The sequence below is a fragment of the Streptomyces sp. NPDC041135 genome (assembly GCF_055592085.1).
Genome location: NZ_JBVIYZ010000004.1, coordinates 389,127 through 446,401, shown reverse-complemented (window position 1 = coordinate 446,401; position 57,275 = coordinate 389,127). Strand labels below are relative to the sequence as shown.

At 72.2% G+C, this 57,275-nt stretch carries 47 protein-coding genes (1 of these 47 only partly in view); 17 read left to right on the top strand and 30 right to left on the bottom strand.

All coding sequences use genetic code 11. From position 1 onward, the window contains the following. Positions 1-66: 66 nt before the first annotated feature. The 5 genes from ACZ6CZ_RS13145 to ACZ6CZ_RS13125 form a co-directional block, all read right to left on the bottom strand. Positions 67-1,875: an ABC transporter substrate-binding protein gene (locus ACZ6CZ_RS13145; protein ID WP_469018911.1), complete on the bottom strand. Its 1,809-nt coding sequence runs from the start codon at positions 1,873-1,875 to the stop codon at positions 67-69. Positions 1,876-2,091: 216 nt separating this feature from the next. Beyond that, the gene (locus ACZ6CZ_RS13140) at positions 2,092-3,126 is read right to left on the bottom strand and encodes an ABC transporter permease (protein WP_469018909.1); all 1,035 of its coding nucleotides are present in this window, start codon (positions 3,124-3,126) and stop codon (positions 2,092-2,094) included. 608 nt (positions 3,127-3,734) lie between these two features. Then, a complete protein-coding gene (gene typA, locus ACZ6CZ_RS13135; protein ID WP_469018907.1) occupies positions 3,735-5,642 on the bottom strand; it encodes a translational GTPase TypA in 1,908 nt (635 codons plus the stop codon). A gap of 155 nt (positions 5,643-5,797) precedes the next feature. Beyond that, a complete protein-coding gene (locus tag ACZ6CZ_RS13130) occupies positions 5,798-6,442 on the bottom strand; it encodes a hypothetical protein (RefSeq protein ID WP_469018904.1) in 645 nt (214 codons plus the stop codon). A gap of 90 nt (positions 6,443-6,532) precedes the next feature. Next, on the bottom strand, positions 6,533-8,770 hold the full coding sequence (locus ACZ6CZ_RS13125; protein WP_469018902.1) for an ABC transporter family substrate-binding protein: 2,238 nt from the start codon (positions 8,768-8,770) through the stop codon (positions 6,533-6,535). A 321-nt stretch (positions 8,771-9,091) separates the two neighbouring features. Here ACZ6CZ_RS13125 and ACZ6CZ_RS13120 point away from each other — a divergent pair, with 321 nt between their 5' ends. Genes ACZ6CZ_RS13120 through ACZ6CZ_RS13105 form a run of 4 tightly spaced genes read left to right on the top strand, consistent with a single transcriptional unit; the run spans position 9,092 to position 12,965 of the window. Then, positions 9,092-9,382: a hypothetical protein gene (locus tag ACZ6CZ_RS13120; RefSeq protein ID WP_469018900.1), complete on the top strand. Its 291-nt coding sequence runs from the start codon at positions 9,092-9,094 to the stop codon at positions 9,380-9,382. Between the two features lie 22 nt (positions 9,383-9,404). After that, a complete protein-coding gene (locus tag ACZ6CZ_RS13115) occupies positions 9,405-10,241 on the top strand; it encodes a hypothetical protein (protein ID WP_469018897.1) in 837 nt (278 codons plus the stop codon). A 16-nt stretch (positions 10,242-10,257) separates the two neighbouring features. Then, the gene (locus tag ACZ6CZ_RS13110) at positions 10,258-12,198 is read left to right on the top strand and encodes a fumarate reductase/succinate dehydrogenase flavoprotein subunit (RefSeq protein ID WP_469019113.1); all 1,941 of its coding nucleotides are present in this window, start codon (positions 10,258-10,260) and stop codon (positions 12,196-12,198) included. Beyond that, a complete protein-coding gene (locus ACZ6CZ_RS13105) occupies positions 12,195-12,965 on the top strand; it encodes a succinate dehydrogenase/fumarate reductase iron-sulfur subunit (RefSeq protein WP_469018895.1) in 771 nt (256 codons plus the stop codon). The genes ACZ6CZ_RS13110 and ACZ6CZ_RS13105 overlap by 4 nt, the downstream gene beginning before the upstream one ends. A 39-nt stretch (positions 12,966-13,004) precedes the next feature. Here the strand turns inward: ACZ6CZ_RS13105 and ACZ6CZ_RS13100 are convergent, their stop codons facing one another. Continuing rightward, the gene (locus ACZ6CZ_RS13100) at positions 13,005-14,195 is read right to left on the bottom strand and encodes a hypothetical protein (RefSeq protein WP_469018892.1); all 1,191 of its coding nucleotides are present in this window, start codon (positions 14,193-14,195) and stop codon (positions 13,005-13,007) included. Positions 14,196-14,277: 82 nt separating this feature from the next. On the opposite strand from ACZ6CZ_RS13100, the gene ACZ6CZ_RS13095 reads away from it, so the two are divergent. Further along, positions 14,278-15,888 carry a hypothetical protein gene (locus ACZ6CZ_RS13095; protein ID WP_469018890.1) on the top strand — a complete coding sequence of 537 codons (1,611 nt, stop codon included), beginning with the start codon at positions 14,278-14,280 and terminating at the stop codon, positions 15,886-15,888. A 3-nt stretch (positions 15,889-15,891) separates the two neighbouring features. On the opposite strand, the gene ACZ6CZ_RS13090 is transcribed toward ACZ6CZ_RS13095, so the two are convergent. The 6 genes from ACZ6CZ_RS13090 to ACZ6CZ_RS13065 form a co-directional block, all read right to left on the bottom strand. Beyond that, on the bottom strand, positions 15,892-18,480 hold the full coding sequence (locus ACZ6CZ_RS13090; RefSeq protein ID WP_469018887.1) for a SpoIIE family protein phosphatase: 2,589 nt from the start codon (positions 18,478-18,480) through the stop codon (positions 15,892-15,894). A gap of 218 nt (positions 18,481-18,698) precedes the next feature. Beyond that, entirely contained in the window at positions 18,699-19,127 is a 429-nt protein-coding gene (locus tag ACZ6CZ_RS13085; protein ID WP_469018885.1) for an ATP-binding protein, read from the bottom strand. Positions 19,128-19,237: 110 nt separating this feature from the next. Further along, the gene (locus ACZ6CZ_RS13080) at positions 19,238-19,636 is read right to left on the bottom strand and encodes a (deoxy)nucleoside triphosphate pyrophosphohydrolase (protein WP_469018883.1); all 399 of its coding nucleotides are present in this window, start codon (positions 19,634-19,636) and stop codon (positions 19,238-19,240) included. Between the two features lie 29 nt (positions 19,637-19,665). Beyond that, positions 19,666-19,857 (bottom strand): SPOR domain-containing protein, encoded by a 192-nt coding sequence (locus tag ACZ6CZ_RS13075; RefSeq protein ID WP_469018880.1) that lies wholly within the window; start codon positions 19,855-19,857, stop codon positions 19,666-19,668. Positions 19,858-20,187: 330 nt separating this feature from the next. Beyond that, the gene (locus tag ACZ6CZ_RS13070) at positions 20,188-20,940 is read right to left on the bottom strand and encodes a GntR family transcriptional regulator (protein ID WP_469018877.1); all 753 of its coding nucleotides are present in this window, start codon (positions 20,938-20,940) and stop codon (positions 20,188-20,190) included. A 176-nt stretch (positions 20,941-21,116) separates the two neighbouring features. Further along, complete coding sequence (locus ACZ6CZ_RS13065) at positions 21,117-22,400, bottom strand: DUF4190 domain-containing protein (protein ID WP_469018875.1); 1,284 nt, start codon at positions 22,398-22,400, stop codon at positions 21,117-21,119. 90 nt (positions 22,401-22,490) lie between these two features. Between ACZ6CZ_RS13065 and ACZ6CZ_RS13060 the strand changes: the two genes are divergently transcribed. After that, the gene (locus tag ACZ6CZ_RS13060) at positions 22,491-23,687 is read left to right on the top strand and encodes a serpin family protein (RefSeq protein WP_469018872.1); all 1,197 of its coding nucleotides are present in this window, start codon (positions 22,491-22,493) and stop codon (positions 23,685-23,687) included. A gap of 170 nt (positions 23,688-23,857) precedes the next feature. Here ACZ6CZ_RS13060 and ACZ6CZ_RS13055 read toward each other — a convergent pair whose 3' ends face one another. Continuing rightward, positions 23,858-24,565, bottom strand: coding sequence for a helix-turn-helix transcriptional regulator (locus ACZ6CZ_RS13055; protein ID WP_469018870.1), 708 nt, complete (start codon positions 24,563-24,565; stop codon positions 23,858-23,860). A gap of 407 nt (positions 24,566-24,972) precedes the next feature. On the opposite strand from ACZ6CZ_RS13055, the gene ACZ6CZ_RS13050 reads away from it, so the two are divergent. Then, entirely contained in the window at positions 24,973-25,509 is a 537-nt protein-coding gene (locus ACZ6CZ_RS13050; RefSeq protein ID WP_469018867.1) for a DUF6817 domain-containing protein, read from the top strand. 58 nt (positions 25,510-25,567) lie between these two features. Here ACZ6CZ_RS13050 and asnB read toward each other — a convergent pair whose 3' ends face one another. The 11 genes from asnB to ychF form a co-directional block, all read right to left on the bottom strand. Then, the gene (asnB, locus tag ACZ6CZ_RS13045) at positions 25,568-27,406 is read right to left on the bottom strand and encodes an asparagine synthase (glutamine-hydrolyzing) (RefSeq protein ID WP_469018864.1); all 1,839 of its coding nucleotides are present in this window, start codon (positions 27,404-27,406) and stop codon (positions 25,568-25,570) included. A 10-nt stretch (positions 27,407-27,416) separates the two neighbouring features. After that, the gene (locus ACZ6CZ_RS13040; RefSeq protein ID WP_469018862.1) at positions 27,417-28,343 is read right to left on the bottom strand and encodes an LLM class flavin-dependent oxidoreductase; all 927 of its coding nucleotides are present in this window, start codon (positions 28,341-28,343) and stop codon (positions 27,417-27,419) included. After that, a complete protein-coding gene (locus tag ACZ6CZ_RS13035) occupies positions 28,340-29,599 on the bottom strand; it encodes an MFS transporter (protein WP_469018859.1) in 1,260 nt (419 codons plus the stop codon). The genes ACZ6CZ_RS13040 and ACZ6CZ_RS13035 overlap by 4 nt, the downstream gene beginning before the upstream one ends. Beyond that, positions 29,596-30,759 carry a GNAT family N-acetyltransferase gene (locus ACZ6CZ_RS13030; RefSeq protein WP_469018857.1) on the bottom strand — a complete coding sequence of 388 codons (1,164 nt, stop codon included), beginning with the start codon at positions 30,757-30,759 and terminating at the stop codon, positions 29,596-29,598. Before ACZ6CZ_RS13030 ends, ACZ6CZ_RS13035 begins: the two co-directional genes overlap by 4 nt. After that, positions 30,756-32,120 carry a DUF6002 family protein gene (locus tag ACZ6CZ_RS13025; protein ID WP_469018854.1) on the bottom strand — a complete coding sequence of 455 codons (1,365 nt, stop codon included), beginning with the start codon at positions 32,118-32,120 and terminating at the stop codon, positions 30,756-30,758. The genes ACZ6CZ_RS13030 and ACZ6CZ_RS13025 overlap by 4 nt, the downstream gene beginning before the upstream one ends. Positions 32,121-32,156: 36 nt before the next feature. After that, complete coding sequence (locus tag ACZ6CZ_RS13020; RefSeq protein ID WP_469018852.1) at positions 32,157-33,401, bottom strand: cytochrome P450; 1,245 nt, start codon at positions 33,399-33,401, stop codon at positions 32,157-32,159. Continuing rightward, the gene (locus ACZ6CZ_RS13015) at positions 33,398-34,663 is read right to left on the bottom strand and encodes an MFS transporter (protein WP_469018849.1); all 1,266 of its coding nucleotides are present in this window, start codon (positions 34,661-34,663) and stop codon (positions 33,398-33,400) included. Before ACZ6CZ_RS13015 ends, ACZ6CZ_RS13020 begins: the two co-directional genes overlap by 4 nt. Next, on the bottom strand, positions 34,660-35,676 hold the full coding sequence (locus ACZ6CZ_RS13010; protein ID WP_469018846.1) for an aspartyl/asparaginyl beta-hydroxylase domain-containing protein: 1,017 nt from the start codon (positions 35,674-35,676) through the stop codon (positions 34,660-34,662). The genes ACZ6CZ_RS13015 and ACZ6CZ_RS13010 overlap by 4 nt, the downstream gene beginning before the upstream one ends. Further along, positions 35,669-36,847 (bottom strand): cytochrome P450, encoded by a 1,179-nt coding sequence (locus ACZ6CZ_RS13005; protein WP_469018843.1) that lies wholly within the window; start codon positions 36,845-36,847, stop codon positions 35,669-35,671. The genes ACZ6CZ_RS13010 and ACZ6CZ_RS13005 overlap by 8 nt, the downstream gene beginning before the upstream one ends. 312 nt (positions 36,848-37,159) lie before the next feature. Next, positions 37,160-38,005 (bottom strand): siderophore-interacting protein, encoded by an 846-nt coding sequence (locus tag ACZ6CZ_RS13000; RefSeq protein ID WP_469018840.1) that lies wholly within the window; start codon positions 38,003-38,005, stop codon positions 37,160-37,162. A 214-nt stretch (positions 38,006-38,219) separates the two neighbouring features. Continuing rightward, on the bottom strand, positions 38,220-39,308 hold the full coding sequence (gene ychF, locus ACZ6CZ_RS12995; protein ID WP_469018838.1) for a redox-regulated ATPase YchF: 1,089 nt from the start codon (positions 39,306-39,308) through the stop codon (positions 38,220-38,222). Positions 39,309-39,488: 180 nt separating this feature from the next. On the opposite strand from ychF, the gene ACZ6CZ_RS12990 reads away from it, so the two are divergent. Beyond that, complete coding sequence (locus ACZ6CZ_RS12990) at positions 39,489-40,007, top strand: DUF6542 domain-containing protein (RefSeq protein ID WP_469018835.1); 519 nt, start codon at positions 39,489-39,491, stop codon at positions 40,005-40,007. Between the two features lie 161 nt (positions 40,008-40,168). Here ACZ6CZ_RS12990 and ppgK read toward each other — a convergent pair whose 3' ends face one another. Beyond that, positions 40,169-40,918 (bottom strand): polyphosphate--glucose phosphotransferase, encoded by a 750-nt coding sequence (gene ppgK / locus ACZ6CZ_RS12985; RefSeq protein WP_469018832.1) that lies wholly within the window; start codon positions 40,916-40,918, stop codon positions 40,169-40,171. Positions 40,919-40,951: 33 nt separating this feature from the next. After that, a complete protein-coding gene (locus ACZ6CZ_RS12980; protein WP_469018830.1) occupies positions 40,952-41,974 on the bottom strand; it encodes a 4-hydroxy-3-methylbut-2-enyl diphosphate reductase in 1,023 nt (340 codons plus the stop codon). Positions 41,975-42,052: 78 nt separating this feature from the next. On the opposite strand from ACZ6CZ_RS12980, the gene xseA reads away from it, so the two are divergent. The 3 genes from xseA to ACZ6CZ_RS12965 all read left to right on the top strand — a co-directional run bounded on the left by xseA (position 42,053) and on the right by ACZ6CZ_RS12965 (position 44,198). Then, positions 42,053-43,279 (top strand): exodeoxyribonuclease VII large subunit, encoded by a 1,227-nt coding sequence (gene xseA, locus ACZ6CZ_RS12975; protein WP_469018827.1) that lies wholly within the window; start codon positions 42,053-42,055, stop codon positions 43,277-43,279. Beyond that, positions 43,276-43,521, top strand: a complete 246-nt coding sequence (locus ACZ6CZ_RS12970; RefSeq protein ID WP_469018825.1) for an exodeoxyribonuclease VII small subunit — start codon at positions 43,276-43,278, stop codon at positions 43,519-43,521. Before xseA ends, ACZ6CZ_RS12970 begins: the two co-directional genes overlap by 4 nt. Before the next feature lie 86 nt (positions 43,522-43,607). Next, positions 43,608-44,198 (top strand): malonic semialdehyde reductase, encoded by a 591-nt coding sequence (locus ACZ6CZ_RS12965; RefSeq protein ID WP_469018823.1) that lies wholly within the window; start codon positions 43,608-43,610, stop codon positions 44,196-44,198. 107 nt (positions 44,199-44,305) lie between these two features. Here ACZ6CZ_RS12965 and ACZ6CZ_RS12960 read toward each other — a convergent pair whose 3' ends face one another. Continuing rightward, positions 44,306-44,839, bottom strand: a complete 534-nt coding sequence (locus ACZ6CZ_RS12960) for a DUF4245 domain-containing protein (protein WP_469018820.1) — start codon at positions 44,837-44,839, stop codon at positions 44,306-44,308. 126 nt (positions 44,840-44,965) lie between these two features. Between ACZ6CZ_RS12960 and glpX the strand changes: the two genes are divergently transcribed. Beyond that, on the top strand, positions 44,966-46,000 hold the full coding sequence (glpX, locus tag ACZ6CZ_RS12955) for a class II fructose-bisphosphatase (RefSeq protein WP_469018818.1): 1,035 nt from the start codon (positions 44,966-44,968) through the stop codon (positions 45,998-46,000). 82 nt (positions 46,001-46,082) lie between these two features. On the opposite strand, the gene ACZ6CZ_RS12950 is transcribed toward glpX, so the two are convergent. Together ACZ6CZ_RS12950 and ACZ6CZ_RS12945 are read right to left on the bottom strand one after the other, a co-directional pair. Beyond that, positions 46,083-46,457 carry a WhiB family transcriptional regulator gene (locus ACZ6CZ_RS12950; RefSeq protein ID WP_469018815.1) on the bottom strand — a complete coding sequence of 125 codons (375 nt, stop codon included), beginning with the start codon at positions 46,455-46,457 and terminating at the stop codon, positions 46,083-46,085. A 174-nt stretch (positions 46,458-46,631) separates the two neighbouring features. Continuing rightward, positions 46,632-47,330: a DUF1707 SHOCT-like domain-containing protein gene (locus ACZ6CZ_RS12945; protein WP_469018814.1), complete on the bottom strand. Its 699-nt coding sequence runs from the start codon at positions 47,328-47,330 to the stop codon at positions 46,632-46,634. A 184-nt stretch (positions 47,331-47,514) separates the two neighbouring features. Between ACZ6CZ_RS12945 and ACZ6CZ_RS12940 the strand changes: the two genes are divergently transcribed. The 4 genes from ACZ6CZ_RS12940 to ACZ6CZ_RS12925 all read left to right on the top strand — a co-directional run bounded on the left by ACZ6CZ_RS12940 (position 47,515) and on the right by ACZ6CZ_RS12925 (position 54,058). Further along, on the top strand, positions 47,515-49,182 hold the full coding sequence (locus tag ACZ6CZ_RS12940) for a fumarate hydratase (RefSeq protein ID WP_469018811.1): 1,668 nt from the start codon (positions 47,515-47,517) through the stop codon (positions 49,180-49,182). Between the two features lie 222 nt (positions 49,183-49,404). Continuing rightward, complete coding sequence (locus ACZ6CZ_RS12935; protein ID WP_469018809.1) at positions 49,405-50,805, top strand: class II fumarate hydratase; 1,401 nt, start codon at positions 49,405-49,407, stop codon at positions 50,803-50,805. A gap of 102 nt (positions 50,806-50,907) precedes the next feature. Beyond that, positions 50,908-51,600, top strand: coding sequence for a cytidylyl-2-hydroxypropylphosphonate hydrolase (fomD, locus tag ACZ6CZ_RS12930; RefSeq protein WP_469018807.1), 693 nt, complete (start codon positions 50,908-50,910; stop codon positions 51,598-51,600). A gap of 295 nt (positions 51,601-51,895) precedes the next feature. Continuing rightward, positions 51,896-54,058 (top strand): SpoIIE family protein phosphatase, encoded by a 2,163-nt coding sequence (locus ACZ6CZ_RS12925; RefSeq protein ID WP_469018805.1) that lies wholly within the window; start codon positions 51,896-51,898, stop codon positions 54,056-54,058. A 49-nt stretch (positions 54,059-54,107) separates the two neighbouring features. Here the strand turns inward: ACZ6CZ_RS12925 and ACZ6CZ_RS12920 are convergent, their stop codons facing one another. After that, complete coding sequence (locus ACZ6CZ_RS12920) at positions 54,108-56,432, bottom strand: transglycosylase domain-containing protein (protein ID WP_469018802.1); 2,325 nt, start codon at positions 56,430-56,432, stop codon at positions 54,108-54,110. Positions 56,433-56,698: 266 nt separating this feature from the next. Between ACZ6CZ_RS12920 and ACZ6CZ_RS12915 the strand changes: the two genes are divergently transcribed. Then, positions 56,699-57,275, top strand: the 5' portion of a protein-coding gene (locus tag ACZ6CZ_RS12915) for an SPFH domain-containing protein (RefSeq protein WP_469018799.1). It continues 359 nt past the right edge of the window; 577 of the gene's 936 nt are visible here — the first part of the coding sequence; the start codon lies at positions 56,699-56,701; the stop codon falls past the right edge of the window.

The window sequence follows — 57,275 nt, the reverse complement described above, 5'->3', positions numbered from 1 at the left end:
CGGCGGGCCGGGCGGTACCCGGCGCGGGCCCGGGGCGGGCCGCACGCCGGGTACCGGCGGGGACGGTTACTTGATGTAGAGGCGACGCGGGTCGACGCTGCCGATCACGTCGTCGTAGACCAGGCCGCCGACCTTGGACCCGGCGATCTGCGTCTGCTTGTAGTACGCGGTCGGGACGACGTTGATGACGTCCTTGACCAGGTACTGGTCGAGCTTCTCCCACGCGGCCGCCGACTTGACCGGGTCGGTGATCTTGTTGATCCGGTCGATCTCGCTGTTCACCTTCGGGTCGTTGACCTGCGAGTAGTTCTGCGCGCCGTCGGCGATCACGCGGCCGTCGTACAGCGGCGGGATCACGGTGGAGGCGGACGGCCAGTCGGCGCCCCAGGCGGTGTGGAAGATGTCGTAGGTGTTGTTCAGCTTGGAGACCTGGTCGTAGTAGGTCTCGGCCGGGATCTCCTGGCGCTGGACGTCGAAGCCGGCCTTCTTCAGGCCCGCCGCCATGGCGGTGGAGTACTGCTGGCCCTCGGGTGTGTTGGTGTAGCCGAAGGTCAGCTTCATGTTGAGCTTGCCGGCCTTCTTCAGCAGCTCCCTGGCCTTGGCCGGGTCACCGGCGGGCTTCTCCTTCTTGCCCCAGGGGTCGAAGGAGGCGTCGTAGCCCGAGACGGTCGGGGAGATCAGGCCGCCCGCGACCTCCATCGCGTCGGTGCCGCCGAAGGCGCGCACGAACGGGGTGATGGGCAGCGCGTAGGCGATGGCCTGACGGACCGTCTTGTCCTTCATCGCCGGGTGGCTCAGGTTGATGTTCATCTGGCCGACGTACGGCATGTACCCGGAGACCGTGCGGGACTTGAGCTTCGGGTTCCTCAGGACGCTGGACAGGTTGCCCGCGTCGACCTGGTTGTTGAAGCTGATGCCGGCCTGATCGGCGCCGGTGTCGGCGAGCAGGGCCTTGGTGGAGGTCTCGTACTGCTGGTTGAACGTGATGTTGAACCGGTCGACGTACTGGTGGCGGATCGGGTCCGTGTTCGGGTCCCAGTTGGTGTTCTTCACCAGCACCATCGACTTGCCCGACTTGAAGGACTGCACCTTGTACGGTCCCGTCGCCACCGGCGCCTTGTCGTAGCGCTCCTTGGTGTCGCCCTTCTCGGAGACCACCGAGTAGCCCGCCATGGCGAGCGCGTAGGGCAGGTCGGGGTGGGCCGTCTTGAAGTGGAAGACGACCGTCTTGGCGTCCGGGGTATCCAGCACGGTGGCGGGCAGGTGCTTGCCCTTGTAGGGGCCGCCCTTGAGCAGCTTGCGGTAGTCCACGCCCGGGGAGTCGGCCAGCCACTGCTGGACGTAGGCCGGGCCCTGGTTGATGAAGGGCGCGAAGAGCCGCTCGAAGGTGTGCCGGACGTCCTTGGACGTGATCGCGGACCCGTCCTGGAACTTGATGCCGTCCTTCAGCGTGTACTTCCAGGTCTTGCCGCCGTCGGTGGTGGTGCCGGCGTCGGTGGCGAGGTCGCCGACCACGGTGTGCTTGCTGCCGTCGTTGCTGGTGGCCTTGTAGCCGGTCAGCCCCCGGTGCAGCAGCTGCGAGACCGACATCTGGTCGGAGACGTAGATCTGGGCCGGGTCGAGGTGGGCGTAGCTGTCGCGCTGGAGTACTTCCATCGTGCCGCCGGGCTTGGCGCCGGGCACGTCGGGAGCGGGGCCCGTGGAGTCCTGGGCGGTGCCGAACTTGATCGACGCCTGCTGCCGTTTGGCGTTCTGCTGGTCCTTCTTGTCGTTGCCGCCGTCGTCGCTGCCGCCCTTGCTGCAACCGGTGAGCACAAGAGCCCCGGCCGCGAGCACGGAGAGTGCGCCGTATGCGTGGCGTCCGCCCCTACTCATCACTAGAGATTCCCACCCATCTGTGTGTCACCAGTGCGATCTGCTTGTCACCAGTGCGAAAGGACCGCCGCTGTGCGGCAGTTGAGGTGCAGGGAGGTGCAGGTGGTGCGTTTGGTGCAGGGCCGTGCACGCCACCGGTGTCGCGGTGCCGTGGACGTGCGTGATGCGGGTGATGTGCCGGAGGTGCTGTGTGCGTGAGGTGCGTGAGGTGCGCGGTCAGCGAGCGGTCTTGGGATCGAAGGCGTCTCTGACCGAGTCCCCGAGCAGGTTGAACGCGACGATGAAGATGATCATCGAGATGCCGGGGAAGAACATGTAGGTGATGTCGTTGCGCATCACGAGTTCGGTGGACGCCTTGGAGAACATCTGCCCCCAGTCCGGCGTCGGTTCGACGATGCCCACGCCCAGGTAGGACAGCCCCGCCTCGGCCGTCACGAACCCGGGCAGCAGATACGTCGACTGCACCAGCAGCGGTGTGACCACGTTGGGCAGGATCTCCTTGCGGATGATGCGCCACGGCGAGGCGCCGCTGACCCTGGCCGCCTCGATGAACTCCCGTTCCCGCAGGGCGAGCGAGGTGCCGCGCAGGATGCGGGCGAGGCCCATCCAGCCCAGCACCCACTGGACCAGGATCAGCGCGAGCACCCGGACGTAGGTCGGTGTCTCGTCGCGCGGGCTGACGAACAGGGAGACGACGACCGGCATGCTCGCGATGAAGAACAGCTGGGCCGGGAAGGCGAGCAGGAAGTCGATCACCCGGCCGATGGCGTAGTCGGGCCGGCCGCCGAGGTAGCCGGCCGTGACGCCGAGCAGGATTCCGGTCAGGACGACCGCCGCGGTGACGGCCACCGAGATCATCAGCGAGGTGCGGATGCCGAACAGCAGCTTGGTGAACACGTCGTAACCGTTGCCCGGTTCGAGGCCGAACCAGAACTCGCCGCTGATACCGCCGTTGGGCTGCACCGGCACGCCCGCGCTGTCGAAGAGTTCGGGCCGTTCGTCCGCGTAGACCGTGTACGGGTCCTTGCCGTACAGCTTGGAGATGAGCGGGGCGAGCAGCCCGATCAGGAAGAAGAACGCCACGACGGAGGCCGAGATCACCCCGGTGCGGTCGCGTTTGAAGCGGATCCACATCAGGCGGCCGGGGGACCGGCCCGCGAGGAGGACGGCCTCGGTCTTCGTCGCCGGCCCCGGTGCGCCGTCGACGACCACCGAGGTCCCGCCGCCCTCAATGTCGATAGGACTTGTCACGGTTCGTCCGTTTCACAGGTATGGGTGCGAGAGGTGCCCGGATGCTCGAGAGCGCGCGAAACCGCAGACGGACGCGCGTAGGCGAACGGCCGCACCGAGCGGCCGACCGGAATCTCAGAGCTGCCTGACCCACCTGGAGTTCGCGACACCGCACATGGGGGTTCCTCCTCATGACTTCACGCGTTCACCGACAGAAGGGGGCTGTGACGTCTTTCCTCCGACACCCCTGACGGAAGGTCAGACACCCCTTGGTGCTCGTGAGCCGGCGCTGTCCCCACAGCGCGAGACCCATTGACCCGAGCGCTACGCGGCTAACTATCTGCCATGAGCCAGGAGCCGACCACTGTCTTTAAATCTCAATTCAGTCACAGCTGACGCGTAGATCTTCCAAAAACTGGACAAAGCGTTCGAGGGAGAAGGGCGCGAAACGGACGTGTTACATGGCTATCGGGTGATCCTCTCCGCATATCGGACAACGGCCGGTCGGAGTCCCCGGAAAATGAGTTGCAAAAAGCCCGGGTGCCCCCATCATGGGGGCACCCGGGCTCGGAGCCACGGTGCTCAGCCTGCCTCGGCCGCCGGCCTGCCGGCCGTCAACCCGCCGGTCGTCAGCCGTGCTTGGCGCGGCTCGCGGCGCGGGCGCGCTCGCGGGCGTCCAGGTTGACCTTGCGGATGCGCACGGCCTCCGGGGTCACCTCGACGCACTCGTCGTCGCGGCAGAACTCCAGCGACTGCTCCAGCGACAGCTTGCGCGGCGGCACGATCGCCTCGAACGAGTCGGCCGACGACGACCGCATGTTCGTGAGCTTCTTCTCCTTGGTGATGTTGACGTCCATGTCGTCGGAGCGCGAGTTCTCGCCGACGATCATGCCCTCGTACACCTCGGTGCCCGGGTCCACGAACAGCACGCCGCGCTCCTGGAGGTTCGTCATCGCGAAGGCGGTGACGGCACCGGCCCGGTCGGCGACCAGAGAACCGTTGTTACGGGTCGTCAGGGTGCCGAACCAGGGCTCGAAGCCCTCGTGGATGGAGTGGCCGATGCCCGTGCCGCGGGTCTGGGTCAGGAACTCGGTACGGAAGCCGATCAGACCGCGGGACGGCACGACGAACTCCATGCGGACCCAGCCCGAGCCGTGGTTGGACATGTTGTCCATCCGGCCCTTGCGCACGCCCATCAGCTGGGTGACGGCGCCCATGTGCTCCTCGGGCACGTCGATCGTCATGCGCTCGACCGGCTCGTAGACCTTGCCGTCGACCTCCTTGGTGACGACCTGCGGCTTGCCGACGGTCAGCTCGTAGCCCTCGCGGCGCATCTGCTCGACCAGGATGGCCAGCGCCAGCTCACCGCGGCCCTGCACCTCCCAGGCGTCGGGGCGCTCGGTGTCCAGGACCCGCAGCGAGACGTTGCCGACCAGCTCGCGGTCGAGGCGGTCCTTGACCTGGCGGGCGGTCACCTTGCGGTCCTTGACGGCCGCCTTCGCGTCGGCACCCTTGCCGGTGCCGCCGCGGCCGACCAGCGGCGAGGTGTTCGTACCGATCGTCATCGAGATCGCCGGTTCGTCGACCGTGATCAGCGGCAGCGGGATCGGGTTCTCGGGGTCGGCGAGGGTCTCACCGATCATGATGTCCGGGATACCGGCGACGGCGCAGATGTCACCCGGGCCGGCCTTCTCGGCGGGCTTGCGGGTGAGGGCCTCGGTCATCATCAGCTCGCTGATACGCACGTTGCCGATGGAACCGTCGCGCTTGATCCAGGCGACCGTCTGGCCCTTGCGCAGCTCGCCCTGCTCGACGCGGACCAGCGCGATACGGCCGAGGAAGTTGTCGGCGTCCAGGTTGGTGACGTGGGCCTGCAGCGGGGCGGCCTCGTCGTAGGTGGGCGCCGGGATGTGCTGGAGGATCGTGGTGAAGAAGGGCTCCAGGCTGGTGGAGTCCGCCGGGACCGTGCCGTTGTCCGGCTTGGTCAGGGACGCCACGCCGTCGCGGCCGCAGGCGTAGACGATCGGGAACTCGATCTGCTCCTCGTCCGCGTCCAGGTCGAGGAAGAGGTCGTAGGTCTCGTTGACGACCTCGTCGATGCGGGCGTCGGGGCGGTCCGTCTTGTTGATGCACAGGATGACGGGCAGCCGGGCCTGGAGCGCCTTGCGCAGCACGAAGCGGGTCTGCGGCAGCGGACCCTCGGAGGCGTCGACCAGCAGGACCACGCCGTCCACCATCGACAGACCGCGCTCGACCTCGCCACCGAAGTCGGCGTGGCCCGGGGTGTCGATGATGTTGATCGTGATCGGGTCCCCGCCGTCCTTGGGGTGGTACTTCACCGCCGTGTTCTTGGCGAGGATCGTGATGCCCTTTTCACGCTCCAGGTCGTTCGAGTCCATCATGCGGTCGTCGACGGAGTCGAGCTGGTGGGCGGCAAAGGCGCCGGCCTGCTTGAGCATGCCGTCGACGATGGTGGTCTTGCCGTGGTCGACGTGGGCGACGATAGCGACGTTTCGAATGTCGTGGCGCGTGGCCATATTGCGGCGTACTCCCGGAGTGTGAGGAAAGCCTCGCGCGGACATCTGCGCTGCGCGGGCTCTGCCGGGCTGGACACGCCACGGCCTCACCCCATGGTACGGGGCGTTCACCGGAGCGTCCTCCGCAGCCCTGCGCCGGCGCCTGCGCTGCCCGCTCAGGCGGCGTCGAAGGCGCGCGAACCGGGCGGGCACAGGCGGCCCGCCGCCGCCCGGCCGGCCTCGTCGTCCGGGGGCTCCGAGCAGGGCAGGAAGCCCTCGCCGTCACCTTCCCAGGTGTGGACGTGACCGCGCGCGAAGACCGTGCGGGCGCCCGCGCAGCGGTAGGTGAAATCCGCGTCGACCAGCCGGATGGAGGTCCAGAGGTAGTACGGCCCCTTCATGCTGCCGGCGTGGTATCCGAGGTGCACCGGCTCGGGCCGTTCCACCTCGTCCGGCCCGGCGAGCGGCTCGGGTGTGCGCAGGTGCGCGCCGAGCGCCCGGATCGCCCGCGCGGCACGCACCCGGTACGGCGCGGAGGTCACCTCCACCCGGTACACGGTGTGCCCGAAGGGCCGGAGGTCCGCCTCGAAGTCGTCCGTCGGCGGCGTGAAGGTCACCGGCTCGCCGAGCCCGGTCAGCGCCTGCCGGTGCCGGACGGCCGACCAGGTGTACTCCGCCTTCGCGCAGGCCGCGGTGTGCGGCGCGGGGCCGCCCGTACCGCCGCCGGCGCCGCCCGTGCCGCCGGTGCACCCCGTCAGCGCCACCGCCAGGGCGGCCGCAGCCCCCGCCGCCGTCCGGACCCGTCCCCCTGTGCCCCGCACCCGTCCCCGTCCCTCCTCGTGCGGCGGCCGCCGTCCCCGGTGTCGTGGGGGCGGCGGCCTGCCGGTCGGTGGTCAGCCTACGGGCGCGGGTCAGCTCCCGGTCGGGCTGGGGGTGATCTTCGCGCCCTTCTTCAGGAAGCCCATGTCCTCGTAGAGGGGGGTCTGGAAGCCGAAGGCACCGGCGTTGACCAGGTCCTTGCGGACGCCGGCCAGCTGGGGGCGCTGGTAGAGGGGGATGGAGCCGGCGGCGGCCCAGATGCGGGAGTCGGCCTTGCGGATCAGGTCGCGCGCCTCGTCCTCGTCGAGGGTGGCGGCGGCCTGGTCGAAGAGCTGGTCGACCTGGTCGGTGCCGACCCGGGTGTAGTTCTGCTCGACGTTCAGGGAGCCGTCGGCGGCCACCACCGGCTTGGCGTAGACGGGCCGGGCGTCGGTGGCGGGGTAGGCGGAGGACGGCCACGAGTACAGGGCGAGGTCGTACTGCCCGGCGGCGATGTGGTCCTTGAAGTAGCTCTCGTCCGAGACCGTGGTGATCGTCGTGCGGATCCCGACCTTCTCCAGCATGTTGGAGATCCGCGCGGCCACGGTGCCCAGCGTCCGTGAGCCGGCCCCGGAGGGCAGCACGAACCGGAGGGTGAGGGACTTGCCGTCCTTGGCGAGGGCCGCGGGCACCGCGGCGGGCGCGGCCGTGCCCTTGGGCGCGTAGGCCCCCGGCGCACCGCCCTGCTTCAGCTGGGGCGAGCCGTCCTGCGCGAGGTGCCGGCCGCCCTCGTCGCTCTCGTCGCTGTCGCGGTCGTCGTCGCGGCCGTCCTCGCCGTCCCCGTGGTTCTTGTCGTCCTCGCCGACGATGTACGTGCCGTCGTCGCCGCCCGGTGACTCGTCCTGTGCACCGTCGCCGTTCTCGCTCTTGCGCTCCTTGTCCTTCTTGTCTTTCTTCTCCTTCTTGTCCTTCTCGGCGCCCGCCGCCTTCTCGCCCTTCTCGGCCTCGGTCACCGGCCCCCCGGGCACCCAGCCGGCGTCCGAGAGCAGCGCCTGCGCCTCGGTGGTGTCCTGCTCGCCCAGGGCTCCGCTGTTGTCGGCGTAGGCGGCCTGGCCGGCCAGGGCGAGGTGACTGCCGACCGGGACGGCGGGCAGGCCGAGCGGGCTCAGCACCATGGTGGCCAGTTCCTCGCGGTCGAGGGCGCGGGCCACGGCGCGGCGCACCCGCTCGTCGGCGAGAGGGCCCTCGGAGCCGTTGAGGGCGAGCTGGGTGTAGGCGGGCTCGAGGGACTTGCGGACGCCGAAGGCGCGCAGCGCGTCCTGCTGCTTCAGGTACCGGGTGATGGCCCTGTGCAGCTTCTTCTCGCCGACGTGCACCTGGTCGGAGTCGAAGCCGTGCGCCAGTGCCCAGGAGCGCAGCTTCTTGGCCGAGGTCCGCCCGGCGCCCTGGAGCGGGGTGCCGGTGCCCTTGTCGCGGGCGGCGAGGTCGATCCGCTGGGCCTCGTCGGCGTCTACCTCGGCGAGGTCGACCGTCCCGTCGGCGAGCGCGGCGGCCCGCTTGTCCCGGTCCACGGCGTGCAGCACGATCTCGTTCAGCTTGGCGGGGCGGCCCCACCAGCGCGGGTTGCGGGTGAGGACCACGTCCTTGCGCGCGGTGTCGACCTTGTCCACCTTGAACGGCCCGGCGGTCACCGCCAGCTTGCGGCGCGCCCCGTCGTTGAAGGCGTCCGGGGTGCCCATGACGTCCTTCGGGTACAGCGGGGAGAACAGCGACTTCCAGTCGGCGTAGGGGCGGCTGAAGGTGATGCGCACCTCCAGGTCGTGGGCGCCGCGCTCGATCTTGGCGATGCGGTCGTAGCCGGCGGTGTGGGCCGTCCAGTAGGCGCTGTCCTTCCCGGACAGGGCACGCCACTGCGCGACGAAGTCGGCGGCGCCGATCTCCCGGCCGTCGCTCCAGACCGCCTTCTGGCTGAGCTTGTAGAGCACGACCTGGCGCGGCTCGGTCTCGATGACCTCGGCGGACTCCAGGTAGTCGGGGTTGCGCTGCGGGCGCCCCGCGGCGTCGAGCCGGAACATCGACGGCAGCACCGCCTGGGCGACCCGGCCGGTACCGGCGTCGGCGTCGGCCTGGAAGGTGTTGAGGGTCTCCGGTACGGCGTCCACGGCCCACTTCAGGGTGCCGCCGTCGGCGACCAGGTCGCGGGAGACGGAGGCGATGTCCGGTCCGGCGAGCGGCTTGCTCTGCTCGTCGTCGGAGCCGCAGCCGGCGAGCAGGGGCACCGCGAGCGCGCCCGCGGTGAGGAAGGCGACCGAGCGCGTGACCGCGCGCAGTCCGACGCCGTCGTGGGACATCTCTGCTACCTCCGGGGAGCCCGGTGACACGGGTGGGGTCTGTGCACATTTGGGGGTATTTTGGAGTTGATCAGATGTACGGACCCATCGAAGAGGAAAGGGTTCGCCCACCGGGGGCGACACGGCGCCGGGGCGGTCAAGCCCACCCGAGCGGCGCAACACGCGCCCCGGCGCACACGGCGCGTGCGGGGGTGCGGCGAAGGTGTGCAATCCGCCAATCGCTGCACATGCCTTCACATCGGCAGGTGTGACGCGCAACACTCGCAGGCGCATGAACGTCACCGCTTGGGACCACGAGGTCCGCGGAAGTGAGGTCACGTCATGTCCGTGCACGACGACCTGGCGACAGTGCAGCGCTGTCTGGAGGACCTGACCCGGTCCCTCCACCGGCTCGAACAGCAGCTGGGCAGCGGCGGCCTGGAGATGCGCCGCGTCCGCACCGACGCCGATCACCTGCGCGAGAGCGTGGCGCTGCTGCGCGCCGCCTCACCCGCGCTCGGCGGCCCGCTGCGCCCCGATCTCGTCACCATCTCCGACACGCCCTACGACATCACCCTGTGGACGGACTCCGACGACGAGGGTCTCGGCGCCCGCGACCGCCACGCCCCCTGACCCGACCGACCGGAGTCCCCCGTTGGCCACTGGTACGGAACCCCCCGCCACCCGCTCCCCCGCGCCGCGCGGCGGCGTCCGCTCCCCCGGGCGCGCCGCGATCGGCGCCGCCCACCTGCGGACCGACCGCTGGTGGCTGGCCCCGGCCGGCACCGCGGCCGGTCTGCTCGCGTTCGTCGTCTACTCGACCTGGCGGGCCTTCGCGAACGCGCACTACTACGCCTCTCCCTACGTCTCCCCGTTCTACTCGCCCTGCCTGGCGCACAACTGCCGCAGCATGCCCGCGGGACCCAACGCCGACCTGTTCGGCAGCTGGTGGGCGATCTCCCCGGCGATCATCATCCTGGTCTTCCCGCTGGGCTTCCGCCTGACCTGCTACTACTACCGCAAGGCCTACTACCGCGGCTTCTGGGCCTCCCCACCCGCCTGCGCGGTCGCCGAGCCGCACCGCCGCTACACCGGCGAGAGCCGCTTCCCGCTGGTGCTCCAGAACATCCACCGGTACTTCTTCTACGCCGCGATCCTGGTCGCCGGGGTCCTCACCTACGACACCGCGCTGGCCTTCCGCGACGAGCACCACCGCTGGGGCCACATGGGCCTGGGCACGCTCGTCTTCCTGGTGAACATCGCGCTGATCTGGGCGTACACCGCCTCCTGCCACTCCTGCCGGCACATCGTCGGCGGGAAGCTGAAGCACTTCTCCAAGCATCCCGTGCGCTACCGGGCCTGGCGGCTGGTGGGGCGGCTGAACGCCCGGCACATGCTGCTCGCCTGGTCCTCGCTGGTCAGCGTGGCGCTCGCCGACTTCTACGTCTACCTGGTCGCCTCCGGCGCCTTCGACGATCCGCGATTCTTCTGACAGTGGGGGCGTGCTGATGTCCGTGGTCGACCGGCAGGAGTGGGACGTCGTCGTGGTCGGGGCCGGCGGTGCCGGGCTGCGGGCCGCGATCGAGGCCCGCGAGCGCGGCGCCCGTACGGCCGTGATCTGCAAGTCGCTGTTCGGCAAGGCGCACACGGTGATGGCCGAGGGCGGCATCGCGGCGGCCATGGGCAACGCCAACGCGCACGACTCCTGGCAGGTGCACTTCCGCGACACCCTGCGCGGCGGCAAGTTCCTCAACCAGTGGCGGATGGCCGAGCTGCACGCCCGCGAGGCGCCGGACCGGGTCTGGGAGCTGGAGACCTGGGGCGCCCTGTTCGACCGGACGAAGGACGGCCGGATCTCGCAGCGCAACTTCGGCGGCCACGAGTACCCGCGCCTGGCCCACGTCGGCGACCGCACCGGCCTGGAGCTGATCCGCACCCTCCAGCAGAAGATCGTGGCGCTCCAGCAGGAGGACCACCGGGAGACCGGCGACTACGAGTCCCGGCTCAAGGTCTTCCAGGAGTGCACGGTCACCCGGGTCCTCAAGGACGGCCCCCGCGTCGGCGGCGTCTTCGCCTACGCGCGCGAGAGCGGCCGCTTCTTCGTCCTGGAGGCACCCGCCGTGGTCCTCGCCACCGGCGGCATCGGCAAGTCCTTCAAGGTCACCTCCAACTCCTGGGAGTACACCGGCGACGGCCACGCCCTCGCCCTGCTCGCCGGCGCGCCCCTGCTGAACATGGAGTTCGTGCAGTTCCACCCCACCGGCATGGTCTGGCCGCCGTCGGTGAAGGGCATCCTGGTCACGGAGTCGGTGCGCGGCGACGGCGGGGTGCTGCGCGACAGCGACGGCAGGCGCTTCATGTTCGACTACGTCCCGGACGTCTTCAAGGACAAGTACGCCGAGTCCGAGGACGAGGCCGACCGCTGGTACGACGACCCCGAGCACAACCGGCGCCCGCCCGAGCTGCTCCCCCGCGACGAGGTCGCCCGCGCCATCAACTCCGAGGTCAAGGCGGGCCGCGGCTCCCCGCACGGCGGCGTCTTCCTGGACGTGTCGACCCGGATGCCCGCCGAGGTGATCCGGCGCCGGCTGCCCTCCATGTACCACCAGTTCAAGGAGCTGGCCGACGTCGACATCACGGCCGAGGCGATGGAGGTCGGGCCCACCTGCCACTACGTCATGGGCGGTGTCGCGGTCGACTCCGACACGGCGGCGGCCCGCGGGGTGCCGGGGCTGTTCGCGGCCGGTGAGGTGGCGGGCGGCATGCACGGCTCCAACCGGCTCGGCGGCAACTCGCTGTCCGACCTGCTGGTCTTCGGGCGCCGGGCGGGCCGGCACGCCGCCGCGTACGCGACCGGGCCCGGCGTCGCGGACTCCCGCCCGGTCGTGGACGACGTCCAGGTCGACGCCGCGGCGGCGGAGGCGCTGCGCCCGTTCTCGGCGGAGAGCGGGGAACCGGACGCCAGCCCGCCGGAGAACCCGTACACCCTGCACCAGGAACTCCAGCAGACCATGAACGACCTGGTCGGCATCATCCGCCGGGACGGCGAGATGCGGCAGGCGCTGAGCAGGCTCGCCGAGCTGCGGGGGCGGGCCCGGCGGGCGGGGGTGGAGGGGCACCGCCAGTTCAACCCGGGCTGGCACCTCGCGCTGGACCTGCGCAACATGCTGCTGGTCAGCGAGTGCGTGGCCCGCGCCGCGCTGGAGCGCACCGAGTCGCGCGGCGGGCACACCCGCGAGGACTGCCCCTCGATGGACCGCGCCTGGCGCCGGCTCACCCTGCTGTGCGCGCTCGCCGACCCCACCGGCACTCTCGCGGCGACGGACCCGGTGCGCGGCCAGATCGTCCTCACCCGCGAGCGCACCGACCCCATCCGCCCCGACCTGCTCGCCCTCTTCGAGAAGGAGGAGCTGGTCAAGTACCTCACCGAAGAGGAGCTGTACGAGTGAGCAGCTACGAGGCCCGCTTCCGGGTCTGGCGGGGCGACGCCGGGGGCGGCGCCCTGGCGGACTTCCGGGTCGAGGTCAACGACGGCGAGGTCGTCCTGGACGTCATCCACCGGCTGCAGGCCACCCAGACGCCCGACCTGGCCGTCCGCTGGAACTGCAAGGCGGGCAAGTGCGGCTCGTGCTCCGCCGAGATCAACGGGCGTCCCCGGCTGCTGTGCATGACCCGCATGTCGGTGTTCACCCCGGACGAGACGATCACCGTGACCCCGCTGCGCGCCTTCCCCGTCATCCGGGACCTGGTGACGGACGTCGGCTTCAACTACGCCAAGGCGCGGGAGGTCCCGGCGTTCGTGCCGCCGGCCGGTCCGGGTCCCGGCGAGTACCGGATGTTCCAGGAGGACGTGGACCGCCCGCAGGAGTTCCGCAGGTGCATCGAGTGCTTCCTGTGCCAGGACACCTGCCACGTGGTGCGCGACCACGAGGAGAACAAGACGGCGTTCGCGGGTCCGCGCTTCCTGATGCGCGTCGCCGAACTCGACATGCACCCGCTGGACGCGGCCGCCGAGGCGGGCCTGGACCGCGGCCGCGCCGCCCAGGACGAGCACGGCCTCGGCTACTGCAACATCACCAAGTGCTGCACGGAGGTCTGCCCGGAGAACATCAAGATCACCGACAACGCGCTGATCCCGCTGAAGGAACGCGCGGTGGACCGCAAGTACGACCCGCTGGTCTGGCTGGGCTCGAAGATCCGGCGGCGCGGGGCCTGACCCGCCGGGGCGCGCCGCCGTCCCGGCCGGTGCGGGCGGTCAGCCGGCCCAGCCGCGCCGGTAGGCCGCCCAGTCCGCCTCGGTCGCGGCGAAGTCCACGTACAGGGCGACGCCGAAGCGGGCGCGCCCGGCGTCCGTGCGCGACAGGCCCAGCCGGACGCCCCGGACGGCCGCGGGCACGGTCTCCCCGTGCGCCCAGTGGCCGAACCGGTTCTCGTGGAAGAAGGGCAGGCCCATCAGGAGGTCGGTGCAGTCCGGCGTCACCTCCAGCGCGAGGCTGGTCTGCTGGGCGACGTAACCGCCGTACAGGCCCGGCGTCGGCTGCATGGTGTCGTACGACATCACGGCGATCTGGTCGACGCGGCGGGCCACCTGGCCGAAGTAGGCCTGCGACCACCACTTCGGGTGGCCGGTGGTCGCGCCCCAGAAGGAGTGGAACGCGGGCAGCGGGTCGATCTGGTGCGCGGCGACGGAGAGCAGCGCGTGCCGCTCGCGGGTGACGGCGCGCAGGTCGTCGAGGAGGGAGAGGTAGTCGCGGTCGCCCGAGTGCAGGGGTTCGAGGTCGAAGTGGGCGCCGTCGAAGCCGGTGGCGAGGATGCGGCGGGTGGCGGCGACCACGGCCGCGCGGGTCGCCGGGCGCTCCAGGCGCAGTCCGTCGGGGCTCTCGGTGGCCAGCGTGTCGCCGAGCCAGGCCTGGACCCGCACGCCCGGCAGCTCCCGGTGCACGGCGGCGATCAGCCATCGGGCCCGGGGATACGCCGACGCCGGGAGCGTGCCGTCGTGCTCCAGCGGGCCCGCGTGGACGTACAGGTCGCGGATGCCGGTGCCTGCCAGGCGGTGGGCGAGGGCGGTGACGTCGGTGTCGCCGCGGCGCCCGTCGATCCAGGCGTGGCCCAGCCAGAGGGCGTCCCGGTGCCGGGTGCGGGTGCCGGCCGCGGGGTCGCCCAGGTAGTTCACCCTCAGCGCCGTCTCGGCGACCAGCGGCGGCAGCACGAGCAGGGCGAGCAGCACGGCCAGGATGCGGCGGACACGGCGGACACGGCGGCGGCGCTTGGGGGGTGCCTCGGGAGTGGCGTCGGCCTCGGGCACGGGCTCGGGCTCGGTCGCGGGCTCGGGCTCGGCGGCGGTGCCGGGGGTGGCTGGTCGCGGTGGGGTGGGGTGGCCGTCGGGGGCCTGGGGTATCGGCGGCTCCCCGGCCGCGTCTGGTGCGTCGTCCTGCCCCCGCGTCATCGTGGGCCCCTCCGCGCTCGTCGTCCCCCGCCCGTGCCCGGCCCGGTCGCGCCCGCGCTCACCTGCCCATACGCTCCGGAACGTGACGTCATCCTGGAACCGGGGCCGGCCGGGGCGCGGCGCGGCGCGCCGGGGAGTGCGGGTGGCGCGTGCGGTGGCGGTCGGGGTCGTGGGGTCGGTGTGGCTGGTGTCCCCGGCCATGACGATCACCACCCGGTGTCCGGTTCCCGTCGCCGCCGCCGTGCCGCTCGCGGGAGCCGCCGCGGCGCGGGACGGGAGCCCCGCCACCGACCTGGTGCTGCCGCTCGCCGTGCTGGGCGCGGCGGGGGCGCTGGCCGGGTACGGGTATCTGCGGCGCACCCGGCGCGCCCGGACCCGCACCACCCCGGGACGGGTCTCGGTACGGCCGCCCACGCCCACCCCGGCCGAGTCGGCCCGGCAGGCCCGCACCGCCCTGGTCGTCGCCGACGACTGTGTGCGCACCAGCCAGGAGGAACTCGCCTTCGCCGAGGGCCTGCCCGGCGTGCGGGCCGCGGACACCGAACCGTTCGCTCGGGCCCTGCGGGCGGCGCGCGGCGAGCTGGACGCCGCGTTCGCGCTGTGGCTGCGCTGCGAGCGGGGCGGGGCCGGGGACGCGGACGCGCGGCGGCAGGCGCTGGTGGGCGTGGTCGGGCGGTGCGCGGAGGCCGGGCGGCGGCTGGACGCCGAGGCCCCGGCGTTCGACCGCTTCCGCGCACTGGAGGGGGTGGCGGAACGGGGTTTCGGGGCCGCCCTCGAACTCGCCGAGGCACGGTTCCGCGAGGCGGCCGGGCGCACGGGCCGGGCGGAGGCGCTGTCGGCGGCGCTGCGCGCGCGGTGGGCCGCCACCGCCACCGCACCCGTCACCGGCCATGTGGAACAGGCCAAGGACCGGCTGCTGTTCGCCACCGCCCACCTCAACCAGGCCCGGCAGCGCGCCGATTCGGGCGAGGGCGAGCGGGCGGCCCGTCTGCTGCGCGCCGCGGAGGGCACCGTCGCCCAGGCCGGCGTCCTGGTGGCCGCCGTGGAACGCCTCGGCGCGGAGCTGCGGCAGGCCGCGGCGCTCCTCCCGGCCGCGCTGACCGGCGGCGAGGCCGACCTCGCGGTGGCCCGCGCCCGAGCCTCGGCCGGCCCCGGAGATCCCCGGCCCCCGGACGGGTCGCGCGCCCGCGTGGCGCACGCCGACGGGGTGCTGGCCGCCGTCCGGGAGGAGCTGACGGGCGGGGCGTACGACCCGCTGGACGCGCTGCGCCGGGTGGTGCGGGCCGTCGAGCGGCTCGGGGTGGGCCGGGCCGGGGTGACCGGCGCGGGCGCGGCGCTCGTGGGGCGCAGCGCGGTGGCCGCGGCGGAGGACTTCGTGGCGGTGCACCGGGTGGTGGTGGGCGCGCAGGCGCGGGCGCTGGTCGCCGAGGCCCGGCGGGCACCGGACCCGGCGGACGCCGCCGTGGAGCGGGCGGCCCGTGCGGCCCGTCGGCTCGCCGAGCGGGACGTGCGCGCGCACGGCACCCCGCACGCCGCTGCCGCCGCACACGGCGGCGGTCTCGACGGTGCCGTCCTCGGCGGCGTCCTGCTCGGGGAGGAGCCGGACGGCGGTCCGCCCGCGAGCTTCGGGGGGCCGCGGACCCGGGGCCGGCGCCGGCTGCCGCCCGAGCCGTCCCCGGGCGCCCCGGGGTGACCCTCAGAACAGGCTGAGCAGCGCCTCCGCCGGGTCGGCGAGGCCGTGCTCGCCGTCGGGCAGCGGGAGTTCGAACCACACCGTCTTGCCGCGCGGGGTCCGCCGGGACCCCCAGGCCGCGCTGAGCAGACCGACGAGCTGGAGGCCCCGGCCGCCCTCGTCGGTGTCGCGGGCGCGCCGGCGGCGGGGCTGGACCAGGCCGGAGTCCCAGACCTCGCAGACCAGGGTGCGGTCCAGCAGCAGACGCAGTCTGATCTCGCCCTCGCCGTACCGCAGGGCGTTCGTCACCAGCTCGCTGACCAGGAGTTCGGTGGTGTCGACCAGGGGCTCGAGGTCCCAGCTGAGCAGCTGGCCGCGCGCGTACTCGCGGGCCCGGCCCACGCTGCGGGGCTCGCGCGGCAGCGTCCAGTCGCCGACGGACTCGGTGGGCAGGCCCTGCACCCGGGCCATCAGCAGGGCGATGTCGTCCTCGCCGTGGTGGGTGTCGAGGGTGTTGAGGACGTGGTCGCAGACGTCCTCCAGCGGCTGGGAGGGATCGGTGAGCGCCCCCACGAAAGCCTGGAGGCCCTCGTCGAGGGGGTGGTCACGGGACTCCACGAGGCCGTCCGTGTAGAGCGCCAGCAGAGCGCCCTCGGGGAGCTCGACCTCCACCTCCTCGAAGGGCTCGCCGCCCACGCCGAGCGGCATGCCCGGCGGCACGTCCAGCATCAGCGCGTCCTCGCCGGGTTCGACCAGCACCGGCGGCAGATGGCCGGCGTTGGCGAACGTACATCGCCGGGTCACCGAGTCGTAGACCGCGTACACGCACGTGGCGAGGTAGACCTCGGACAGGTCGGCGTCGCGGGACTGGCGGGCGGTGCGGGTGGCCTGCTGGACCCCGCCGGGCGTGCCCAGGCCCCGGGCGATCTCGTCCAGCGCGGAGAGCACCTCGGCCGGTTCGAGGTCGAGCAGGGCCAGGGTCCGTACCGCCGTGCGCAGTTCGCCCATGGCGACGGCCGCGCGCAGGCCGCGGCCCATGACGTCGCCGACCACCAGCGCGGTGCGGTGGCCGGGCAGTTCGATGACGTCGAACCAGTCGCCGCCGACCTCGGTGGCCGCGTTGCCCGGCAGGTAGCGGCAGGCGATGTCCAGGCCGGACGCCTCGGGGTCGCCGGGCGGGAGCAGGGAGCGCTGGAGTATGAGGGCCCGCTCGTGCTCGCGGCGGTACAGCCGCGCGTTGTCGATGCAGACGGCGGCCCGGGCGGCCAGCTCCACCGCCAGGTCCCGGTCCCGCTCGCCGAACGGCTCGCTGCCCTTGGTGCGGGCGAACTGGGCGAGGCCCACCACCGTGTCGTGGGCGACCATCGGCACGGCCAGCGTGGACTGCACCAGGCCGCCGTCCTCGGCGGGCACCTGCTGCGGGCGGGCGGTGCGCAGGGCGTCCGCGCAGGGCGAGTTGAAGGGGTAGTGGTGGACGGCACCGACCGCGACCTGGGGGCCGCCGCCGATGAACGGCGCGTCGGAGACCGCGCTGGCGAAGGCGACCCGGCGCAGTTCGGCGCTGCCGTCGGCGAGTCCGGGGGGTGCCTCGTCGCCGGCCAGCAGGCCCTGGTAGAGGTCGACGGTGGCCAGGTCGCAGAAGCCGGGCACGACCACGTCGAGGAGTTCGCGGGCGGTGGTCTCCAGGTCCAGGGAGTTGCCGATGCGGGCGCCGGCCTCGTTGAGCAGGGCCAGGTTGCGCCGGGCGGCCGCGGCCTCGCGGGCGGCGGCGCGGCGGGCGGTGATGTCGGTGCCGAGCCAGGCTATGCCGATGGGGCGGCCCGAACCGCTGTGCACGCGGTACAGGTTGACCGACCAGTGACGGCGTTCCTCGGAGTCCGGGACGAAGCCGGTGACGTGCATGTCCGTGATGGACTCGCCGGTCTGGAGCACCCGGCGCAGGGTGGCCGCGACCCGCTCGGCCTCGGCGCGCGGCAGGTAGTCGTGGACGCTCTTGCCGCGGTGGGCGTCGGGGTCGCCACCGAAGATGGAGGCGAAGCGCATGTTGGCGCGGCGCACCCGCAGGTCGGTGTCGATCAGCAGGAAACCGAACGGGGATTGGCCGAATATCGCCTGGGAGGCGGCGAGGTCGGTCTCCATGCTGCGCAGGGTGCGGACGTCCACGACGATGCAGACGGCCGCCTTCTCGCCCTCCGCGGTGCGGGTCGGCATGACGTAGACCTCGGCGAGTCCCTCCTCGCCGCGCTGTCCGTCGGGCCGGTCCGGCATCCGGAAGGGGACCACCCCGGTCCACTCCCGGCCGTCGAGTATCTCGGCCATCTTCCGCTGGCCGCGCGCCCGCAGATCGGAGTCGACGAAGGCGGCTATGGGGTCCGTGCCGACGGCGCGTTCGGCCGGGATGCCGAAGATCTGCTCGGCGCGCAGGCTCCACTGGTCGACGAGCCCGCCGGGGCCGATGGAGAAGGACGCCACCTTGATGTAGTCGTAGATGGAGCCGGGCGGACTGCTCTGCCACATGGCGTCGGCGCCGGCCGCGGCAGTATCCGCGTCCCGCGTCCTCGCGCCGTCCGACGGGTCCTCGGACTCCGTGGCCTTCGCTGGTATCTCGCTCACGCGAACCGTCCCCTCCAGCTCACCGCGTCCGGTACCGGTCACCGGAGGCGGCTGCCCGCAGTATCCAGCACTACGGCGCCGCACGACACGGTGTTCACGATCACAGCACGGTCCAGGCGGTTTTCGGACCGTGCCGCGACAACACTTCCAGTCTTCTAACCAGGGAACACGTCCTCGAACCACGTACACCGGTGACGGTTACGGGATGTGCCGCGCCCTCACCCCGGTACGGCCAGCTCGAACCAGACGATCTTCCCGGTGTCCTCGGGCCGCGTGCCCCAGCGGCGCGAGGAGCCGGCGACGAGCTGGAGGCCGCGCCCGCCCTCGTCCTCGGGGTGCGCGATCCGCTCGCGCGGCAGGTCGGGAAGCGGGTCGGAGACCTCCACGAGCAGCACGCCGCCGAGCCGGGCCGGGCGTACCAGCCGTACGCCGATGGGGCCGGTGGCGTGCCGCAGGGCGTTGGTCACCAGCTCGCTGACCAGCAGGGCGGCGAGGTCGGCGAGGCAGTCCAGGTCCCAGCCGCGCAGCTGGCCGCGGACCGCGGCACGGGCGCCGCGCACGGCGCCCGGCTCCGCGGGAAAGGTCCACTCGACACAGCCGCCGTCGGTGTCGATCACGCCGATCACTTCCCAGGCCAGCGAGCCCACCCATGTCCGATTTCGTGGGGTTAATGGGCACATACCCGATATCCCGGGGGCAGTACCGTACGAGTGGTCGCACGGCGGCACGGACGGCGTACGGGGCGCTCGGCCCGCGGCTACGCGAGCCCGACGAGCACCTGCCGTACGGCGGCCACGTCCTGGTCGAGCCAGGGCACGTCCCAGATCCGGTCGGCGGTGAGCCAGCGCAGCTCGTCGTGGTCCTGCAGCGGCCGGGGGGCGGCGGAGCCGGGGCGCAGCCGGGCGGTGAAGACCCGCAGCGCGTACGGCGGCCTCAGCGGCCACTCCCCCGGCACGCGCTCGACCGGCTCGGCGTCGACGCCGAGTTCCTCGCGCAGCTCACGCACCAGGGCACCCTCGGGCGTCTCGCCCGGTTCGACCTTGCCGCCGGGCAGTTCCCAGCGTCCGGCAAGCTCGGGGGGCGCGCTGCGGCGGGCGGCGAGCAGGCGGCCGCCGTCGAGCAGGGCGGCTCCCACCACCACGATCCGTTCCTCCATGGCCGGAGCCTACGGGAGGGCCACGGCGGTCAGTTGCGGACGCCGTCCCGGCTCTGCCCGATGCGCTCGACCCAGTAGAGCTGCTTGTGCCCGCGGGCGTCGAGGCTGTCGGCGATCTTCTGCGCCTCCGCGCGGGTGGCGTACCGGCCCACGCGGTAGCGGTTGCCGTTGTCGTCCTGCCGGACGACCAGCCAGGGGTAGGTGACCGTGCCCTCACTCATCGCGCCCCCACCCCTTCACGCGTGGCTCCGCCCGCTGTCCGTACCGGCTCCCGTGTCCGTACCGGCTCCCGCTGGGGAAACCGCACTGCGCATATGCCCGAGCGTACGCCTAACCTTCACGCAGCGAATACGTGTTTTCACAAAGAGGTACGCAACCAGCCAGAACGCCGGGGGCGCACGATGACGAGTGCGCCGCCGTGCGCACCGGTGGTCGCGGTCGCGGGCACGGCGGGCGCAACCGGGACCACCTGGGAGAACGGCCGGAATCCAACGGCCCGTCAGCAGCCCCGCACCGGGCCGGCGCGGGGCGCAACGCCCTCGGGGTGTGCGCTACTTCACGGGCAGGTGGTACGCCGCCCGGTAGCGGTCGGCGGGGATCACGACGTCCGCGGTCTCGACCGGGCGTCCGGAGGCGTAGTAGGTGCGCTGGATGACGAGGACCACGTGCCCGGGCACGCCGCCCAGGGCGAGCAGTTCCTCGGAGAGGCCGGGGCGGGCGCCGACCTCCTCGGTGACGTTGTCGACGATGACGTCGATGGCCCGCATCCGCTCGACGACGCCCATCCCGCCGAGCGGGCCCTCCTCGGGCAGCATCACGGGGGTGCGGCCGGTGACGGCGAGCGGTTCCCAGGAGGTGGAGAGCATCATCGGCTCGCCCGCCTCCCGGAAGAGGTACCTGGTGCGCATCACCCGGTCGCCCGCCTTGATGGCGAGGCGCTCGGCGACGGCCGCGCCGGCCTCGGCCTGGTGGCTGCTGGACTCCCAGGTGCCGCGCGCGCCCGCGTCGGCCTGCTCCTGCCGGAAGGGCGTCGCCCCGCCGGCCGGGCGGTACCCCGAGCGCGCCACGCGGCGCGGCACGGGCTGCTCGCGCACGTACGTCCCCGAGCCGGAGCGGCCCTCGACCAGGCCCTCGGCCATCAGCACCTTGCGGGCCTCCAGCGCGACCGTGTCGGAGACGCCGTACTCCTCGCGGATGCGGGCCTGGGACGGGAGACGGGTATGGGGGGGCAGTGAACCGTCGACGATCTTCTTGCGGAGATCACCCGCGACGCGCAGGTAGGCCGGCTGCTCACCGAATGTCACGGGCCGCTCCCATCAGGTTGTACAGACAGCAACAGCCTGGCAACCGTGGGTTGTGCCATGCAAGTGAAGGCCAGAGAATCACTCGAAGTGATGACATTGGGCCGGTGAGGGCTTCACCCAGCGCTTTCTCCCCGTTGTGGCCGCCGCCACACCTCCGCCCGGCGCGCCACCCGCGCTCACACCGCCAGGCCGGCCCCGCCCGACCCGCCGCCCGACCCGCCGCCTGAACCACCGTCACCCGAGCCGCCACCCGGGCCGCCGTCCGCCCCGCCGCCGTCGTGGGCCGGCGGGGTGGTGGTCAGGCCCAGCGCCTTGCGCGCGGGGACCCCGCGGTCGGGGCTGATCAGGGCGGACCCCTTGTCGTAGTGGCCGTAGAAGGTGTCGGCGTCCGGGGAGCCGGCGGCCTTCGACCACTGGGCGCGGGCCCTGTCCAGGTCGGCGACGAGCGCGGCGACCGGCTTCTTCGCCGCGGCCGGCCAGGTGTGCGCGCGCAGCAGCCCGGACTGCCTCCCGAGGGCGGTCGCCACCCGGTGTGCCCACTTCCGGTGCCCGGGCAGGTCGTCCTCGATGTTCCCGGCGTCGGGGGCGCTGTCCAGGGCCGCGTTCAGGACGTGCGCGGCCTCCAGGTAGGCGACCTGGTCGGCGTCGAGGACGGTCTCGTCGTTGCGCAGCGGCCCGGTCAGGCTCGCGCCCTCCGACGCGCTGCCGAAGACGCAGGTGACCTCGCGGTCGCCGGCCGACCAGCTCGCCCGGGTGGGGGTGAGGTAGTAGACGTCGACGTCGTCGGGGACGGCCCAGCCGTCCATCGCGTAGTCGTCCTGGAGGCCGTAGCAGCGCTCGTCGGCACGGTCCGCCACCGGGCCGTCGCCCGGGTAGGCGCCGTCGGGGAGGTCGAAGGAGGCGAACACCTCGCCGTCGTGGGCGCCTTCGCAGGAGACCTCGTCGACGTCGTAGGTCTCCCCGGTGAGCGAACCGCCCGGCGCGTCGAAGCACTCCCCCTTGACCAGCGAGATGCTCGCGCCGTCCCGCGCGCCCTTCTCCACCCCTTCCCAGACGGAGGCCGCGCCGCCCGTCGCGAGCATCGCCGCCCACAGCAGGAGTCCGAGGCCGGACAGGGCGCAACCGGCGATCGCCAGCCCTTGTCCCCGCTGGCCCTTCCTGCGGATCTGCGCGAGCGCGACCAGCCCCAGCACCAGCCCCGCGCCCGGCACGCAGCACAGCACGCCGAGCACGAGGGAGGCGACGGCCGGCCCGTTCACGGGCGCGGGCCGGTTGTAGGGGCTGTAGCCGGTGGCCCACGGCCGGTACGCCGGCTGCCCGTAGGATCCTTGCGGATACGGCGGCTGCCCGTACGGCCCCTGAGGACAAGGAGGTTGGCCGTGAGGACCCGGCGGATACGGGCCCTGCTGGGGGTGCGGCCCGTCGGGCTGACGGGGACCGGGAGGCGGGGGTATGGACACGGGTACCGTGCTCCTGGGTTCGGGCGGCGGGAGCAGTCTGAACTTGTGTACGACTGCGCGCATGGTAAGCGCGCCACTGCGGGGGGTTTGATGCGGGTCGCGAGCGCGACGGTCCGGGCGGTGAACGGGCTGACCGCCCGGTGGGCGGCGGCCGCGGACGGCGGCACGGTGTTCTCGGCGGCGGGGGTGTGGCCGCTGCTGGCCTTACTTGCCGACGGGGCCGGGGGCCCGGCGCGGGACGAGCTGGCGGTGGCGCTGGAGGCGCCCGCCGAGCGGGTGGCCGGTGACGCGCGGGAGCTGCTGGCGGCGCTGGCCTCGGCGCCCGGCGTCACCGCGGCCCTGGCCCTGTGGACCCACCACACGCTCCGGCTGCGGGAGGAGTGGCGGGCGGGGCTTCCGGCCGGGGCGCACGGCGTGTTCGGCGACGACCCCCAGGCGGCGCAGGCGGCGCTGGACGCCTGGGCGGCCGAACGGACCGGCGGCCAGGTCGAGCGGATGCCGGTGACCCTCGTGCCGGGCGCCCGGATGGTGCTGGCCGGCGCGCTGACCCTGCGCACGGACTGGCGCAACCCCTTCGAGGACCGGATGCTGCGGCCGGACACCGGCCCCTGGCAGGGCCGCGCCCTGCACGGCCTGCACCGCAGGAGCGTCCGCCCGGACCGGGTCGGCGTGACGAGCACCCCGGGCGGGTACGTCACCGCCCTGAAGGTGCCCGGCAGCCACGGCATCGACGTCCACCTGCTGCTCGGCGAGGAGCGGATGACCCCCGGTCAGGTGCTGGGGGCCGGGATCGGCGTCCTGGAACGCGCCCTGCCGCTGGTGACGGGCGGTCAGCTGCCCTACGGCGACGTGGGGCCCGGCCTGCGGGTCGACCGGGAGCCCGCCACCGCGCCCGAGCCGACGGCGCTCGACGTGACGACGGTGGCGTACACCGTCCGCGCCGACCACGACCTGCTGGCCCTCGGCCCCCTGTTCGGCCTCGCCGCGGCCGGTGACACCCGGCACGCCCACTTCCCCGGCATCAGCCCCGACCCGCTCGCCGTCGGCGCGGCCCGCCAGTCGGTGCTGGCCGAGTTCGGCGCGCTCGGCTTCCGGGCGGCGGCGGTGACGGCCGTCCTGGCCGCACCGGGCGGCGGCCCGCCGCAGTACCGCCACGAGACGACGGTGGTCCGGGTCCGCTTCGACCGCCCCTTCGCCTTCCTCGCCGTGCACCGCGAGACGGGCCTGGTCCTCACCGCGGGCTGGGTGACGGACCCGGCCCCCCACCCGTCGGCGGACGGCTGGTGACCCCGGCGGCCCTCCGCTCCGCAGACCTCACCGCCGCACGGCGCGGCCGGGGTTGACCGGACCGACCCGCGCCCACGCGCCCGCCGGCATCTTCCCGCGCGGGACGACCCGGGCACACCACCGGTGCCCGAGGGTCCCGGGTCACCGGAGCGGAGGGTCTGCGCCCTGCGTCACACCGTAGACACGGGCCTGCTGTGCTCCGGGCTGCGGCCGAGGCTGCTGACCAGCGCGGCGACCTGGGCTCTGGAACGGACCTCCAGCTTGCCGAACATCCTGGCCAAGTGGGACTCGATCGTCTTGGGACTGAGGCACAGGCAGCGGGCTATCTGCTGGTTGGTGCACCCCGTGCTCACCAGTTCGGCGATCTGCCGTTCGCGGGCGGTGAGCACGGCGAGTGCCGTGCACCCGTACCCCGGCACGGCGGGCTGACCGGCGACAGGCTGCTGCGCCGGTTCGGGCAGCGGGGCGGGACATCGCTCCCCGTCCCCCACCTCGGAGAGCGTGTGCTCACGAGCGTCCGGCGGCACACCGGCCGCCGCCGTGCGCAAGGCGTCCGTGCTGTTCATGTCCCGCAGTGCGGCGAGCGTCCGCTGCGGAGACTGCCCGCATCGGCCGACCACCAGACCCTGTTCGTCCAGCGTGAGCAGGATGGTCGCCAGGGCGCGCCGCCCCGGCCCGCTCACGGCCGCGCGTGACCGGAAGTCCCGCAGGAGTCCGGGAGCCAGGTCGGGATCGTCCCAGCGACGCCCGAGGGCGTAGGTCCACGACAACCGGTCCGCGACGGCGACTGCCGCCTGCGGATCGGTCAGGGACTCCGCCACTTGGAATACCGATATCAGCGCCAGTGAACCGAGGGTCCAGCGGCGTGTCACCGGCATGCTGAGCAGCGTCAGTTCGGTGGCCGAAAGTGCGGCCTGGAGCCGGTCCCGCGCCAGCACCGGAAACGGCTTTGGTTTACCTTTGTACTTAAGCTGTAGACTGCGGGCCACCTCCGTCGACGGACATGGCCATTGCGTCATCAAAGACACTCCACTTCCCCCGTTCAGCGGCCGTAGATGGAGTAGCCAGCCGCTCTCGGCATCCTCGCAGACGCCACTTTGGTCTTCAACCCACTGGTCTTCGCCGCAAGACGAAGCCGTCGCCGGCCGGATTGTCAACCCCCCGCCTCTGGGGGTTTTCCCGCATCGCGCGCCGGACGGCGGCGAGTTAACGTTCCCGGCATGCAGGCCGGCGGAAGCACCCGTACCAGGCGTCGGCGAACTGGGGGAATCTCCTTGGAGGGGACATGAGTAAAGCTTCGGTCGAGCTTCTCGAGAGCGTCGGAGCCGGGAGTATCAAGCATCCTGGGGGGACCCTTCTCGCCCATCTTCTGCGGGTGGAAGGCAAACTCGCTGAATGGGGCGCCCGGGAAGACGTACGTGAAGCCGGCCTGACGCACGCGCTTTTCGCTCCCGACGGTTCTCCCGACCCTCTGTATTCCATGCTCGACCTGTCCGAGCGGCCCCGGGTGGCAAAGGTCGTCGGTGAAGCCGCCGAAGGGCTCGTGTATCTCTACGGCGCGATGGACCGTAAGTACACCTACCCGCACCTGACCGAGGAGAAGGATCACTGGCGCGACCGGTTCACCGGTGAGCTGCGCACACTGACCGAGCAGGAGATCCGGGACCTGATGGAAATCAGCGTGGCGAACGAATGCGATATCGCCAGCCACAACCCGGAGTTCCACGCGAAGTACGGTCCCGAGTTCCTCGACCTCTTCACCCGTATGCGTGCGACCCTCAGCGAGGACGCCTGGGGCGAGGTCCAGCGCGTTCTGGGATGATCCCCCCGAAGCGAGGCCGCCCCGTGGACCGCGGGGCGGCCTCGCTGTCTGTCCGGGGTCAGGACAGCCGGAGGCGGTGCTCCCGCATCCAGGCGTCCGTCTCGAGCAGCGGAATCAGCAGATGCCCGGTGCCCGCGTGCGTCATGGTGCGGCCCCCGTGGCCGGTCAGCTCCAGCACCCGTCCCCGGTCGAGGAGTTCGGCGAGGGGCGAGGAGGGATCGTCCAGCAGCGCCGTCACCGCTGTGCGCGTGCAAGCCTCCCACGCCCGGCCGTGCACCGCCGGGTAGGCGGACTTGGGCCGCGACAGCACTGCCTCCGGCAGCAGATCCGCGGTCGCCATCCGCAGCAGGCTCTTCTCCCGGCCGTCGGCCGTCTTCATCGCCCAGGGTGCGTTCCACACGTACTCGACGAGCCGGTGGTCGCAGAAAGGCACCCGGACCTCGAGCCCCACCGCCATGCTCATGCGGTCCTTGCGGTCGAGGAGCATCGCGAGCGGTCCCTGCAGGCTGAGAAAGAGCACTTCCCGCATACGCGCCTCGAGACCGCCCTCGCCGGCCAGCCGGGGAACCGCGGCGCGCAGCGTGGCATAGCGGTCGGCCTCCAGTTCGGCGGGCCGGATTTCCTTGCGTATCGCGGGAGCCAGACAGTCCGAAAGGCGCGGGGAGTCACCCAGCCACGGGAAGTTGTCCCGCCACACGGTGGCCGCGTCGTGGAACCAGGGATAGCCGCCGAACACTTCGTCGGCCGCTTCTCCCGAGAGGGCGACCGTGGAATGTTCGCGCATTGCCGCGAACATCGTGTACATCGAGGTGTCGAACGGTCCGAGCCCCGGCAGGTCCCGTGCCCTGCGCGCGGGCGGCAGGGCCGCCTCCAGATGGGCCGCCTCCAGGACGACTTCGCGATGCTCGGTACCGATGTGCGCCGCCGCGAGAGCGGCGTACGGGGCGTCCCGCTCGGGCCGCAGCTGCGTCGGCCGGAAGTCCTCCTCCTCGCCGGCGAAGCGCACCGAGCAGGTGGCGAGCCGACCCTCGCCGGTCCGGTCCAGACGGCGTGCCGCCAGGGCGGCCAGGGCGCTGGAGTCGAGCCCGCCGGAGAGCATGGCCGCGCGAGGCACGTCGGCAACCAGCTGCCGCTCGACGACGTCCTCCAGCAACTCCCGCACGTGTCCCACCGTGGCCCCGAGGTCATGGGGGTGCTCCCGGCTCACCAGACGCCAGTACGGGTACGCGTGGCAGCCCCGCCGGTCGACGCGTACGACGTGTCCGGGCTTGACCTCGTGCAGGTCACGCCACGGGGTCTCGCCGGGCAGCGCCAGCCGCGGGTTGAACAGGAGCGGCAGCGCCTCGGCGGAGAGGGCCGCGGCGAAGTCGGGATGGGCCAGCACGCCCTTCGGCTCGGAGGCGAACAGCACTCCATGGGGCCGGGGCGCGAAGTAGAGCGGCTTGACCCCCAGCCGGTCCCGGGCGAGCACCAGCTCCTCCCGCGCCGCGTCCCACACGGCGAACGCGAACATGCCGTTCAGCCGCTCGACGCAGCCGGCCCCCCATTCCTGATAGGCGCGCAGCAGCACCTCCGTGTCGGACCGGGTGGTGAACGCGTGGCCGAGACCGGCGAGCTGGAAGCGCAGCTCACGGAAGTTGTAGATCTCCCCCGCGTACACCAGGACAACGGGCGGCCCGCCGGGCCCGGCCGTGTCCGCCATCGGCTGCGCGCCGCCCGCGACGTCGATGACCGCGAGCCGGCGGTGCCCCAGGGCCGCGTACGGGCCCAGCCAGGTGCCGCGGGCGTCGGGGCCGCGGTCGGCCATGGTGTCGGTCATGACGTCGAGCAGGCGCTGGGCCTCGGACACGTCACGCCGCTCTCCGGCGAAGTCCAGCCATCCCACGAAACCGCACATCCGGCTCTCCTCACTGTTCGGCAGGGCTCAGGTGACGACCCACGTGCAGGACGGCTCGCTCGAAGGCGGCGGGATCTCCCGCGAAGACGCCGTCGGCGCGCGGCCGGGCCAGGACGACGTCGGTGAAGCCGAGGTGCGCGCATCGCCCGACGAGATCGGCCAGCCGCTCGGCCGAGGCGTACGGGTCGGCCACGATCCGGCTCAGGTTGACCAGCCGGCGCGGCGGCCCGGACACCGTGCCGGTCCCTCCGCCCGCCGCGCCGCCGAGGTCCTCGGCCGCCTGACGCAGGCGGCGGATCTGGCTCCGCAGCGTCGCGAACGCCTCGTCCTCCGGCTGCGCTCCGGGACGCCCGGTGTCACCGATGGTCACCCACAGGTCCGCGACGCGCGCCGCGAGGCGCATCCCCCGCGGGCCGGTCGCTGCCAGGGCCAGCGGAAGACGGGGCCGCCGGACGCAACCCGGCGCCATCCGCACGTCCTCGGCCCGGTAGAAGCGACCGCGGAACGTGGACGTGTCCTGACGCAGCAGCAGGTCGACGAGGGTGACGAACTCCTCGTAACGCCGCCCGCGTCGTACGGGTGGCAGCGGGGCCTCACCGAGCGCGGTGGCGTCCGGCCCGGGCACCCCGGCCCCCACACCGAGCACGAACCGCCCGTCGCTCATGCGGTCCAGCGCCATGGCCTGCTTGGCCACGAGGACGGGATGGCGGAAGTTGGGGGTCGTCACGAGCGTGCCGAGCGTCATGGTGGTGGTGTGGCAGGCGGCGACCGCCAGCGTGGTCATCGCGTCGTACCACGGGGCGTCCGCCCGGAGCCGCCAGGACAGATGGTCGAGCGTCCACCCGTGGGTGAATCCGAGCTGTTCGGCCTCACGCCAGACGCGCGCGGCGGTCCTGCCCGAGTGTTCCGGAAGGACCAGGACGCCCAGTGCCGTCATACCTTCTCCAGGTCGCCGGTGACGCCGCCGGTTCCGCGCTCGCGCAGCGCCCACCGCGCGGTCGCCGCCGTGCCACAGCCCGCGACGACGTAGACCACCGCGAGCACCAGCCAGCCCAGCCGGCCGCCCTCGACGAGCAGCACGGTCATCGCCCCGGGCGCGAGCATCATCGCGGCCGCCTGGCCGGTGCCGAACATGCCCTGGTACTCGCCGTGCGCATCCTGCGGAGCGAGCCCCACGGACAGTCCGAAGCCGCTGCCGACGAAGAACAGCTCGCCGGCCACGTGCACGACCGCGGCCAGGAACAGCACCACCAGGACATACGGCCCGGAGCCGTGGTAGGTGGCGGCGAAGACGGCGCACGACACCGCGAGAAGCAGCCCCGACCACAGGCCGAGCCTCCCGGCCCCCGCGACGGTGGCGGCGGCCCGGGTCACCCGGTTCTGGAAGAGGACGATCACCACGGCGTTGAACCCCATCAGCACGCCCATCACCCACAGGTGGGCCCGGGTGTGCGCCGTGATCCACAGCGGTACGCCGGAGTCGAGCATGCCCCAGTTCAGGGCCAGCAGGCCGTTGAGCAGCGTGGCGGCCAGGAACGGCCGGTCACGCAGCACCAGCACCTTGCGGCTGACCTTGCGGTCGGCCAGCGAGCGCACGTGCGGGACCCGCAGGAGCAGTGCCGCGGCGAGCAGGTTGGCCACGCCGTACAGGAGGATCAGGCTCAGATAGCCGAGGCGGCTGTCGGCGGACAGCACGAGTCCACCGAGCAGGGCGCCGACCACGATGCCGCCCTGGGTCATCACCCGGGCCGTGGAGATCGCGTTCAGACGCTCGTCGCCCGGCGGGGTGAGTCCGGAGACGACCGCGACCCGGATCGCGGGCGTGGACCGTTCGGCGGCGATCATCACGCAGGTGACCGCCACGATCGCCCAGAAGTCGCGCACCACCGCGTACGAGAGCACCGCGAGTCCCTGCACCAAGGTCAGCGCGATCAGCGTCTCGCGGGTCCCGGCGCGGTCGGCGAGGTAGCCGAGCGGTGCGCCGAGCGCCAGTCCGGCCACGCCGGCCAGCGTGATGCCCACGCCGAACTGGGCATGGGTCAGACCCACGGACTTGATGAAGAACATGGCCCAGCAGGTGAACCAGGCGCCGCGGCCCAGCGAGAGCACGAGCGCGGCCGCGTGGACCGGGCCGACCGGGCGGCGCCACCACGTGAGGGTCGCCCACTCGGGGCGCGGCCGTGGCCGGATCATCCCGCGCTCCGGGCCGGGGCGAGGAACTCGTCGAGATCGACGGTGCGTGAGCCGTGCACTCCCGGCGTGGCGGCGCGGATGCCGAACCCGGCCGGGCGGGCCGAGTCGTGGAAGTAGACGGCCACGATCCGGTCGGCCGGATCGATGCTCAGCATCGGGGTGGCGACGAGGAAGTCGCGCACCGCCGGGGTGTCCCGGACCGCTCGCACGTACACACGGCGATCGCGGTAGTGGTCCCGGGAATGGGTGATCGTCGGGTGCAGGCGTCGCTTGAACTGGAAGACGCCCTTGCCCGGGAAGGGGTCGCCGCCGGCAAGGTCGACGCACCGCACACCGTGGCGCGCGGCCCATTCCACGGTCAGGTAGTAGACCGCCTTGGCGGCCCCGCTGCGGTAGTGCGTCTCGTCGCCGTCCAGCACGCCGAAGAGGCGCATCCGCAGTGTCCGGCCCCTCTCCTCGAGCCGGCACACCACGCCGGCCACCCGCTTCCCGCCCTCGTTGACGAACAGCAGCACGCCGTGCCGGAGCAGAGCGTCCCGGGTGGTCGCCCAGTCGGCGCTGCGCGTCTCGTCCCCGTGCCGCAGCTCCATCGTCGGCAGGTGCATGCGCTCGTAGAAGAACCGCAGGTCGTCGACGCGGGTCGTCGTCTCGTACGTCCACTCGTGCCGGCGGCGCAGCCGCGCGAACTGCCTGCGTTCGTTGGGGGACACCGAGGCGAACGTCGCCGCCGGATCACCCCCTACGTCGATCAGCGCGTGGACGCGGAACGGCAGGATCAGCGAACGGTCGCGGGGCAGTGCGCGGGCCCGGCGGCTGGAACAGCCCACGACCAGGAGGTCGGCGTCCGCGGCACCCGCGCCGCGGCGGATCTCACGCCAGGTGAGCGGCGAGAGCGCGGCCGGCTCCGGTCGCAGCGGGCCGCCCGCCCGTTCGCCGGACGGGACCGGCAATTGCGCCCGGAGATAGGGAAGCACGTAGGTGAGCCCTTCGGGGAAGCCCTGGTACGCCAGGGTGAGCCGGTCACCGGCCGACCTGGTCACCGTGTGCGGGAACCGCCGGCCGGGGGCGCTCGCCCAGCAGCCGCGGGCGGCGGCCCAGAATCCGGTGCCGGCGTTCCACCGGAAGCGCACCGCCGTCGCGGCGCGGGGCAGGTCCGTCATGCCGCCGCGCCCCGGCCTGCGACCGCGGCGTCGCGGAGGGCCGCGCACACGTCGGCCACACCCGCGACGTCCCGCACCTGCGCTCGGCAGAGCGGGACGAAGTCGTCGGTGCCGTAGGAGCCCGAGCCGTGGACGACGACCTCGTCCGCCCGCAGGAGGCCTCGGTCGATGCCGTTCAGGACCCCTGTCATCACCATGACCAGGGACCATTCACGCAGGCTGCGGGGGTCGGCGGGCAGCGCTGTGCCGGCCGGGCCCAGCAGGGCGCGGATCTCGCCGTAGCGGCCGAGGCATTCGTGCAGCGAGACGACCACACCGCCGCCGCCGTTGCCGCGGATGAGCGCGTTCATCGCCGCGGACGTGGCGGGGGCCCGGGTGTAGAAGGTGCTGTCCAGGTCCTCCCCCGTGCTGAAGGTCGTCCGGGGATAGTGCGGGTCCGCGTCCTGGTGGTGCAGGCCCGTGTCCGGGTCGAACCGGTAGGCGGGCACCGGGGTGCCGTACAGGCTCCGCACCATGTCGGGCGTGGCGAGATGCTGGACGAGGAAGTACCGCGGGGGCCGGTTCCGCGCGGGCGTCAGCGTGGTGCCCAAGTGATGGCCGAGAAGCCCGAAGGCACTGGACACGGCGTGCGCGTGGACGCGTACCGTTCCGGGAGCCTCGGGCAGCGCCGCGTCCTCGGCGAAGGCCCGCACGGCGTCCGCCGGACGGTAGTTGTCCAGCTCCAGGGTGTGCCAGAGGCGGAATCCGTACCGCGTGAACAGGTCCGGCGCTGACTCCTTCATGGCTCGCAGGACGACGGTCTTCACATGGTCGGGGTGTTCCCGGTCCAGTACGCACATGGGGTTGCGGACGGCGAGGTCCGGATCGCCTGCCAGGGCGGACCACCACAGCTTCGGGCGTGCCCCGTCCGGGACCACGGTGACGATACGCAGGTGTTCCGGGTCCGTGAGGCCTGTGCGGTAGGCCCGCAGCACCGCGTCGCGCAACGCCGTCGCCTTGTTGGCGGACGACGGCGTCAGGATCATCACCGCCTCCCCGGTGCGGTCGGTATGCGCGACGGCGCGGGCCACGATGACGTGCGAGGCGAGGCTCTTGACCGTGCGGGTGCCGGGGTTGCCCATGAGGTCGAGCAGATGCAGCCGGACGCCGCCGACGGTGCCGAGTTGGGCGAAGCGGAGGTCGGTGGCGGCGAAGAACGCGCCGAGCCGTTCGGACGGTTCGGGCAGGGCGAACTCCGGCGCGAAGCCGCCCGTCGGGGGCCGGCCGGCGGCGACGGCCGCCAGGGCCCGGCGCAGACCGTCGCCGTGCTCGTCGAGGACGTTGACCGAGGTCGTCGGGACCTCGGCGACATGGTGGGTCATCGCACTCCTTGAACAGGGGGTGTCCGTGCCCCGGCGTCAGCACCAGGTGACGGGGAACCGGTGGAGACCGAACGTGCGCTCCTCGTAGCGGAAGGGGAGATCCCCGGGGTCGCCCAGGACCCTCAGGCCCGGAAGGCGTTCGAAGATCCGCCGGTAGGCGATCTCCAGCTCGCCGCGGGCCAGGTTGTGTCCCAGGCACTGGTGGACGCCGTGACCGAAGGCCAGATGGGTGCGGCGGCCGCGGCGGACGTCGAACACGGCCGGGTCGGCGAACGCCCGCTCGTCGTGGTTGGCGGAGGCGCCCAGGACGAAGACGCCCTCACCGGCGCGTACCGTCTGCTCACCCACGCGGATGTCCTCGGTTGCGACCCGGGCGAGCGCCACCCAGTCGACGATCGAGTGGTAGCGGAGCAGTTCCTCCACAGCCGACGGCCACAGCGCGGGGTCGGCGCGCACGGCGGCGAGCTGATCCGGGTGGTTCAGCAGGGTGTGCACGCCGAGCGGGATCATGTTGCCCGTGGTCTGGTGGCCGGACACCAGCAGCAGGAAGGCCATGCCGGCCAGTTCCTCGTGGGTCGGTCCGCCCGACCGGCCGCGCTCCCGGACGAGGCGGCCGAGCAGATGGTCGCCAGGATCCCGCTCGGCCCGGTGTGCCAGCTCGTCCACGTACCCCCGGATGTCCTTGAACGCGGCCTCGGCCTCCTCAGGATGAGCGAGGCCCTGCGTCATGGTGTGGGTGCGTTCCTGGAAGAAGTCCCGGTCCTCGTAGGGGACGCCCAGGAGACGGCACATCACCTGAGTGGCGACGGGCATCCCGAAGTCCGCGACCAGATCCGCCTCCTGACGGCCCGTGAACCCGTCCAGGACCGCGTCCACCACGGACCGGATGACGGGACGCATGGCGCGGACCCGGCGTATGCCGAACTCGGAGGCCAGCATGCGCCGGTAGCGGTCGTGCTCCGGCGGGTCCAGGTCGATGAAGTCGCCGGGGAGCGTGCCGCGCGGCGATCCGGCGGCGTCCGCGAACGGGTGTCCCGGCCGCTGCGGCGAGGAGCTGATCGCCGGATGGGTGAGCAGTCGCTGTGCCTCGGCGTGCCGGGTCACCAGCCAGACCGGCCGGTCCCGGAACGTCGCCTGTACGAGGGGAGCCCGGTCCCGCAGTTCCGCGTACTCCGGCGGAGGTGCGTGGGGGCAGCGGCGGGGCATCGGGAACCGCGGCCGGGACTCCTGGCCGGCGTCCGCCCGGGACTCACGCCTGTCGGGCCCGGGTGCCTGTGTCATGTCGTACCGTCCGCCGCGTCGTGGCCGGGCAGCTCGCGCATGCGGACCAGTGGCGAGAAGAGCAGGGGGAGGGTGGAGAGCACCAGCCCCACGGCACCGGCCCACACCGCCGCCCGTACGCCGAACGCCTCGCCCAGGGCGCCGCCGAGCACGCCGCCGAGCGGCATGGCGCCCCAGACGAGGAAGCGCATGGTGGCGTTCATCCGGCCCAGCATCTCTGGTGCCGTGGTGGCCTGGCGGAAGCTGATCTGGCTCACGTTGTAGACCACCACCCCGACCGAGACCAGGAAGGAGCCCACGAGGAAGAAGACGACTCCGGCACCCGCGGTGGTCAGCGGAATCAGCAGCGCGAACGGCTGGAAGAGCAGGGGGCCGACCCAGATGATCCGGGCCGAGCCCACCCGCTTCGACAGCGGTCCGACCAGGGTTCCGCCGCACAGTCCCCCCACGGCGCCCGCGGCCAGCAGGGCTCCGTAGACCCCGGGTGAGAGCCCGAGTTCCTGGACGAAGAACAGCGCCTGGACGGCGAGGAGCGCCGAGAACGCCAGGTTCGCCAGGGCCGAACGGAACGCGATCACCCGCAGGATGCGGTCGGCGAACACCAGCCGCAGCCCCGCGCGGATGCCCTGCACCAGGCTCGGCCGGTCGGTCGTGGAGGACACCGGCTCCTGGGCGCGGATCCGGCTCAGCAGGAGCGCGGAGCCCAGGAAGCCTACGGCGTTGGCGATGACCGCGATGGGCGCTGTGAGCAGGGCGACCAGCCAGCCGCCGATGCTCGGCCCCACCACCTGGGCGCCGGACCGGCTGGTCTCCAGCTTGCCGTTGGCGTCGACCAGCCGGTCGCGGCCGATCAGGGCGGGCAGATAGCTCTGGCTGGCGATCTCGAAGAACACGGTGGCGACACCGGTACCGAGCGCGACGGCGTAGAGCTGCACGAGGGTGAGCACGTCGAGCCAGGCGGCGACGGGGACGGAGAGCAGGAGCGCCGCCCGTACGAGATCGGCCGTGATCAGCACGGGTCTGCGGCGCATCCGGTCCACCCACACACCCGCGGGCAGACCGATCAGCACGAACGCCGCTGTTTGCGCGGCGCTCAGCAGACCGACCTCGAACGCGCTCGCCCGCATCGTCAGGATGGCGACGAGGGGCAGCGCGACGACCCCGATCTGCGAGCCGGCGACGCTGATGGACTCGGCGCCGAACAGCAGCATGAACCGCCGGTCCCGCAGCACGCCGCCCCGCACGGCGGTCTCGGCCGTCATATCCGCTCACCGGCGGGTTCCGCCGGCAGGGTGAGGGCCCGCACCTGGTCCCCGACCCGGGTACGGAGCGTGGCGTACGGCCTGCCGTAGCAGTCCCGGGTGAACTGGATCGTCCGTTCCACCGTCCAGCCGGCGAACCGGAACTCCCCGGCGCCCACGTGGACGAGGCCGAAGGCAGGCTTGCCGGAGAAGAACAGCGCCGGCCGTCCGTCGTGCGCGTCGACGGTGGCCGTCCGGGTGCGTGGCGAGGTGAGGAAGGCTCCGTCGGCTTCGTCGAAGGCGGTGAACGAGTCGGGAACGGCGAAACCGCAGCGATACCCCCTCAGCTCCTCCGCCGTCACGGGCACCTCCGGCAGCGACAGGAGAGTGTGTTCGACCACTTCCGTCGTCCGGAACGCGTCGGGGAACAACTGCAGCAGTTCCCGGGTGGGTTCACAGTCCATGACCAGGTGGACGCGGGTGACGTCGTCTTCGTTGCGCACCAGGTGCGGACGCGTGAAGTCGGCGTACCAGAGCTCCCCGGGCTGCCAGCAGTGGGTGGTGTCCTCGATGGTGAGCACGGCGCCGGGTGTGGTGATCAGCGGTACGTGCAGGCGCACGATTCCCCAGGGCAGGCCGTACTTCGTGTCGTTGTGCAGGGGGCTGGCCGCGCCGGGGCCCAGCGACTGGAGCCGGACGCAGCGCAGCGGAGCCGGCAGCTCCTTCAACAGCAGGGCCAGGTGCGGGGCCCTGGCGAGCAGCGGGGTGTCGGCGAAATCATCGAGCGCGGGGCCGCCCGGGTCGGACCGGCCGGGATCGCCGCCGACACTGCGCAGCGGGAGCTTGCGCCAGTCCACGTCCACGCCGGGGCGGAGGCCGTCGCCGGAGACGATCTGCGGCCCCAGCCACGTGCTGGTGCGCAGGGCGTCGAGGTCGGCGAGCAGCCCTTCCGTGTCGAAGTGCGGAGTGAGCCTGGCCGTCGCGGGCAGCCCGGCCAGGACGGGGGCCTGGGGCCACGGCTCGAGTTCACTCATGGGTGTCGTCTCTCCACGCGTTCAGGGTGATCGGAAGCCGCTGCGGGTAGCGCAGGGTGGCCCGGGTCGCGCGGACCGCCGGCCCGGCCTGGCGCACGGCATCGGGAAGGTCCAGGAGGCTGGTGAGCAGGCCGTGCAGCACGACTCTCGCGAGCAGGGTGCCGGTGCACGCGTGGGGGCCGCGGCCGAAGGCCAGGTGCGGGTTGGGACTCCGGTCGGGCACCACCGTGTCCGGGTCGGAGAACTGTGCGGGGTCCCGGTTGGCCGAGCCGATGAGGGCCAGGACCGTCTGCCCGCGGGCGATCCGCACGCCGCCGAGGTCGAGGTCCTCCACGCATCCGCGGCTCGTGCCCTGGATCGGGCTGTCGTATCTGATCAGCTCGTCGATGCAGCTGTCGAGCAGTCCGCGGTCGCGGCGCAGCCGTTCGAACAGCTGCGGCCGGTCGAGGAGAGCGAGCAGAGCGTTGGCGGCAGCCGACACGGTGGTGCTGAACCCGGCCAGGAAGAGCACGCGTCCGGTGCTCCAGACATGACCTACCGGCACGCCCAGTTCCTTCCGCTCACGCAGGGCGTGACCGAGCATTCCCGGGGTCGATTCGTCGAGCACCCAGGATTCCACCAGTGCGTCGATCTCCCGGCGCGCGGCAATGGCCGGCGGAAGCACTTCGGGAAGAAGTCCGGCGTCCATTCCGCGCTCCACGGCGTCGGCCAGCCCGACGAAGGAGCCGATTTCCGGTGTTTCCACTCCGAGGAATCGGCAGACGGCCTGGAGGACGACCGGGCGGGCGATTTCCGCTACGAAGTCGAAGTGCTCGCCGGAATCGAATTTCCGGAGAACGGCGGCCGACTCGTCCGCCACCAGGGTCCTGACGCCGTCGAGGTCCTGGTGGTGCAGTGCCTTCATGAAGAGGTGCCGCACCGGCCCGTGCTCGGGCGGATCGAGCACCTGCAGGCTCGGGTGGTCCATCTCGGGCACGTCGTGGCCGGCCCGGCGCCAGTCGCTCGCAAAGGCGGCGGTGTCACGCAGGATCCGCGAGCAGTCCTGGTACCGCGTGAAGACCCAGGACTCCAGGCGGTCGTGCCAGAAGACCGACTGGGTCTCACGGAGCTGCGTGAAGAATCCGTACGGATTCTCTATCAGTCCAGGTGACAACGGATCGTATTCCAGCATCCCACGCTCTCCTCTGCCGCTTTCTCCTCAGCACGATCGGCAACGGGGCCGACTCGGCGAGTCGGCCCCGCAAGACTTCCGCTATGTGATTACCAGCAGTACTTCATGACGGTCCCCCCAACTCCTGGTCGGTTTTTCGAAGCTCGATCATCAAATCAACATCCCGAACTTCACGCAACGAACCCGACGGCAGGGCAATCCCCCTCTTGCCACAGCGCGTTACTCCGTGGTAATGCCAGGCGGTACGCGGGCACGAAAAAGCCGGACCGGCTGAATTTCTCCATGCCGTCCGGCATTCCTGGACACGGCTGCTCAGGCGGCCGGGGTGTCGTTCTCCTGCTCCGCCTCCACCTGGGCGTTCCACTCCCGTTTGGCGGACTGCCAGCCCTCCTCGTCGTGGCCGAGACGCCAGTAGCCGGACACGGACAGCCGCTCCCGCGGGATGCCGCGCTCCACCCGCAGCAGCCTGCGCAGCTCCTTCACGAAGCCCGCCTCACCGTGCACGAAGGCGTGCACACGGCCGTCCGGGAAGTCGAACGCGCGGACCGCCTCGACCAGGGCCGCGCCGACAGGTCGCTCCCCCCGGTGCAGCCAGACGACCTCCGCGTCACCGGCGAACTTCTGCTCCTCCTCGGGGCCAGCCACCTCCACGAACACCTTGGCGACGGCGCCCGCGGGCAGCGCTTCGACGGCGGCGGCGACGGCCGGCAGGGCGCTCTCGTCCCCGGCGAGCAGATGCCAGTCGGCGCCGGCGTCGGGGACGTAGCCGCCACCCGGGCCGCCGAAGCGCAGGATGTCGCCCGGCCGGGCTGCCATCGCCCAGGGTCCGGCGACGCCCTCGTCCCCGTGCAGCACGAAGTCGATGGTCAGCTCGCGGCTTCCGGCGTCCCAGGAACGGACCGTGTACGTGCGGGACACCGGCCACTGCTCGCGCGGCAGTTCGGCCTGGATCAGGTCCAGGTCGAAGGGTTCGGGGTACGTCGCGCCGGGCGCGGGGAACAGCAGCTTCACGTAGTGGTCGGTGAACTCTCCCGCGGCGAAGCGGTACAGGCCCTCACCGCCGAGGACCACGCGCTGCATGTGCGGGGTGAGGCGCCGGCTGCGCACCACCCTGCCGACGTGGACGTGCCGGCCACTGCGCTGCGGTCGTTCTGCCATGGTGATCTCCCCCGTGGGACGGATGTCGGAACGTGCGGTCGCCGAAAAATTAACACCCGTGCGGCCGCACGCGAGGGGATACCGCGCAGCGCGACCCGCCACCGGCTCCGAGGCCAGCGCCCGGGCGGGGACCGCCAAGCACCAGGGGCCCGACTCCGCTGAGCCGGGCCCCTGCGAGCTGCACCTCGACGCGGGCGACGTGGTGGGGTCGCGCCTAGACGTTGAACCGGAACTCCACCACGTCCCCGTCCTGCATGACGTAGTCCTTGCCCTCCATGCGGGCCTTGCCCTTGGCGCGGGCCTCGGTGACGGAGCCGGTTTCCACCAGGGCGTCGAAGGAGATGACCTCGGCCTTGATGAAACCCTTCTGGAAGTCGGTGTGGATGACACCGGCGGCCTCGGGGGCGGTGGCGCCCTTCTTGATCGTCCAGGCGCGGGACTCCTTGGGGCCGGCCGTGAGGTAGGTCTGCAGGCCGAGGGTGGTGAAGCCGACGCGGGCCAGGGTGGCGAGGCCGGGCTCGTCCTGGCCGACGGACTGGAGCAGCTCGAGGGCCTCGTCCTCCTCCAGCTCGGCGAGGTCCGCCTCCAGCTTGGCGTTGAGGAAGATCGCCTCGGCGGGGGCCACCAGCGCGCGCTGGGCGTCCTTGAAGGCCTCGTCCGTCAGCTCGTCCTCGTCGACGTTGAAGACGTAGAGGAAGGGCTTGGCCGTGAGCAGGTGCAGGTCGTGCAGCAGCTCGGCGCGCTCGGTGCCCTGGACGATGCCCTGGGAGAAGAGCGTGTCGCCCCGGTCCAGGATGTCCTTTGCCTCCTCGACCGCCTTGACCTTCGGGGCGATGTCCTTCTTGATCCGGGACTCCTTCTGAAGGCGCGGCAGGACCTTCTCGATGGTCTGGAGGTCGGCGAGGATCAGCTCGGTGTTGATCGTCTCGATGTCGTCCTTGGGCGAGACCTTGCCGTCGACATGGACGACGTTCTCGTCCTTGAAGGCGCGGATCACCTGGCAGATCGCGTCGGACTCGCGGATGTTCGCGAGGAACTTGTTGCCCAGGCCCTCGCCCTCGGAGGCGCCGCGCACGATGCCCGCGATGTCGACGAAGTCGACGGTGGCCGGCAGGACCCGCTCCGACTTGAAGATTTCGGCCAGTTTCGCCAGCCGGGGGTCGGGGACGCCGACGACACCGACGTTCGGCTCGATCGTGGCGAACGGGTAGTTGGCCGCGAGCACGTCGTTCTTGGTCAGGGCGTTGAACAGGGTCGACTTGCCGACATTCGGCAGGCCGACGATTCCGATCGTGAGCGACACGTTGCGACTTCCCGTACGTGAGAGGGCCAGAGGCTGCCAGAGGGCCAGGAGACTGGCCGATCCCCCAGTTTACGGCGTCCCCGGTACCGGTCCGGCGGCCGCTCGGAACGGGTGGCCGGGCTCGTGCCCCCGGCGTGTCAGATGGGCTATTCGGCACATAAACCGACCTAGGTTGGTCCGATGGAGCATCACAGGACCCGACCCCCGCACCACGGACCGCGCCGCGGCACACCGTCCACCGCCCTGCCCCCACAGGCCAGGCGGCGACCCGCTCGGGGACCGGCCCGGCCGGTACGGGCCGGCCGGGCGGTCCGGCGCCTGCCGGACCCTCGGCTGACCGGGCTGGGCGGGGGGCTGTTCTGCGTGGCGGCGATGTTCCTGCTCGGCTGCCTGGACGCGCTGCTGTTCGGGGCGTCCCTCACCGCGTACGGCGTGCTGTTCCTGCCGGTGTGCGTCCTGACCGCGGCCTGGGTGCGCGGCGGCGACCTGCTCGCCGCCCCGGTCGTCGTGCCGATCGCCTTCGCCGTGGGGCTGCTGCCCGCCTCCGACGGGTCGGGCGGCACGGCGGGACGGCTGATGGGCCTGGTCACCGGGCTCGCCACGCAGGCCGGGTGGCTGTACGGCGGCACGCTCCTGGCCGGCGCGATCGTGCTGGTGCGCCGGGTGCGGCTGGTGCGGGCACGCCGGGCACGGAGCTGACCCGCCGGCCGGGCACGGAGCCGACCCGCCGGCCGGGCACAGGGCTGACCCGTCGGCCGGTAACAGGGCTGACCGGCCCCCGGGCCCAGGGCAGGCGCCCGTAGGCCGGGCCTCGGGCAGACGCGCCCGTACGGCACCGTGCGGGCGCCCGCGCCGCCCGCTTACGCCTGGGTGGCGGCCGCCCGCATCGCCGCCCCGACGATCCCCGCGTTGTTCTGCAGCTGCGCGGGGACGATCTCGGCCTTGATGTCCGTGATGTGGGGCAGGAACTTCTCCGCCTTGCGGCTGACCCCGCCGCCGATGACGAACAGCTCCGGGGAGAACAGCATCTCCACGTGGGCGAGGTAGCTCTGCACGCGGTGCGCCCACTGCTCCCAGCTCAGCTCGTGGTCGTCCCTGGCCTTGCTGGAGGCGCGCTTCTCGGCGTCGTGCCCGTGCAGCTCGAGGTGGCCCAGCTCGGTGTTGGGCAGCAGGACACCGTCCACGAAGACGGCGCTGCCGATACCGGTGCCGAAGGTGAGCAGGACGACCGTGCCCCGGCGGTCACGGCCGGCGCCGAAGCGCATCTCGGCGACGCCCGCCGCGTCCGCGTCGTTGACCACCGTCACCGGCAGGCCGCCCAGCCGGTCGCTGAACAGGGCACGCGCGTCCGTGTCGATCCAGCTCTTGTCGACGTTGGCCGCCGTACGGATCGTGGCGCCGCCGGTGACGACGCCGGGGAAGGTCAGGCCGACCGGGCCCGTCCAGCCGAAGTGGTCGATGACCTGCTTCACCCCGTCGGCCACGCCGTCGGGCGTCGCCGGGTGCGGGGTGAGCACCTTGCAGCGCTCCTGGGCCAGGTCGCCCCTGTCGAGGTCCACAGGGGCGCCCTTGATGCCGGATCCGCCGATGTCCACGCCGAAGATCTGCATGGCCCCACGGTACGTCGTCGGACCGACAGGGGATCAAGCGGAGGCGGGTGCCGCCCCCGAGCCGCCGCGCTCGGCCACCAGGGCCGCGGCCTCCTCGCGCAGGTCGCGGCGGAGTTCCTTGGGCAGCGAGAAGGTGATGGACTCCTCGGCCGCCTTGACGATCTCCACGTCCTCGTAGCCGCGCTCGGCGAGCCACTGGAGGACCTCCTCGACCAGCACCTCGGGGACGGAGGCGCCGGAGGTGACTCCGACGGTGGAGACGCCCTCCAGCCAGGCCTCGTCGATCTCGGCGGCGAAGTCCACCAAGTGGGCGTCGCGCGCGCCGGCGAGCTTGGCGACCTCGACGAGCCGCTTGGAGTTGGAGGAGTTGCGGGAGCCGACCACGACGACCAGGTCCGCCTCCGCGCCCATCTGCTTCACCGCGAGCTGCCGGTTCTGCGTGGCGTAGCAGATGTCGTCGCTGGGCGGGGAGATGAGCTGCGGGAACTTCTCCTTGAGGGCGTCGACCGTCTCCATGGTCTCGTCGACGGAGAGGGTGGTCTGGGAGAGCCAGACGACCTTCGAGGGGTCGCGGACCTCGACCTGGGCGACGTCCCCGGGGCCGTCGACGAGCTGGATGTGCTCGGGGGCCTCGCCGGAGGTGCCGATGACCTCCTCGTGGCCCTCGTGCCCGATGAGGAGGATGTCGTAGTCCTCGCCGGCGAAGCGGACGGCTTCCTTGTGCACCTTGGTGACCAGGGGGCAGGTGGCGTCGATGGTGGCGAGCCGGCCCTGCCTGGCCTCGTCGTGGACGACGGGGGCCACGCCGTGCGCCGAGAACATCACGATGTTGCCCGGCGGCACCTCCTCCGTCCGCTCGACGAAGACGGCGCCCTTCTTCTCCAGGGTCTGCACGACGTACTTGTTGTGGACGATCTCGTGCCGGACGTAGATGGGGGCCCCGTACTGCTCCAAGGCCTTCTCGACGGCGATCACGGCGCGGTCCACGCCCGCGCAGTAGCCCCGGGGGGCGGCGAGCAGGACACGGCGGCCAGGCGAAGCGGTCATGGCACCCATCGTAAGGCCGCGTCCGCGGCCGCCCGCGCCCGTCCGCGGCGGCCCGGGTTGTCGGCACCGGCCGTTACGCTCGGGCGCATGGCTGTGAACACGTCCGCGCAGACCCCGCTGCCCGTCGGTGAGGTGTCGCGGCTCATCGGGGGCTGGATCGACCGGCTCGGCGCGGTGTGGGTCGAGGGGCAGATCACGCAGTTGTCGCGGCGGCCGGGCGCGGGCGTGGTGTTCCTGACGCTGCGCGACCCGTCGTACGACATCTCGGTGAGCGTCACCTGCTTCCGGCAGGTGTTCGACGCCGTCGCCGACGTGGTCGGGGAGGGCGCCCGGGTGGTGGTCCAGGCGAAGCCGGAGTGGTACGCGCCGCGGGGGCAGCTGTCGCTGCGGGCCACCGAGATACGGCCCGTGGGGGTGGGCGAGCTGCTCGCCCGGCTGGAGCAGCTGAAGAAGGCGCTGGCGGCGGAGGGCCTGTTCGCCCCCGAGCGCAAGAAGGCGCTGCCGTTCCTGCCGCAGCTCGTCGGGCTGGTCTGCGGGCGCGCCTCGGCGGCCGAGCGGGACGTGCTGGAGAACGCCCGGCACCGCTGGCCCGCCGTCCGCTTCGAGGTGCGCAACGTCGCCGTGCAGGGCGTGCACGCCGTCCCGCAGGTGGTGCAGGCCGTGAAGGAGCTGGACGAGATGGGGGACGTGGACGTGATCGTCGTCGCCCGGGGCGGCGGCAGCGTGGAGGACCTGCTGCCCTTCTCCGACGAGCAGCTGGTCCGCGCGGTCGCCGCCTGCCGCACGCCCGTGGTGTCCGCCATCGGGCACGAGCCGGACACCCCGCTCCTCGACTACGTCGCCGACCTGCGCGCCTCCACCCCGACCGACGCCGCCAAGAAGGTGGTGCCGGACGTGGGCGAGGAGGCCGAGCGGGTGCGGATGCTGCGGGACCGGGCCCGGCGGTGCATGGAGGCGTTCGTGGAGCGGGAGGAGCGGGGGCTGGCCCACGCGCTGGCGCGGCCGTCGATGGAGGACCCGCACCGGATGCTCGACGAGCGGGCCGATCATGTGGCGTCCCTGCTCGGCCGCAGCCGGCGCACGGTCGGCCACCTCCTGGACCGCGCGGACTCCGAGCTGACGCACACGCACGCGCGCGTGGTGGCGCTGTCCCCGGCCGCGACGCTGCGGCGCGGGTACGCCGTGCTGCAACGGGCCGACGGCCACGCGGTGCGCGATCCGGACGAGGTGGGCGACGGCGAATCGCTGCGGGCCCGGGTCGCCGGCGGTGACCTCACGGTACGTGTCGAGGCTGGACCTAAGGTGGGCGGATGACCAGCAAGGTGAATGAGGCGCTCTCGTACGAGAAGGCGCGGGACGAACTGATCGAGGTCGTACGGCGGCTGGAGGCCGGCGGTACGACGCTGGAGGAGTCCCTGGCCCTGTGGGAGCGCGGGGAGGAGCTGGCCAAGGTGTGCCGCCGCTGGCTGGAGGGCGCCCGGGCCCGCCTGGACGCGGCGCTGGCCGGGGAGGGCGAGGACGGCGGGGACGGCGGGGACGCGGGCGGAGCTAGTTGAAGGTTGAACTTCATCTGGCGTAGGGTCGTCGCGTCAGCCGGTCCGGCTCCGCCCGGGACCGGACGCGTACGTCGAGGAAGTCATCCATGTCTCTCGTTCTTGACCCCGCCGCCCAGGACCTGCTGTTCCGCGAGGCCCGCACCGCGAACTCCTTCAGCGATGAGCCCGTGACCGACGAGCAGGTCCGCGCGATCTACGACCTGGTCAAGTTCGGCCCGACCTCCATGAACCAGTCGCCGCTGCGCATCACGCTGGTCCGCTCCCCCGAGGCCCGCGAGCGCCTGGTGGGGCACCTGGCCGAGGGCAACCGGGCGAAGACCGCCACCGCCCCGCTGGTGGCGATCCTCTCCGCCGACAACGAGTTCCACGAGGAGCTGCCCCAGCTCTTCCCGCACTTCCCGCAGGCCAAGGACGCCTTCTTCGGTGAGCGTTCGGTGCGCGAGCCCAGCGCCGCGCTCAACGCCGCGCTGCAGGCCGCCTACTTCATCATCGGCGTGCGCGCCGCCGGCCTGGCCGCCGGCCCGATGACCGGCCTGGACTTCGAGGGCGTCCGCAAGGAGTTCCTGGACGACGACCACACCCCGCTGATGGTCGTCAACATCGGCCGGCCCGGCCCGGACGCCTGGTTCCCGCGCTCGCCGCGCCTGGCCTACGACGACGTGGTCACCACCGTCTGAGCCACGCCGCCCGCACACGCGAAGAGGCCCCCGGTCGTCACCGGGGGCCTCTTCGCGCTCACGTGCTGATCAGCAGGCGCTCGCCGGGACCGCCGCCTCAGCGCGGGCTATCGCGTCCGCAGCGCCTGCGCCATCCTCGTCAGCTGCTCGAACGGCGCCGTGCCCGCCACCACCGTCGTGGAGTCGGCGTCGGCGGCGTCCTTCAGCACGAGGGCGTCGTAGCGGCCGCCGGTGTACCGGGTCCAGGTGCGGCCGCCGATCCGTTCGGTGTGCCGGGTGGCCGACGCGCCCTGGCTCGCCTCGTCGATGAAGTCGGCGCGCTTGTCCGTGGCCGACTGCTCGACCTGCACGTAGTCGCCGCCGGGGATCTGGAAGCCCAGGTGCCAGCGGTCGGACTGGTCGCCCCGGTAGCGCACCGAGGTCGCCTTCCAGCTCTTGGGCAGACCCTCGGGCGCGGCCACCGGGTAGCTCGCCGCCCGGCGCGCCGTGAGCAGCTCGACCCGGTAGTCGACCCGCTTGATGTCGGGGGCGTGGTCGTCGTGCGGGACGAAGACGTAGATCACCGCCGCCGCGATTCCGATCAGGCCCAGGGAGAGGATCATGTCCCGGACCGTCTTCTGCTTGCCGTTCGTACCTGCCACGCCTTCTATCGTCGCAGGTGCCCGCCGCGCTCATCCGTGGGGGCCCCTGCTCATTCTGTCTGTCTGACGATAGAGTCGGAGTTACACCCTCATCCGGCCGTCGTCGTATCAGAAAGGTGCGCTCCGATGACCGAGCATCATCACTTGCCGTCCGAACTCGATGTGCCTTCCGAGGCCCCCGACCGCAACCTCGCCCTGGAACTCGTCCGGGTGACCGAAGCCGCCGCCATGGCCGCGGGCCGCTGGGTCGGCCGCGGTGACAAGAACGGCGCCGACGGCGCCGCGGTGCGCGCCATGCGGACCCTCGTCTCCACCGTGTCGATGAACGGCGTGGTCGTCATCGGCGAGGGCGAGAAGGACGAGGCGCCGATGCTCTTCAACGGAGAGCACGTGGGCGACGGCACCGGCCCCGAGGTCGACATCGCCGTCGACCCCATCGACGGCACCACCCTGACCGCCAAGGGCATGCCGAACGCCATCGCCGTCCTCGCCGCCGCCGAGCGCGGCGCCATGTTCGACCCGTCCGCCGTGTTCTACATGGACAAGCTGGTCACCGGCCCCGAGGCCGCGGACTTCGTCGACATCGACGCGCCCGTCTCGGTGAACATCCGGCGCGTCGCCAAGGCCAAGCGCGCCACCCCCGAGGACGTCACCGTCGTCATCCTCGACCGGCCCCGGCACGCCGGGATCATCGACGAGATCCGCGAGACCGGCGCGCGGATCAAACTGATCTCCGACGGCGACGTGGCCGGTTCCATCCTGGCGCTGCGGGAGGGCACCGGCGTCGACCTGCTGCTCGGCATCGGCGGCACCCCCGAGGGCATCATCTCGGCCTGCGCCGTGAAGTGCCTCGGCGGCACCATCCAGGGCAAGCTGTGGCCCAAGGACGACGAGGAGCGGCAGCGGGCGATCGACGCCGGCCACGACCTCGACCGGGTGCTGACCACGGAGGACCTGGTCACCGGGGAGAACGTGTTCTTCGTCGCCACCGGCATCACCGACGGCGAGCTGATGCGCGGCGTGCGCTACCGCTCCGAGATCGCCACGACCGACTCGATCGTGATGCGCTCGAAGTCCGGGACGGTGCGCCGGATCGACTCCGAGCACCGGCTGAGCAAGCTGCGGGCGTACAGCGCGATCGACTTCGACCGGGCGAAGTAACCCGCGCGCGGCGAGCGCGGACGGAACGACGACGGGCGCCCCCTGGTGCGGAAGGGGGCGCCCGTCCTCGTCCGGCCCGCGCTCAGCCCGCCGCCGCTATGCGGTTCGCCGTCCGTGTCTTCTTCAGCTCCATGTCCCGGCGCCGGCGCCTGGCCAGGACCACCCGGCGTTCGGCGGCGGTCAGACCGCCCCAGACGCCGTAGGGCTCCGGCTGGAGCAGCGCGTGCTCGCGGCACTCGACCATCACCGGACAGCGCGCGCACACACGTTTCGCCGCCTCCTCCCGGGACAGCCGGGCGGCGGTGGGCTCTTTCGAGGGTGCGAAGAACAGGCCGGCCTCGTCGCGCCGGCACACCGCCTCGGTGTGCCAGGGTGCGTCTTGGTCCCTGTCCTGCACCGGCACCCGCGGGGCCGGGACAGCAGCTACCTGCAGGGACGAATGCGGCGGTTGCAGCACGGTCTACTCCTGACGACGGCTTCGCGAGCGAGAGACGATGCAGCAAGGCCTACCCGCTGTGCGCGCGCCTATGCACAGCGTCCCCGGCGGCGGGCGCACGGCGGCCGGTTCCCGACCCTGTGCGCCGGCTGTGTCAGGACCGGTTCGTTCCGGTTCCGGGCGGATTCGCGAGCGTCAACGGTCGAGGTGTTTGCGCATCGCCCTGTCGACCTTGTCCTGCACCCGGCCCATAATGTCCGCGACCAGCTTGCCGCGCCTGGGCCGCGCCTCCACGTTGCCCAGCACGGCCCAGCCGTCGACGTAGACGATCGGCGCGTCCGGATCGGTCGAGTCGCGCGGGCTCACCTCGAAGTTGCCCAGCACGCCGCCGCCGGTGCCGCGCAGCGACACGTTCTCCGGGACGCGGATCTGGACGTCGCCGAAGACCGAGACGGCCTTGATGACGACCTGCTGGTACTCGAAGATCGCCTCGCTCAGGTCGATCTCGATGCTGCCGAAGACCGAGTACGCGTGCAGCCGGCGCCCGGCGTGCCAGCGACCCTTGCGCGCGGCCGTGCTGAAGACGGCCACGAGGTTCGCGTCGGCCTCGGCCGGGATCGCGCCCGGGGTCGGCCGCGGCGGCGCCGGGACGTAGGCGGGAGCGGGACGCCGGTGGGCGGCCGGCAGGTCCCGGATGAAGACCTCCAGCTCGCCGACCCTCTTGGCGTTCAGCACCCCCTCGACCCGCTCGGCGTGCTCGTCCGCGGTCAGGCGCCCCTCGGCGAGGGCCTCCCGGAGGATGTCGGCGATGCGGTCACGGTCGGCGTCCGAGGCGCGCAGCTCGGCGACGCGGTCAGCCGTGGGCGCCTGCTGGGCGTGCTGGTGAAGGTCCACGGCAGCAGCGTACCCAAACGCGATAGATCGCGACTAGGCCCTGTCCGGCACTTGCCGTGGCCGCGCCCGGACCGCGGACCGGGTGAGCCGGACCTCACAGGTCCGGTGCCGGCGGCAGGTTCTACGCTGGTGAGCGCCCGCCAACGGAGGCGGGCGCCGTCTGCCGAGTGAGGAATGGGCTGAGATGCCTGAGTTCGCGTACACCGATCTGCTCCCCCAGGGAGAGGACACCACCCCCTACCGGCTGGTGACCTCGGAGGGCGTCTCCACCTTCGAGGCCGACGGGCGGACGTTCCTCAAGGTGGAGCCGGAGGCGCTGCGCACGCTGGCCGCCGAGGCCATCCACGACATCCAGCACTACCTGCGCCCGGCCCACCTGGCGCAGCTGCGCCGGATCATCGACGACCCCGAGGCGTCCGGCAACGACAAGTTCGTCGCGCTGGACCTGCTGAAGAACGCGAACATCGCGGCGGCGGGCGTGCTGCCGATGTGCCAGGACACCGGCACCGCCATCGTCATGGGCAAGCGCGGCCAGAACGTGCTGACCCGGGGACGCGACGAGGAAGCCCTCTCCCACGGCATCTACGACGCCTACCGCAACCTGAACCTGCGCTACTCCCAGATGGCTCCGCTGACCATGTGGGAGGAGAAGAACACCGGCTCCAACCTCCCCGCCCAGATCGAGCTGTACGCCACCGACGGCGGCGCCTACAAGTTCCTGTTCATGGCGAAGGGCGGCGGCTCGGCCAACAAGTCCTTCCTGTACCAGGAGACCAAGGCCGTCCTGAACGAGACCTCCATGATGAAGTTCCTGGAGCAGAAGATCCGTTCGCTGGGCACGGCCGCCTGCCCGCCGTACCACCTGGCCATCGTCGTCGGCGGCACGTCGGCGGAGTACGCGCTGAAGACCGCGAAGTACGCCTCCGCGCACTACCTGGACAACGCGCCCACCGAGGGCTCGCCGCTCGGCCACGGCTTCCGGGACACGGAGCTGGAGGAGAAGGTCTTCGAGCTGACGCAGAAGATCGGCATCGGCGCGCAGTTCGGCGGCAAGTACTTCTGCCACGACGTCCGGGTCATCCGCCTCCCCCGGCACGGCGCCTCCTGCCCCGTCGCCATCGCGGTCTCCTGCTCCGCCGACCGCCAGGCCGTCGCGAAGATCACCGCCGAGGGCGTCTTCCTGGAGCAGTTGGAGAGGGACCCGGCGCGATTCCTGCCGGAGACGACGGACGAGCACCTCGAGTCCGACGGCGACGTGGTGAGGATCGACCTCAACCAGCCGATGGACGACATCCTCGCCGAGCTGACCAAGTACCCGGTCAAGACCCGGCTGTCGCTGACCGGTCCGCTGGTCGTCGCGCGGGACATCGCCCACGCCAAGATCAAGGAGCGGCTGGACGCGGGTGAGGAGATGCCGCAGTACCTGAAGGACCACCCCGTGTACTACGCGGGACCGGCCAAGACGCCCGAGGGGTACGCCTCCGGGTCCTTCGGGCCGACGACGGCCGGCCGCATGGACTCCTACGTCGAGCAGTTCCAGGCGGCGGGCGGGTCCCGGGTGATGCTCGCCAAGGGCAACCGGAGCAGGCAGGTCACCGACGCGTGCCAGGCGCACGGGGGGTTCTACCTCGGGTCCATCGGCGGGCCGGCCGCGCGGCTCGCGCAGGACTGCATCAAGAAGGTCGAGGTCGTCGAGTACGAGGAGCTGGGGATGGAGGCGGTCTGGAAGATCGAGGTGGAGGACTTCCCGGCGTTCGTCGTCGTCGACGACAAGGGCAACGACTTCTTCCAGGACCCCGCGCCCGCGCCGACGTTCACGTCCATTCCGGTGCGGGGGCCCGGGCTGGGCTAGGCCTTTGCCTCCTGGGGGGCGGCACGGGCGGATCCCGCCCCCGCCGCCCCTGCCCTTCCCGGCCCCGGGGCGCTGCCTCTCCGGCCCCGCCAGGGGGCTGCGCCCCCTGGACCCCCATCGGCCCCGTCCTCGACCGCCGGACGGGCCGGCTCGGCGGGGTCGGGGACCGGCGTGGAATAGCCTCGGGGAGGGTGGTGCTGTCCGCGATGGAGGTGATCGGCTGTGGCCGATGAGCAGGATGAGACGTACCGGATCGAACACGACTCCATGGGCGAGGTGCGGGTGCCCGCGCATGCCAAGTGGCGGGCGCAGACGCAGCGGGCCGTGGAGAACTTCCCCGTGTCCGGGCAGCGCATCGAGCGGGCCCACATCGAGGCGCTGGCCCGGATCAAGGCCGCGGCGGCCAAGGTGAACGCCGAGCTGGGGGTGCTCGACGCGGACGTGGCGCGGGCGATCGAGGAGGCGGCCGCCGAGGTCGCGGAGGGGACGTGGGACGAGCACTTCCCGGTGGACGTGTTCCAGACCGGGTCCGGCACGTCGTCCAACATGAACACCAACGAGGTCGTCGCGACGCTGGCGAGCGAGCGGCTCGGCCGGGACGTGCATCCCAACGACCACGTCAACGCCTCGCAGTCGTCCAACGACGTCTTCCCCTCCTCGATCCACATCGCCGCCACCGCCGCGGTGACCCGGGACCTGATCCCCGCCCTGGAGCACCTGGCCGCCGCGTTCGCCCGCAAGGGCGAGGAGTTCGCGGACGTGGTGAAGTCCGGGCGGACGCACCTGATGGACGCCACGCCGGTGACCCTGGGCCAGGAGTTCGGCGGCTACGCGGCCCAGGTCCGCTACGGCGTCGAGCGGCTGCGCGCCTCCCTGCCCCGGCTCGCCGAACTGCCGCTGGGCGGCACCGCCGTCGGGACCGGCATCAACACCCCGCCGGGGTTCTCCGCCGCGGTGATCGCGGAGGTGGCCCGGGTGACGGGGCTGCCGTTCACCGAGGCGCGCGACCACTTCGAGGCGCAGGGCGCCCGGGACGGGATCGTGGAGACCAGCGGTCAGCTCAGGACGATCGCGGTCGGGCTGACGAAGATCGCCAACGATCTGCGCTGGATGGCGTCCGGGCCGCGCACCGGGCTCGCCGAGATCCGGCTGCCCGACCTCCAGCCGGGCTCCTCGATCATGCCCGGCAAGGTCAACCCGGTCGTCCCGGAGGCCGTGCTGATGGTCGCCGCGCAGGTGATCGGCAACGACGCCACGATCGCCACGGCGGGCGCCGCCGGGAACTTCGAGCTGAACGTGATGCTGCCGGTCATCGCCAAGAACGTACTGGAGTCGGTCCGGCTGCTCGCCAACGTCTCCCGGCTGCTGGCCGACCGGACCGTGGACGGGATCACCGCCGACCGGGAGCGGGCCCGGGAGTACGCGGAGTCGTCGCCGTCCGTGGTGACCCCGCTGAACAAGTACATCGGGTACGAGGAGGCCGCGAAGGTCGCCAAGAAGGCGCTCGCGGAACGCCGGACGATCCGTCAGGTCGTGCTGGAGGACGGCTATGTGGAGCGCGGCGCCCTCACCCTGGAGCAACTGGACGAGGCGCTGGATGTCCTGCGGATGACGCGGCCGTAACGGCCGGGGAGCGTCCGTCTCCCCCGGCCCGGAACCGTGACGGGTGCCGCAGCGTCGTATGCCTGCGGCACCTAATATCTGTGCATGGCAGACGGTGGAGCGATGAGACGCGAGGGGCGCGGGGAACGCGCGGGGGCGGACGGCACGGCGGGCTTCTGGGCGCCCGGGAGCCAGATCCTGTGGCGCTACCGGGAGAACGCCGGTGAGCGCTTCCACATCGTGCGCCCGGTCACCGTCGTGCGCGACGACGCGGAGCTGCTGGCGGCGTGGATGGCGCCGGGCACCGAGTGCGTGCGGCCGGTGCTGGCGGACGGCACGCCCGTGCACCAGGAGCCGCTGCGCTCGCGCTACACCAAGCCGCGCACCGTGCGGCTGGACCGGTGGTTCGGCACCGGTGTGCTGAAGCTGGCGCAGCCCGGCCGGCCCTGGTCGGTGTGGCTGTTCTGGCAGCCGGGCTGGCAGTTCAAGAACTGGTACGTCAACCTGGAGCACCCGCTGGCCCGCTGGTCGGGCGGGGTGGACTCGGTGGACTACTTCCTGGACATCGCCGTGCACCCGGACCGCTCCTGGCAGTGGCTGGACGAGGACGAGTTCGCGCAGGCCCGGCGGGACGGGCTGATGGACGAGGCGACCGCCGAGCGGGCGCGGGCGGCCGGACGGGACGCGGTGGCGGCGATCGAGGCCTGGGGCCCCCCGTTCGCGGACGGCTGGCAGGACTGGCGCCCGGACCCGTCCTGGGCGGTACCGTCACTGCCGGAGGACTGGGACCGTACGCCCGCGCACGTGTCCTCATGAGACCCTTGATGCGCCCCCGGTCCACAACCGTAGGATCGTCCTCCGCAAGGGAGCGCAGCGACAACTACCGGGGCATGCGGCGGGCTTGACCGAACGTCACCGAGGGGCGGCAGGACGTGAGCGAGGGGTACGAGGGCAATGCCGGTACGGGCCGCGGCCGGCCCCCCGGTGGCACAGGGACGGCCACTGACCGCGCGGGAATTCCGTTCCTGGGGCACGTAATCCGGGTATCGGAGTTTCTGCGGGACGAACTGCGCGCGCGGCGCGCGGCCCCGGACGGACGGATTCGACACGCGTGACGGAGCAGCCCACCTCCTCCTACGACCGCCCCCAGCCGGGCGTCGACCCCGCGGAGGCCCGCGGGGCGCTCCTGCGTTCCCCGAAGCCGCCCGGCCCGGCCGCCTTACCGGTGCAGACCCGCGCCGGTGAGCCGCCCGCCGGGACCGGTACGACCCTGCCCTGCGGCAAGAGGAAGGAGCCCCCAGTCAACGGCCCCGAGCACGCCCAGTCCGCCGCCGCCGAGCCCCTGGGCGTGCCGCCCGCGCACGGGGGTCCCCCGGCGCGGGTGAAGCCGATCGCCGGGGAGGAGGCGAGCGTGGCGGAACACCGCCCGCGGCCCGCTGCGGAGGGCATTCCGCCGCAGCCGGGCGCCCAGCAGGAGCGGGGCACCGGCGGTTCGGAGCGCCGTACCGGACGCGGGCTGCCGCCCGGGCGTCCGATGCCGATGCGCCGGGACGGCGACCGGCTCCGCTTCGTGGGCGCGGCCACCCGGCGCATCGCCCGGGGCATCGACCTCGACGAGATCGTGATGGGGCTGTGCCGGGCCACCGTTCCGACCTTCTCGGACGCGATCCTGGTCTATCTGCGCGACCCGCTGCCCGTCGGTGACGAGCGGCCCACCGGTCCGGTGGTGCTGCGGCTGCGCCGCACCGACCGCATCCCGGAGGAGCGGGACACCGAGAACGGCTTCCTGCCCGCCCAGGAGCCCGACCCGTCCGACGTCTCGGAGTTCGCCGCGCTGTCCTCGCTGTCCTCGCTCACCGCCGAGCTGTGCGAGGTGCGGCCCGGCGGCGCCCTGAACGAGGTGCTGCGCGGGGTGCGTCCGGTGTTCGCGGACGCGCCCGCCGCCCGTGACGCCCTGCCGGAACTCCTCGGCGAGGGCGGGGAGACGGTCGTGCAGGGCGGCCAGCACGCCATCCTGGCCCCGCTGCGGGGCCGGCGCCGGGTGATCGGCGCGGCGCTGTTCCTGCGGCGTCCGGAGCGCCTGGCGTTCGAGGCGGACGACCTGCTCGTCGCCGCCCAGCTCGCCACGCACAGCGCGCTCGGCATCGACAAGGCGGTGCTGTACGGCCGGGAGGCCTACATCGCCGACGAGCTCCAGCGCACGATGCTGCCGGAGACCCTGCCGCGCCCCACGGGGGTGCGGCTGGCCTCGCGGTATCTGCCGGCGGCCGAGACGGCGCGGGTCGGCGGCGACTGGTACGACGCCATCCCGCTGCCGGGCAGCCGGGTGGCGCTCGTCGTCGGGGACGTGATGGGGCACTCCATGACGTCGGCGGCGATCATGGGCCAGCTGCGCACCACCGCGCAGACCCTGGCCGGCCTGGACCTGCCGCCGCAGGAGGTGCTGCACCACCTCGACGAGCAGGCGCAGCGCCTGGGCACCGACCGGATGGCGACCTGCCTCTACGCCGTCTACGACCCGGTCGCGCACCGCATCACCATCGCCAACGCCGGTCATCCCCCGCCCGTCCTGCTGCACCTGGGCGGCCGGGCCGAGGTGCTGCGGGTGCCGCCGGGCGCGCCGATCGGGGTGGGCGGCGTCGACTTCGAGGCCGTCGAGCTGGACGCGCCGGCCGGGGCGACCCTGCTGCTGTACACGGACGGGCTGGTGGAGTCCCGGCTGCGGGACGTGTGGACCGGGATAGAGCAGCTGCGGGAGAGGCTGGCGGCGACCGCCCAGCTGACCGGGCCGGACCATCCGCCGCCCCTGGAAGCCCTGTGCGACGAGGTGCTGGACATGCTCGGCCCGGGCGACCGGGACGACGACATCGCGCTGCTCGCGGCCCGCTTCGACGGGATCGCGCCGAGCGACGTGGCGTACTGGTTCCTGGAGCCGGAGGACGCGGCTCCCGGCCGGGCCCGCCGGCTGGCCCGGCGGGCGCTCGCCCGCTGGGGCATGGAGGACCTCAGCGACTCGGTGGAGCTGCTGGTGAGCGAGGTCGTGACCAACGCGGTGCGGTACGCCTCGCGCCCGGTCACCCTGCGGCTGCTGCGCACCGACGTGCTGCGCTGCGAGGTCGGTGACGACGTGCCGCAGCTGCCCAGGCTGCGCCAGGCCCGGGCCACCGACGAGGGCGGCCGCGGGCTGTACCTGGTGAACCGGCTGGCCCGGCGCTGGGGCGCGACCCGGCTGAGCACCGGCAAGGTGGTCTGGTTCGAGTTGAACCGCAGCTGAACCCGCGGCCGGGCCGCCCCGGCCGGGCCCCGCCCGGCCGGGGCCGGGCCTACGGCTCGTCGTCGGGGTTCAGCGGGTTGTCGGTGATGCCGCCGGTGGGCGAGCGGGTGGTGGTCGGCGTCTGGCTCGGCGTCTGCGTGGGCGGCCGGGTGGTGGTCGGCGTCTGGCTCGGCGTCGGCGAGGGCGACTCGGACGTGGGCGTCGAGGACGTCGGCGGCTCGCTGGTCGGGGTCTGCGACGGGGTGTCGGACGGAGTGGCCGAGTAGCTGAACGACGGCGTCGGCTCGACGGCCGCGCCCTGCGTGGTGTTCAGGTCGAACGCCTCCTTCCGGGTCACGCCGAAGGTGTACGCGGCCCAGATCTGCGCCGGCGGACCGCCGCCGTTGACGCGGCCCTCGCCCATGGCGCCCTTGAGGGAGACGTGGGCGAACCTCTTCACCGGCTCGCCGTCGCAGCCCTTGCCCCCGGCCTTGGCCGCCTCGCCGAACAGGCCGACCGAGGTGACCAGGTCCGGCGTGTAGCCGGTGAACCAGGCCGAGCGGTTGCAGTCGGAGGTACCGGTCTTGCCCGCCACCTGCTGGCCGTCGCGCAGCGGGTTGCTCGCCACCGAGCGCTGCGCCGTGCCGTCGTCGACCACGCCGGTGAGCACGGAGGTCACGGTGTCGGCGGCGGTGCGGCTGATCACCGGGCCGCCGACCGCGTCCGCGATGTGGACCGAACGGTCCTTCTTCTCGGCCGACTTCACGATGGTCGGCGTCACCTTCTTGCCGTGGTTGTCGAAGGTGGCGTAGATGCCCGCCATCTCCAGCGGGCTGGCCCCCATCGAGCCCAGCGTCTGGGCGGGCACCGCCTGCATGCCCTTGGTGTCCATGCCGAGCTTGTCCGCGGCCGACATGACGTTCTTCATCCCGACGTCCACGCCCATCTGGGCGAAGACGGAGTTGACGGACTTGTTCATGGCCTGCTGGACGGTGATGTCGCCGTAGCTGACGTCGTCCTCGTTGGGCGGGGCGAAGCCGGCCTTGGTGCCGTGGTCGAGGACCTGGCGGCGGCTGGTGCCGTCGTAGACGGTGTCGGCGTTGATGGGCTTGCCGTCCTGCGTGGTGGCGTTCTGCTCCAGCGCGGCGGCCAGGATGACCGGTTTGAAGGTGGAGGCGGGCTGGTAGTCGCGGCGCGTGGCGTTGTTGAAGTAGTGCTTGAAGTAGTCCTGGCCGCCGTACAGGGCGACGATCCGGCCCGTCTTGGGGTCCACGGACACGGCGCCCGCCTGCACGTCGGCGTCGACCTTGCGCTTCTTCGGGTCGAGCCGGCCGGTCAGCTGGGTCTTGACCGCCTTCTCCAGCGCGGCCTGCCGGGTCCGGTCGATGTTCAGGGTGATGGTCCAGCCCTGGTTCTCCACCAGCGCGGCCGCGTCCGCCTGGGAGATGCCGTCCTGCTCCATCAGCTGCTGTTCCAGCTGGGTGTTGGCGAGGGCGACCAGGTAGCCCTTCTGTCCCTCCATGCCGGGGGCGCCCTTGGGCTCCTTGGGCTTGGGGAACGTCAGGGACCGGCGCTTGGCCGCGTCCAGCCAGCCCTCCTCGACCATGTTGTCCAGGACGTAGTTCCAGCGCGCCGTCACCAGCCGCTTGCCGGTGTCGGAGGCGACGGCCCAGTCGTACTGGCTGGGCGCCTGGAGCAGGGCCGCCAGGTAGGCGCCCTGCGCCACGCTCAGGTCCTGGGCGTCGACCCGGTAGTAGGCCTGGGCGGCGGCCTGGATGCCGTAGGCGCCGCGGCCGTAGTAGCTGGTGTTGATGTAGCCCGCGAGGATCTCGTCCTTGTTCTTCTCGCGCTCCACCTTCAGCGAGATGACCAGTTCCTTCAGCTTGCGGCTGACCGTCTGGTCCTGGCTGAGGTAGTAGTTCTTGACGTACTGCTGGGTGATCGTCGAGCCGCCCTGCTTGCCCTTGCCGGAGAGGGTGTTGACCAGGCCGCGGGTGGTGCCCTTGAGGTCCACGCCGTGGTCGGTGTAGAAGGACTTGTTCTCGGCGGCCACGAAGGTCAGCTGGACCTTCCTGGGCACCTTGGACAGGTCCACGATCTCCCGGTTGACCTTGCCGTCGCGGGCCAGGATCGTGCCGTCGCTGTACTTGTAGACGTTGCTCTGCCGCTGCGCGGCGACGTTGCCGGCGGGTATGTCCACGGATATGTACAGCGCCAGGAAGGCGCCGATGCCCAGCAGGCACAGTCCGAAGAACGTGCCGAGGATCTTCTTCCAGGTGAACAGCCGACGCACGAAGCCCCGGGCGGGCTTGTCCCCGGCCGCCGACGAGCGGCGCTTGGGCGCCGCGCGGTGGCCACCACGCTGTCGCGCTCGTCTCTCTTCCGCTCGTCCCATGGGTCCCTACGCTCCGCTTCCGTCTCCGTGGCCGGCTCTCACAGGTCAGCTCCGAAAGCTAACACCCGGCTCTATGACAAAGGGCGTCCGATCCGCTCTTTTGCGGACGTGACAATCAGCACCCGCCCGGGCGGAACCGGTGGTGTCCGCCCCGAGGAAACCGACGGCCCACGGGCGTCAAGGGTTGCCTGGCGGGGTAATGTGATATCACTTAGCTAGAACCAAGCTAGAGTTCAGCTGGACACGACAGACCCGGGGGGCCACCCATGACCGCACACGACGCGTCCGCGACCGCCGACGTACCCGAGATGCCCGCGCCACGCGTGCGGGAGTTCACCGCGCGCAGCATCGGCGGCGGACTCGCCCTGCTGCTCGGCCTGCTGGGGCTGGTGGCCGCGGTGGCCCTGGTCGCCTCCTCCTCGGCGGTCTCCGCGAGCGGCACCCAGGCCGGCCTGGTCGTCGCCGGGGTGCTGGTCTTCCTCGCCTCCGTGGTGGCGATGCGCGGACTGAACACGGTGGCGCCGGGCGAGGCCCGGGTGGTCCAGCTCTTCGGGCGCTACCGGGGCACGATCCGCGAGGACGGCCTGCGCTGGGTCAACCCCTTCACCTCGCGCACCCGCATCTCCACCCGGGTCCGCAACCACGAGACCGCGGTGTTGAAGGTCAACGACGCCTACGGCAACCCGATCGAGCTGGCCGCGGTCGTGGTCTGGAAGGTGCGGGACACCGCGCAGGCCACCTTCGAGGTCGACGACTACACCGAGTTCGTCGCCACGCAGACCGAGACGGCCGTCCGGCACATCGCGATCGAGTACCCGTACGACGCCCACGAGGAGGACGGGC

Bases quoted from the DNA above. Each gene is read 5' to 3' on its own strand.
- ACZ6CZ_RS12965 (WP_469018823.1), top strand. From the start codon at position 43,608: ATGTCTCTCGTTCTTGACCCCGCCGCCCAGGACCTGCTGTTCCGCGAG.
- xseA (WP_469018827.1), top strand. From the start codon at position 42,053: ATGGCTGTGAACACGTCCGCGCAGACCCCGCTGCCCGTCGGTGAGGTG.
- asnB (WP_469018864.1), bottom strand. From the start codon at position 27,406: ATGTGCGGTTTCGTGGGATGGCTGGACTTCGCCGGAGAGCGGCGTGAC.
- ppgK (WP_469018832.1), bottom strand. From the start codon at position 40,918: ATGCAGATCTTCGGCGTGGACATCGGCGGATCCGGCATCAAGGGCGCC.
- ACZ6CZ_RS13040 (WP_469018862.1), bottom strand. From the start codon at position 28,343: ATGACGGCACTGGGCGTCCTGGTCCTTCCGGAACACTCGGGCAGGACC.
- ACZ6CZ_RS13050 (WP_469018867.1), top strand. From the start codon at position 24,973: ATGAGTAAAGCTTCGGTCGAGCTTCTCGAGAGCGTCGGAGCCGGGAGT.
- ACZ6CZ_RS13100 (WP_469018892.1), bottom strand. From the start codon at position 14,195: ATGACGCGGGGGCAGGACGACGCACCAGACGCGGCCGGGGAGCCGCCG.
- typA (WP_469018907.1), bottom strand. From the start codon at position 5,642: ATGGCCACGCGCCACGACATTCGAAACGTCGCTATCGTCGCCCACGTC.
- ACZ6CZ_RS13145 (WP_469018911.1), bottom strand. From the start codon at position 1,875: ATGAGTAGGGGCGGACGCCACGCATACGGCGCACTCTCCGTGCTCGCG.
- ACZ6CZ_RS12980 (WP_469018830.1), bottom strand. From the start codon at position 41,974: ATGGGTGCCATGACCGCTTCGCCTGGCCGCCGTGTCCTGCTCGCCGCC.
- fomD (WP_469018807.1), top strand. From the start codon at position 50,908: ATGAGACGCGAGGGGCGCGGGGAACGCGCGGGGGCGGACGGCACGGCG.
- ACZ6CZ_RS12940 (WP_469018811.1), top strand. From the start codon at position 47,515: ATGCCTGAGTTCGCGTACACCGATCTGCTCCCCCAGGGAGAGGACACC.
- glpX (WP_469018818.1), top strand. From the start codon at position 44,966: ATGACCGAGCATCATCACTTGCCGTCCGAACTCGATGTGCCTTCCGAG.
- ACZ6CZ_RS13110 (WP_469019113.1), top strand. From the start codon at position 10,258: ATGTCCGTGGTCGACCGGCAGGAGTGGGACGTCGTCGTGGTCGGGGCC.
- ACZ6CZ_RS13005 (WP_469018843.1), bottom strand. From the start codon at position 36,847: ATGCTGGAATACGATCCGTTGTCACCTGGACTGATAGAGAATCCGTAC.
- ACZ6CZ_RS13035 (WP_469018859.1), bottom strand. From the start codon at position 29,599: ATGATCCGGCCACGGCCGCGCCCCGAGTGGGCGACCCTCACGTGGTGG.
- ACZ6CZ_RS13000 (WP_469018840.1), bottom strand. From the start codon at position 38,005: ATGGCAGAACGACCGCAGCGCAGTGGCCGGCACGTCCACGTCGGCAGG.
- ACZ6CZ_RS13080 (WP_469018883.1), bottom strand. From the start codon at position 19,636: ATGGAGGAACGGATCGTGGTGGTGGGAGCCGCCCTGCTCGACGGCGGC.
- ACZ6CZ_RS13030 (WP_469018857.1), bottom strand. From the start codon at position 30,759: ATGACGGACCTGCCCCGCGCCGCGACGGCGGTGCGCTTCCGGTGGAAC.
- ACZ6CZ_RS13125 (WP_469018902.1), bottom strand. From the start codon at position 8,770: ATGTCCCACGACGGCGTCGGACTGCGCGCGGTCACGCGCTCGGTCGCC.
- ACZ6CZ_RS12920 (WP_469018802.1), bottom strand. From the start codon at position 56,432: ATGGGACGAGCGGAAGAGAGACGAGCGCGACAGCGTGGTGGCCACCGC.
- ACZ6CZ_RS13010 (WP_469018846.1), bottom strand. From the start codon at position 35,676: ATGAGTGAACTCGAGCCGTGGCCCCAGGCCCCCGTCCTGGCCGGGCTG.
- ACZ6CZ_RS12990 (WP_469018835.1), top strand. From the start codon at position 39,489: ATGGAGCATCACAGGACCCGACCCCCGCACCACGGACCGCGCCGCGGC.
- ACZ6CZ_RS13060 (WP_469018872.1), top strand. From the start codon at position 22,491: ATGCGGGTCGCGAGCGCGACGGTCCGGGCGGTGAACGGGCTGACCGCC.
- ACZ6CZ_RS13020 (WP_469018852.1), bottom strand. From the start codon at position 33,401: ATGACACAGGCACCCGGGCCCGACAGGCGTGAGTCCCGGGCGGACGCC.
- ACZ6CZ_RS13055 (WP_469018870.1), bottom strand. From the start codon at position 24,565: ATGCCGGTGACACGCCGCTGGACCCTCGGTTCACTGGCGCTGATATCG.
- ACZ6CZ_RS13025 (WP_469018854.1), bottom strand. From the start codon at position 32,120: ATGACCCACCATGTCGCCGAGGTCCCGACGACCTCGGTCAACGTCCTC.
- ACZ6CZ_RS12970 (WP_469018825.1), top strand. From the start codon at position 43,276: ATGACCAGCAAGGTGAATGAGGCGCTCTCGTACGAGAAGGCGCGGGAC.
- ACZ6CZ_RS13120 (WP_469018900.1), top strand. From the start codon at position 9,092: ATGTCCGTGCACGACGACCTGGCGACAGTGCAGCGCTGTCTGGAGGAC.
- ACZ6CZ_RS13015 (WP_469018849.1), bottom strand. From the start codon at position 34,663: ATGACGGCCGAGACCGCCGTGCGGGGCGGCGTGCTGCGGGACCGGCGG.
- ACZ6CZ_RS13075 (WP_469018880.1), bottom strand. From the start codon at position 19,857: ATGAGTGAGGGCACGGTCACCTACCCCTGGCTGGTCGTCCGGCAGGAC.